This window comes from Streptomyces sp. NPDC027185 (assembly GCF_055567035.1).
Window position 1 is genome coordinate 1,102,594 of record NZ_JBVHRF010000001.1, and the last position, 54,392, is coordinate 1,156,985.

Consider the following 54,392-nt stretch of genomic DNA (forward strand, 5'->3'; position numbering starts at 1 on the left):
GCCGCCGCCGACACCACGACCGCCGTGCTCCGCAGCGTCGTCGAGGGCGGCACCGCCACCGCCGCCCAGGCCGCGGGGCGGCCCGCCGCCGGCAAGACCGGCACCGCCGAGGACGACAAGGCCGCGTGGTTCGCCGGGTACACCCCCGAACTCGCCACCGTCGTCGCCGTCCTCGGCCAGCACCCCGACACCGCCGCCCAGCAGCCGCTCTACGGCGCCGCCGGGCTGCCCCGGGTCAACGGCGGCGGCTTCCCCGCCCAGATCTGGGCCGACTACACGGCCGCCGCGCTGCGCGGGAAGCCGGTCCGCTCCTTCGACCTGAAACCCGAGCCCGGCACCAAGACCCCCACCTCCCCCGGCCCGTCCGCCTCCGGCGCCACCCCGAAACCCTCCGGCTCCTCCTCCACCACCCCCGGCTCCACCCCGCCCTCCGGCGGCCCACGCCGCACCACCGGCCCCACCGGCCCCACCGCGGGCCCGCCGCCCGGCCCCGGCGGCAGCGGCGGCAGCGGCGGCAGCGGCGGGGGCGAGGGGGACGAGTACTAGGGCCTGTTGCGAAAGTGTCAGTTGGTTGACGTTCAATGCGGTTGAGCGCATCCAACTGCTCCCCGCCTGCTCCCACGGGTGCTCCACGGCGTCCCCAGCCGGTGGCTGCCCGAGCGGAGTGCGCAGACGCCGCCGGGGTGAGCCTCAGGCCTGCCCACCTCCGACTTCCGGCCCGGCGCTCGCCCATGCGGATGACGATCAGGGCCCTCAAGCCGCAGCGGTCGCGCTGAGCGCTGCCACGCCGCGGATCTGCACCGCTGTCGTGACGAATCGTAAGCCCAGGCGCTGCTGGGCCAGCGTTGCCTCTGCCGCGTCGATTCCGGCGCGACGGACGTTGAGCTCAAGCAGACCCACCGCGCCGTCGGCGTCCGTGGCCACCAGCAGGTGGTGCAGCGCCTCGATGGCGCTGGCCTCCAACTCGCGCGAGCACAGGGTGGACAGGAAGAGCATCGCGAGGGCTCCCTGCAGGTCCTGGTGGCGCAACGCCACCAGTGCGCACTCAGCGGTCACGTAGCCAAGCATCGCGTCGGGTCCGACCCCGCCGATCGACTCGTCGAGCAGCTGCGGGTAGTCGCGGGTCTTGCGACGCAGTACGGCAGCAGACGTGAGCTGGCCGGGTTTCGGATCCGGCAACGGCGCGACAAGCGGCTGAGCCTCTGCGAGCAAGCGTTCGAGCTGGCCAGCGGTTGCCGCGATCTCTGGCGGGGCGACTGCCAGGGACCGGACCGTTGCACGGGCGGTCGCGTCGAGTCGGCTCAGGAGGTCATTCGAGTCAACGATGCACACAGGATCAATCCGACGAGGGTGGTGTGGTAGCAGGCGGCGAACGACCGCTCGGTCTCCCGGCCGTTCGGCATCAGGCTCCCGGTGGCGTCGAGGCTCTGCAGGAAGATCGGCAGCGCGAGCGCCCGCACGTCGGGCCGACAGTCCTCCAACACGAGACCGCACGTGAGCAGCTCGCCGAGCATGTCGTACTCCTCATGCACGGCGCAGTCGATGGTCATGCTGTCAACGATCGCAGCGACGTTCGGCAGCGCATCCCGTGGCACGCGCTCCTGACCGAAGGCGCCCGCGTACAGCAGCGCGTGCGTGAGGGCGTACGTCGCCTCGCGGTCCAGCAGCAAGCGGCACGCTGAACGCGCGGCGAAGGTCCGGCCCAGGAGCTCGTCGAAGGCTGCTTGTGGCACGTCGACAGTGCCGGTGGCGCGCGCGAAGTATGCGTGGTCGAGTTCGCGGTACGGGATGACCTCTGCGGCGTGCGGGAAACCGGCCTTCGTCGCGTGGGCCAGAGTCGCCTCGTGGTAGTCACTGCGCAGGCCGCGCCGACGGAGGATCAGATAGGGGAGCAGGAGGTCCCACGCCCACTCCAGCCGCGTCCGGGCGAGCTGCCCGAACGCGGGGTCGGCGAGGTGCTGTTCGAGGAACGGCCGCCAGCGGTCGTTGAGCACGGCGAAGTCCAGGGGTGAGCGATCCAGGACGTCGTAGAGGATGGCCAACTCTGCGAACCGCTGCAGCGATTTCGGGGTAGTCGCACCCGGCTTGCTCCACGGCGTGAACTGCTCAAGCTCCCGATCGACCCACCCGGCGAGGGTCGCGGCCAGATCGATCGGGCACCGTGAAACCACGGCTACTGCTCGTATGCGTACCACGGACCGACCAGTCTCGCAGCCATGGGCTCGCCGGGCTCAGGGTCGGGATTGAGCTTTCCCAGTTCGACCCCAGCTTCCAAAAGCTGGTTGAGCGTGACGTCCGTGTTGATGAGCCCGCTCTTCCTGAGGATTTCGAGATGCTCTTCCGTCAAACGGTTCCCGGTCATTCCTGCCTCCGTTGGGTGGTGAGCGTTGACCGATAGCGGTTGACACCCCTGATCTCAGGATGTGATCCCGGATACGGCGCCGCAAGTCGAAGCCCAGGGGCCGATCGGCGGTGTGCACTTTGAGCACCACCACGTGAGGGGTTGCCTGCGTGTGGCGGCCGGGGCCGGCCGTGTCAGCAGAGGAGGCATCGGTCGGAGGTGCCGCTCTGCTGGGGGTTTGGGCACGGCACAACCAGGCCGGAACCTCGGCGACGGTGCCGCCCTCGACCTGGCCGAGCAGCCCGCCGGCCCCCAGAGCGTGTACCACCGGTCGCGCACCAACCGCCACTTGCCGGTCTCCAGGGCTTGTGCCCACTTCGTCCTGCCCGGCCAGTGCCGTCGATGCCCTGCACCTCCACCTCGGGCAGCGGCTGAGCGGTGACCTCACGGGCCTGGACGCGGAAGGCGTCCACACGGTCGGCCAGGACAGATGCAGGTCGCGGGCGACCTGGATGACTGAGGAGCCGGCGTCCCGTATGCGGCGTCCGGCCGCACCCCGCAGCCGGGTGGTCAGCCTGGCACCGGCCGGGATCTGCTGGATCTGCTCGGTGAAGGACCGGCGGGAACAGCCAGCCTCGCGGCAGTACCAGCGACGCTTGTGCCGGCGGAACTCCTATAGCTCTCGCCGTATGGGAGATCGCGCGGCCGGGCGCCGCCGAGCCCTTCACCCGGATGGCGAACCCCACAGGCCGGGCAGGCCCTGGCCGTCTCGTCGGCCATGGGCTTCTGGCCCTGCTCGACGGCCAGGTGCAGCTCGGTGGTGAACCCACCGCGCGAGCGCCCCGGCAATCAACTGCCGCCGGGACCGGACGGGTGGTCGCCCCGCCTTCGTCCCCTTCGGCAGCAACGGCTCCAGCACCACCCACTGTTCGTCCGTCAGATCTCCCCGCCCCATGGACCGTGATCATTCATGCCTCATGATCCACTTCCGGTACACGGCCCAGGAGGGAGCGCCGGACGGCGCGCGGCCCCGGGCCCGGCGGACCACGACGAGCACGAGCGGCGCCGCGAGCCAGCACAGGTAGGCGCCGGAGCCGCCCGTCAGGAACGCGAGGGGGACGGACAGCCCGAACCCCGTGGCCAGGCAGACGCTGCGCACCAGGTTCTCGGTGAACACCCGGGGCGGGGCACCGGCGCGGTACAGACGGGCACGCCGGACCTCCCGGATGATCAGCGCGCACGACGCGGACGCCAGGACCTGCACGAGCGCGTACAGGCTGAACCGGGGCGGAAAGGCACCGTCGGCGGTGATCACCCGGGTCGCGAACGGGACCAGGACCTGGAGGAACAGCCAGGCCAGGGTGAGGCCGGTCAGGCGCCGGTTCAGCGCGCGGACGTGCTGGAAGATCTCGTGGTGGGCGCGCCAGTGGGCGGCGATCACCACGAAACCGAGCGCGAAGGCCAGATATTCCGTGCCGTGGTCCACCACCGAACCCAGCATCGCGCCGGTGGTGGCACCGGCGGGGACGGGCAGGTCCAGCGCCAGCAGGGTGAGGGCGATCGCGATCGCCGCGTCGACGAACGCGAGGAGCCGCCCGGGGGCGGGCGCCGCCGCCTCGCCGCTCCCGTCGCCGGGTGGGTGAAGGGTGTGGTTCTCCATGGCCGGACCCCCTCCCCGCGGCTCAGGCGACGGCGGGCGCGGCGGGGCCGGACACGGCCTCCAGGCGCCGGGACCGTACGGCCAGGATGATCATGACGGCGGGGAGCAGGAGGTCGGTGACGAGGACGCCGCCGGTGTTGCCGGGGGCGTGGTCACCGCCGGCGAACCACTGGTAGAGGTGGCCGGCCAGGGCTCCCCAGAGGAACATCCCGCCGCCGAGCCCGATGGTGAGGCGCTCGCGGGCGGACGCCGAAGCGGCCCGGAAGCCCATGACGGCGAGCCCGACGTTGGCGAAGGCGATCTCGAACAGGAAGGGCGTCCGGTCGAAGCCGATCGCGGTGGCCATGACGTCCGGGAAGGCCAGGAACGCGACCGTCATCCACAGGCTGCCGCAGCCGAAGGCACCGATGGCCCACCAGCGCTGCCAGATCTCCAGCGCCTGGCGGGGCGACGTGGCACGGCGGGCCCGCAGGAAGGCTCCGGCGGCCGGGACCAGGATCCAGACCAGCGGGAAGGCGGATCGGGCGAGATAGGAGAACGTGAGGTTCATGAACCTCATCCTTAACCCGTTAATATTAACCCGTCAACAGTCAGGTACAGTGGAGACCGTGGATGACGGACTCGCAGACGCACTGCACCGCGTGGTCATGCTGATGGGCGAGGCGGCCCGGCGGCGCACCGACGGCCCCGACGCCCTGACCTACAGTCAGATACGGCTGCTGGGCACGCTGGAGGAGATCGAACCGGCGACACAGCACCGGCTCGCCCAGGCGCTCTCGGTCTCCGACCCGGCGATCAGCCGGGCGCTGCGCCCGCTCGAAGCGGCCGCTCTGGTGCGGATCACCGTCGACCCCGGACACGCGCGACGGCGGCTGGTCCGCCTCACCGACGCCGGACGGGACGCCTTCCACGCCGCCGGCAAGCCGCTCGGCGAGGAGCTGCGGACCGCGCTCGTCGCCGCCGGATTCCCCTACGAGCGCTACCTCGACGACACCCTCCGGCTGGCCGAACTGCTCACCGCCGACTGAACACGCCGCCCCGCGCGCCACGACGGCACCGCCCCGGACAGCGGCGCGCCCCGGAACCGTGCGCAGAACACGGTCCCGGGGCGCGCGCCGCCGTCCGGCGGGCTCAGTGGCCCGAGGTCGCCTTGAGGCCCACCACCGCGACCAGCAGCAGGCAGATGAAGAAGATCCGGGCGGCGGTCACCGGCTCACCGAGCACCACCATCCCGACCACCGCCGCACCGGCGGCGCCGATCCCGACCCACACGCCGTACGCCGTACCGATCGGCACCGTACGTGCCGCGACCGACAGCATCAGCATGCTCGCCACGATCCCCGCGCCGGTGAACACGCTCGGCCACAGCCGCGTGAACCCGTCGGTGAACTTCATCCCGATCGACCAGCCGACCTCCAGCAGACCGGCGACCGCGAGCAGGATCCATGCCATGACGGCACCTCCGTGAAAAGCGCTTCAACAGGGGTGCGTCGTCTTTTCCTGCCCGGTACGGCGCGTCTCGTCGGGTGCTTCCGAGGCTAGCAACGGGGCCCGCCGGACGGGCGGTGACCTCGATCACCGCCGGTACCGCGCGGGCCCGCCCCCGTACGGCGGGGTGCCCGGGAAGCGCCGCGTGCCCCGCCCCGGGGAAGGCCGGGACGGGGCACGCGGCGGGACGGCGCCGCCGGCGCTCAGGCCGTGGTGATCGGGCCGATGCGGTAGAGGATCTCGTCGTGGTGGCTGCCGTCGGGGAAGAGCCCGGCGGGGAAGAGGACCTCGGTGTGCACCGGGGCGGCGTGCTTCTTGGCGAACTGCTTGAGCACCATGATGATCGCTTTGTTGTCGGCCGAGACGGTCGCCTCGACGTACCGGGCACCGCGGGCCACCTCGCGGTCGGCGGCCGCCTGGAACAGCTTCACGCCGAGGAACGGGATGCCGTGCCGGGGGCTGACGGCGGTCTGCCAGACGAAATAGGTACCGGGCTCGTCCGGCCGCCGGTAGCCGGTGAGGAAGCCGACGGTCGTCCCGTCCACGGTGGCCAGCAGCGAGGTGTCGGCGAAGTCCCGGAACCACAGGGTGTAGTAGTACGGGCTGTTGGAATCGAGGCCCGGGGTGTCCTTGACGAGCTGCCAGACGACGGGGCCGTCCGCCGCCCCGGGGTTCCGGTAGGCGATGTCCTTGGCCTTCGGGCCGGTGGCGTCCACCGCGCCGGGGACGGCGTTGCTCACGCGGAGGACTCCTCGGTCAGCAGCGGGTAGACGCCGTTGGCGTCGTGGTCCTCCCGGCCGGTGACCGGCGGGTTGAAGACGCAGACGAACTTGGAGTCGACCCTGGGCCGGAGCGTGTGCCGCTCGTGGCCGTCGAGCAGGTACATCGTGCCCGGCGTGATCAGGTGCTTCTCGCCGGTCTCCTCATTGGTCAGTTCGGTCTCCCCCTCGGTGCAGAGGACCGCCTCGATGTGGTTCGCGTAGTGCATCGTCGTCTCGGTACCGGCGTAGACGGTCGTCTCGTGGAGGGAGAAGCCCACCCCCTCCCGGGCCAGCACGATGCGCTTGCTTTCCCAGGTGCCCAGGTGGCCCTTGACGTGGCGGTCGGTGTTCTCGACATCCTGGAAGGAACGGATGATCACGGCGCGGTGTCCTTTCTCGGGGGCCTGGCGGCCGGGAGGGAACAGCCGGGGCGGAAGGGCCGCCGTCCGGCCGGGGTGCCGGATGCGGTCTCAGGCGCCGGCCAGCTGGCCGAGCACGAAATCGGTGAAGGTGTCGACGGAGACGAAGTCCTCCACCTCCAGCTCCTCGGGGTCCACGGTGAGGCCGATGGAGTCCTCCAGGGCCATCAGCATCTCCAGCATCGTGGTCGAGTCGAGGTGGAGGTCGTCGAAGAGTTTGACCTCTCCGCGCAGGTCCGTGACCGGGCGCTCCAGTACGTCGGTGAGCGCGGACTGAAGGGCCTGGCGCACGTCGTTGCGGTCCATGACGGTTCCTTTCCGGGAAGGGGGCGGCGGGCCGGCCGGTCAGCCGGCCGCGGTCGGGTGCCCGGTCGGGGGCCCGACCAGGAGCGCCAGCCGCTTGCGGTCGACCTTTCCGTTGCCGTTGACCGGGAGCTGCGGAAGGTGGACGCAGCGGCGCGGGATCTTGAACGGTTCGATGTGCTGGGGCAGCAGCCGCCGGACCTCGTCACCGGTCAGCTCACCGGTGACGGCCAGGACGGCGGGCCTGTCCTCCGTGGGCGCGAGGACCGCGGCGGCCGTCACGCCCGGGATCTTCCGCGCCGCCGCCTCGACCTCGGTGGTGGAGATGCGGAAGCCGCGCTCCTTGTAGAGGTCGTCGCGGCGGCCCGAGAAGTAGAGGTAGCCGTCCTCGTCCAGCCAGCCGTAGTCCCCGGTGCGGAGTTCGGGGAACAGGCCGTCGACGCGCGGGAAGCGCTCGGCGTCGAGGTCCGGACGCCGCCAGTAGCCGGCCATCACGTGCGGCCCGCGCACCACGAACTGGCCGATCTCGCCGGGGGCCAGCCGCTCCCCGTCGTCACCGATCACGAAGACCTCGGTGCCGGGCAGCGGCACCCCGCAGGAGCCGGGGCGGCCCAGGTCCCCGTCCACCGGCATGATCGCGGTCCGCTTGCACTCGGTCAGCCCGTACATGACCTGGATACGCAGGTCGGGAAGGGCCTCGCGGAGTTCGGCCAGGGTGGACTCGGCGAGGGCGGCGCCGGTGTTGGTGAGCAGCCGGAGCCTGCCGGGCCCGCCGCCGCTGCTGCGGCGCACCAGCCAGGCGAGCCGGTCGGCCACGGTGGGCACGGCGGGCAGCACCGTCGCCCCGGTCGCGGACAGCCGGCCCAGCAGCGGGGGCCCGGCCTCGGCGCTGGTGGCGAGGTAGAGGCAGGCGCCGCTGAGCGCGGCCAGATGGACCTGGTAGAGGCCGTAGTCGAAGGAGAGCGGCAGCGGGCAGAAGATCACGTCGTCCGCGCGGTAGCGCAGGCACCGCTGGATCGCGGAGGCGGCGAACAGCACCTGCTGATGGGTGCTCACCACCGCCTTCGGCAGGGACGTGGTGCCCGAGGTGTAGATCAGGCTGACCGGGTCGACAGGCAGCGGGCCCGGCGCCTGCAACCGCGGGGCGGTGTGCGCCGGTTGCCCGGAGTCGTCACCGGTGAGCGCGTCGAGGAGGAGGAAGCGGGCGCCGTGGTCGGCCGCGTCCTTGTGGACACTGTCGTCGTCGCAGACCAGGACGCGGGGCTCGCAGTCGGCCAGGACGTGCCGCAGCGGCTCGCCGCGGACCTGCTCGTGCAGGACGCTGAAGACCGCGCCCAGCCGGGACGCCGCGTAGGCGGTCAGGACGATGCCGATGCCGTGGGCGTCACCGGCGGTGATGACGATGCGGTCACCGCGGCCGAGCCCTTCGGCCCGGAGCCGCACGGCGGTCCGGGCGACCGCCGCCTCGAACTCGGCGTAGGTCAGGGCGCCGTGCTGCGAGCGGAGGGCGGGCGCGTGCGGATGCCGGGCGGCGGCGCTCTCCAGGATGTCGTGCAGGACGCCGTGCATCACTTCTCCTTGCGGCGGGGCGGATACGGGACGACGGTGGTGGCGGTGGCGGCGCACACCAGCTGGGGCTCGTCGAGCACGTACGCGCGGCTGGCCCCCTCCTCCGGGGAACCGGAGATGACCTTGTGCGCCTCCAGCTCGACGACGCGGCGCAGCCGGGTGCTGCGCACGAGCCGGCCCCGCGCCTCGATGTAGTCGCCGGGCCGGACGGGGGCGGCGAACCGGACGTCGTGGTACTGCGCCAGCAGCCCCTCGTCGCCGTCGGTGCGGACGGTGATCTCCGTGACGAGGTCGCCGAAGAGACGCAGGATGCGGGCGCCGTCGACGACGCCGCCCCCGTAGTGGGCGTCCTCCTGGCCGATCCTCAGCCGTAACGACGCGACGGTCCCGGGGGCTGTGTCGCGGGGGGCGCGGGCGGCGGCAGCTGGGGTCATGGGCTGCTTCAACTCCTTGGATGGGGCGGCGGTCAAGGAAGGTGCGCCAGAGGCGGACGGCGGCGGCAGGGAGAGCGCCACGGCCGTCACGACGTTCTGTTTGTGGGCGATGGACAGCGCCACCGGCCAGGTCACCAGCCGGGCGGCGCGGCCCCGGAACCGCACCTCGGGGGCGCCGCCGCCGGTGCGCCGCACATCGATCTCGTGCGGCGGGATGCCGTGCAGCAGGCCGATGCCGAGGGATTTCATGACGGCTTCCTTGGCGGCGAACCGGCCGGCGAGGAATTCGGCGCGGCGCTCGCCGTTCAGGGTGTCGGCGTCGGCGAGTTCCCGGGGTGAGAAACAGAACCGGAGGAACCACTGCCGGGTCAGCAGACGGCTGAGTTCCCCGCGGTCCAGGACGTCGACACCGACGCGGACCCGCGGGGCGCCCGGTCCGCTCACGAAGTGGGGTTCAGGTCTACGAGGCGCTGCTTGGCCAGCAGGTCGTCGCTGGTGTCGCGGGCGCGCACCAGGTGTGCCTCGCCCCGGTAGGTCAGCACCTCGGCGGGGAAGCCGTGGCTGAGGAAGAGCCCGGGGGAGGCGGTGGGGCCGTACGCGCCGGAGCGGGCCACGCCCAGCAGATCGCCGGGGCGGACCTCGGGGAGCCGGACCCGCTTGGCGATCACATCGTTGGGCGTACAGAGCGGACCGGTCACGGTGTAGGCGTGCAGCGCCGGGTCATCGGGGCGGGTCAGGTGCCGGATCGGGAAGTTCCGCTTGACGAAGCTGCCGACCCCGACCGCGGCCATGTGGTGGTTGGTCCCGCCGTCCGCCACCGCGAAGAGATCCCCCATGGACTCCTTCACGTACCGGACCTCGACCACGTACGTACCGGACATCGCCGTCAGGTAGCGGCCCAGCTCCATGATCAGCCGGCAGCCGGGGTGGCGCCCGGCGAACCGCTCGACGGCGGCGGTGATCCGCTCCCCCAGGGCCGGCAGATCCAGATCGGACTCGTTGTCGAAGTACGCGACGCCCAGACCGCCGCCGAAGTCCACCGTCTCCAGAGCGAAGCCCAGTTCGGCGGCGAGCCGCTCGGCCATCTCCAGGATGCGTTCGGTGTTGCCCGCGACATCGTCGTGGTGCAGGAACCGCGTCCCCATGTACGCGTGGACGCCCTTGACCCGGACGTGCCGCGCCCCGGCCAGCAGGCTCTTCGCGCCCCGCAGCGTCTCCTCGTCGATACCGAACTGACGGGGCTTGCCGCCCATCGCCAGCCCCGAACCCTTGCTGCCGAAGGCCGGATTGACCCGGAGCATCACGGGACACGGCGCGCCACCGCGCTCCGCCACCAGCCGGTCCAGCCGGACGATCTCGTCGAGCGACTCACACACCACGGCGTGGATGCCCGCGTCCAGGCACGCGAGGAGTTCCCGCTCGTCCTTCCCGGGGCCGAGGAAAATGATGTCCTCGGGGGCGACACCGGCCCGCAGCGCGGTGCGCAGTTCCACGTACGACGAGACCTCCGCGCCGGCGCCGAGCCCGCGCAGGAACGCGCAGACGCTGACGTTGGGGTTCGCCTTGAGCGAGTAGAACACCTCGACCCGACGCGGCAGACTGCGGCGCAGCGCGTCGTAGGTCCCGGCCAGCACCTCCCCTTCGTAGACGTACAACGGCGTCCCGAACCGCTCGGCGAGCGCGCGGTGGCCGGACGGGTGGCCCTCAGACATCTGCGTGCTCACCCCGCACGCCGGTCGAGGGTAAGAGCACGGGAACGGGTGCGGACGCCCCGGACCGGGCCCGGTGGGCCAGCGGTGAACGCATCGTCTCCCCCTTCTGAGGGTGCCGGTGTCGGACGAGAACGATCATGATTCGTCCCGGCACCCCCGCGGAAGGGGGAGACGGCGGCCGCAACAGGCCCTGGACTGTTCAGTCCTCGGGACCGGGCGGCAGGAGCGGCACCTCCGCGCGGTACAGCCGCCAGCCGGCCAGCGCGGTGCGCTCGCTCACCGTGTTCCAGATGTCCCGCGCCGCCGACTCCGCCTCCTCCAGACTCCCGATCCGCAAGTACAGCCCGACCACCGGATACGGCTCGGCCGACGGATGCACCGACACATGGTCGAGAAGGTCCGGGACCGCGTTCCGGTACAGATCCGACCTCAGCCCCGGGGGCAGGACGGCGGAGGCTCCCGGAGGGACCAGTGTGAGGTGGACGAGGTACATCATGGGCGTCCGTCGCGTATCAGGGATGGGCAAGGCAAGGGGGCAGACGGCCCGGGAACGCAGCACCCGGGGCGTCACTCGCGTATCAGCCCCCGCAGTGCCGCGATCGCCCCCGCCTGGAAGCGGCTGCGCGCTCCGAGACGGGTCATCACCGTGGCCGCGATCCGGCGCGCCGTGCGGTGCGAGACACCCAGCCGTTTCGCCACCCCCTCGTCCGTATGGCCCTCCAGCAGCAGCCGGAGCACCTCCGCCTCCTGCCGGCTCACCGTCCCGCCACCGCGCGCCGGGGCGGGCTCGCGCAGCTCCTGCGCGGTGCGCCACAGACCGTCGAACTGCGCGGAGAGCAGCGAGACCAGCGCCGGTGCCTCCGTCACCAGCGCCTCCAGCTCACCCTGGCGGTCCTGCTGGAGGACGAAGGCGACGCGCCGGCCGCAGAGCAGGAACGGGCCGGGCAGCGACGGCGCGGTCCTAACCCGGCAGCCGTGCGAGGCGAGCTGCGCCACCTGCGCCGCCGGTTCGGGGGCCGTACGGACGCTGTCGAGGAAGAGGGCCCGTACGGTGCCGCCGCCCTCCAGCACGCGGTGGCAGGCGGGCACCGACATCCGCCACTCGGCGCTCTGCCGCGGCCGGCCGGAGACACAGGCGTGGACCGCCGTGCCCGGTGCGGAACCGGCCCTCACCAGCCGGTCCTGGATGTTGTCCGTCCCGTGCAGGATCTCGATGCCGTCGCCGTGGAGGGCCGCCGCGGGCGCGGCCACCTCCACGGTCAGCCGCAGCGCGGCGGCCCGCGCCTCCTGGAGACGCTGCTGCTGCGCGGCGAGCGCGGCCTCCTGACGGGCCAGGAGTAACTCGGCGGCGAGTTCCGGCTGCACGGTGTGCAGCCGGGACGGATCGTCCGTGGCGGGGCGTATCAAGGACATCGCGCTCAGGTCGTCGAGGGCTTCGCGGACCCGGTGTTCGGGGAGCCCGAGGCGGGCGGCGAGTCCCGCCGCCCCCTCCTGCGGGTGCGTCAGCATCCCGCGGTAGACCGCTTCGGTGGCCGTACTCATTCCCAGTGCCTCAAGCATGCAGTCCCTCTCCATCACGGTGACGTGGTACCGGGCACCGCGTGCGTACGGGCCGGCGGGGGGTGGACAGTCCTGGACAGCAGGAAAGAATCCGGCCTCTCAGTTGCCCGCCGCAAGTGCCCCCGACGGTTTCCGGCACATCCTGATGCTGAGGCAGAGCACCGCGGCGAGGCCGCACAGCGCGGCGACACCGAACCAGACGGTGGTGTAGCTGCCGCTGCGGTCCCGGACCACTCCGGCCAGCAGCGTCGCCAAGCCGGCGCCCACCTGATGGGCGGCGTTGACCCAGGCGAAGACGATGGTGCTCTCGGTGCCGAAGAACTCCCGGCACAGCGCGATCGTCGGCGGCACGGTGGCCAGGTCGAGCAGGCCGAAAGAGACCGTGAAGAAGAGCATCGACGGCGTCATCCCCGGCCCCATCAGCCCCGGCAGCAACGCGAGGCTGACCCCGCGCAGCGCGTAGGTGGCGGCCAGCAGCCAGCGGGGGTCGAAGCGGTCGGTGCACCAGCCCGCGGCGATCGTCCCGACGACGTTGAGCGCACCCATGATCGCCAGCAGCGTCGACGCGGTGGTGCTGGGCATGCCCGCGTCGTGGGCGGCGGGCACGAAGTGCGCCATCATCACCCCGTTCGTGGAGGCGCCGCACACCGCGAAGGTGCCCGCGACCAGCCAGAACGGCCCCGGCTTGAGCACCGAACGCAGCACCCGCAGGGCCCGCAGCGCCGTCCCCGACGCCGGGGCGGGCCGCGGCACCGGCCGGAGCGCACCGTACGGCGCCAGCCCCAGATCGGCGGGGTGGTCGCGCAGCAGCAGGAACGACAGCGCCGCGACGGCCACGGCGACCCCCGCGACGGCCAGGGTGGCGGCCCGCCAGCCGGAGCGGTTGGTGACCTCGGCCAGCAGCGGCAGGAGGACCATGCCGCCGAACATGGTGGCGGAGCTGAGGAAGCCGGTGACCAGTCCCCGGCGGGCGGCGAACCAGCGGTCGGCGATCAGCGCGCCGAACGCCATGGCGATGGAGCCGCAGCCCAGGCCCACCAACACGCCCCAGCACAGCACCAGTTGCCAGGGCGAGGAGATGACCGTGGTCAGGCACGCGCCGACCGCGATGACACACAGCGCGCCGATCACCACCCGGCGCACACCGAGCCGGTCCATCAGCGCCGCCGCGAACGGCGCGGTGAGCCCGTACAGCACGGTGTTGACCGATACGGCGAGACTGACCGTGCCGTGGGACCAGCCGAAGGTCTCGTGCAACGGGTTCACCAGCAGATTGGGCATCCCCGTGAAGGTGCCCGCACAGGTGATGACCACGAAGCCGACGAGAGCGATCAGCCACGCACGGTGGAATCCCCCGCCACGCGGGGACGGTGCCGGCTCTGTCTGAGGGGGGCTGGCTGCACTGGAGGACATACCTCTCACTCTTGGCCGCCCGCCCGCGCCTCGACAGTGGCCAGCGTGCCAGAGGGTGAAAGAATCGTGCCATGACCGCACGCGGCACCACGGACCCGGCCGCCCCGCACCGGGTGGTCACGCTGGTGCGGCACGGTGTGATGCCCATGGAGCTGGGCATCGTCCACCAGATGTTCCGCCAGGCCCGCTCCGCCGCCGGTGACCCGCTGTACACGGTGACGACCTGCGCGCCCCGCGCCGGGCTGATCCGCACCGACGCCGACTTCCGCGTCGAGGTCCCCCACGGTCCCGAGGCCCTCGCCCACGCCGACACCGTCCTCGTCCCGGCCACCCACGAGCTGGACGAGACCGAGACCGACGGCGTCCTCGGCCCCGAACTCACCGCCGCCTGGCGCCACATACGCCCCGGCGCCCGCACCGCCTCCATCTGCACCGGCGCCTTCGTCCTGGCCGCCGCCGGGCTGCTCGACGACCGCCGCGCCACCACCCACTGGAAATCCGCGGACCGGCTGCGCCGCCTCCACCCCCGCGTCCGGGTCGACGCGGACGTGCTCTACGTCGACGAGGGCGACGTCCTGACCTCCGCGGGCGAGGCCGCCGGAATCGACCTCTGCCTCCACCTCATCCGCCGCGACCACGGCGCCGCCGTCGCCAACGACGTGGCCCGCGCCACGGTGGTACCGCCCTACCGGGACGGCGGGCAGGCCCAGTTCATCCCCCATCCGGTCCCCGCCGCGGGCGGCCCGACCACCGCCGCCGCCCGCGCCTGGGCCCTGGCCCACCTCGACGAACGGATCACCCTGCGCGACCTCGCCCGCCGCCAGGCGATGAGCATGCGCACCTTCTCCCGGAAGTTCCGCCAGGAGACCGGCACCCCGCCGATGCAGTGGCTCACCCTCCAGCGCACCGAACGCGCCCGCCAACTGCTGGAGGAGACCGACATGACCGTCGAACACATCGCCTCCCGGACCGGCTTCGGCACCTCCGTCTCGCTGCGCCAGAACCTCCTGGCCCGGCTCGGCGTCACCCCCAGCGCCTACCGCGCCACCTTCCGCGGCCCGGCGGCCACCACCGCCCGCCCGGCACCGGACGACTGAGGACGGCACACCCACCGCCCCGGGCCGCCCGCCGGCGGGCATACGAAACGGGCGGTGACCAGGTCACCGCCCGTACATCCCGCGGGCCCGCCCCCCTTGCGGCGGAAGGCCCCGGAAAACGTCCCCGGGTCCGGGAGACCGTCCTGCGGATCCCGCGACCGTCCTCCGGAGACGTCCTACAGATACAGCCCCGTCGCGTCGTCCGAGCCCTCCAGCCGCTCCGCGGCCACCGCGTGCAGATCGCGCTCGCGCATCAGGACGTACGCCACACCGCGCACCTCGACCTCGGCGCGGTCCTCCGGGTCGTACAGCACCCGGTCACCGATCTCCACCGTCCGTACGTTCTGTCCCACGGCGACCACTTCGGCCCAGGCCAGCCGGCGGCCGACGGCGGCGGTGGCCGGGATGACGATGCCCCCGGTCGAGCGACGCTCGCCCTCGGGGATGTCCGTCCGCACCAGCACACGGTCGTGCAGCATCCGGATCGGCAGCTTGTCGTGGGTGTCCTTGGCGTTATTCGGGCTCACGGCACGACGGTACCCGCACCCCGGCCGTGCCCCGGACGCCGGGCGGCACTTCAGTCGCGGTGCTTACGGGAGCGCGCCACCAGCAGACCCACGATGCCCACACCGACCATCGCGACCGGCACGATCCGCTCCAGCCGCGGCGCACCGTCCTCGGACACCAGCTGGGCGCGGACGTCCGAGACCACACGGTTGGCCGCCACATAGGCGCGGCCTGCCGTACGGTCCACCGCCTCGACGGTCTTCGCCTTCGCCTCACCGATGATCGTCTTCGGGTGCAGCCGCACACCGATCTCGTCGAGCATCACGGCGAGATCCTGCCGTCTGCGGACGATGTCCGCCTCGATCTGCGCAGGGGTCCTGGCTTCCGACACCGCGCTGCCTCCGTCGTCTCGGGCCGATACGTACGAGACCGGGCACGAGGCCCCGTACGGAAACCGGCCACCACACATGCGACCGATTCGTGTCCACAGTCTGTCAGCTCACGCCACCGCTCGCCCCACAGCACCCCCGGTAACGCGCGGCCCGGTACCCCGGGCGCCGCCGCGCCGTCCGCCCGACACCGTAATCTCGGGGCGTACGGAACCTTCGAAGGAGAGTCATGAGCGAGCGACTGCAGCCCGGCGACACCGCCCCCGCCTTCACCCTGCCCGACGCGGACGGAAACGAGGCCTCGCTCGCGGACCACAAGGGCCGCAAGGTCATCGTCTACTTCTACCCGGCCGCCCTCACCCCCGGCTGCACCAAGCAGGCGTGCGACTTCACCGACAACCTCGACTTCCTCGCCGGTCACGGCTACGACGTCATCGGCATCTCGCCCGACAAGCCGGAGAAGCTCGCGAAGTTCCGCGAGAAGGAGGAGCTGAAGGTGACGCTCCTCGGCGACCCCGACAAGCAGGTCCTCCAGGCGTACGGCGCCTTCGGCGAGAAGAAGCTGTACGGCAAGGTCGTCACCGGCGTGATCCGCTCCACCGTCATCGTCGACGAGGACGGCAAGGTCGAACGCGCCCTCTACAACGTCAAGGCCACCGGCCACGTCGCCAAGATCATCAAGGACCTGAAGCTGGCGCCCACGGCCTGAGCAGCGGGGTCGCCGGGCGGGGCGGAGTGCCTCCGCGGTCCGGCGGGCGGGGCGGAGAGGCGGGGCGGCCCACCGCGGCCCGCCGCCGCCCGGCCGGCCGGCCGTTCGCGGACCCGCCGCCGCCCGGCCGGCCGGGGCCCGCCGGTGGCGGGGCGCCCCACCGGCCCCCGGTCTCCGCCCGGCCGGCTGCGGCCCGCCGCTCAAACCGCCCCGTCCGCCGCCACCCGCACCCGGTCCGGCAGTTCCAGGACCGCCTCGGCGCCGCCGCCCTCGGCCACCCCGAAGTCCAGCCGCGCGCCCAGCACCTCCGCCTGGCCCACCGCGATCGTCAGCCCCAGACCGTGCCCGGTGCCCCGCTCCGGCGCCGCCGTACGGAACCGCCGCGGCCCCTCGGCACACAGTTCCGCCGGATACCCCGGACCGTGATCCCGCACCACGATGCGGTTGCCCGCCACCACCACCTCGATCGGCGGCTTCCCGTGCCGCTCCGCGTTGGCTAGCAGATTCACCAGCACCCGCTCCACCCGGCGCCGGTCCGTCTCCACGATCCGCGGCTCCCCCTCGACCGCCACCGACACCTCGTCCACCCCGCGCTGCCCCGCCGCCCGCCGCACGATCCCGCGCACCAGCGACGGCAGCTCACAGGCGTCCACGTCCGCCCGCTCCACCCCGGCGTCCAGCCGTGACACCTCCAGCAGGTCCTCCACCAGCCGCCGCATCGCCTGCGCCCGGTCCCGTACCAGCTCCACCGCCCGCGGCTGCGGCAACAGCTCCGCCGCCGCCACCAGCCCCGCCACCGGCGTCCGCAGCTCATGCGCCACATCCGCGGTGAACTCCCGCTCCGCCTGCGCCTGCGCCGCCAGCGACGTCGCCATGTGATGCACACTCCGGCCCAACTCGGCCACCTCGTCCCGCCCCGCGCTCGCCAAACCGTCCCACTCCAGCTCCGGGCCCGCGCCCGCCGCTATCCGCCGCGCCGCCGCCGCACTCAGCCGCAACCGCCGCGACAGCCGCTGCGCCACGAACCACGACACCACCGCCATCAGCACGACCGTGCCCGCACCCGCGACCAGCAGCGCCCGGTCCAGCGCCACCCGCGCCGGATCGTCCTGCGGATACGCCGCCGACACCGACAGCGACCGCCCCCACCGGGAGCCGCCCGTCCCGTCCCCGACGCCCGTCGCCGCCCACACCCGCGGATCGTCACCACCGCTCAGATACGTCCCCGACCGCCCCGCGAACACCGCCTCCCGCAGCGGCGCCGGCAACGCCGCGTCATCCAGCTGCGCCCCCATCGCCAGCGTCCCGTCCCGCTCGTAGATCTGCACCGCGGAGCTGAGCCGGACATCCTGGTACGCGCGTGCCGCACGCTCCCGCCCCGCGTCGGCGATGTGGTGCACCGCGACACCCAGCACCACCACGGCGAGCGCCGTCATACCCGAGATGGCCAGCGCGATCCGACCCCTGATCCCCATCACGCGAGGCTGTACATCTCCGTCGTGTCCCCCAGCGGCGTCGAGCCGTCGTACGTCACTTCCAGTCCGGTGAACGCCCGCCCGCCCTCGACGGTCCGCACGCCGTACAGCCGGAACGTCGCCGGGAACACCGCGTCCCCCGCCGCCCCCGCCGCCGCCTTCTCCACCTGCACCACGCCCCGGCCCTCCGCCGACGTACGGCCATACCGCTCCCAGGTGATCCCGGTCGCCACCATCCCCGAATCCGCGCAGGTCAGCGTGATCACCCGCGGTTCGACCTCCGGCTCGCCGAAACCGCAGTCACGGACGCCGGGCAGCCCCTCGGACGATGTCTTCCGCGGCGCCTGACCGGGCGCCGACGCCCGCTGCCGCGCCGCCGACGTCTGCGGCGCCGCGTCCACCGCCGACGCGTGCCGGCCGGCCTGCGCGCCCCACACCCCGGCCGCGATCACCACCGTGAGCACGGCGCCCACCGGCACAGCGGTACGCCACCGCAGCCGGCGCGCCCCTACGCGGTCGCCCATCGCCCTCTCCTTCCGGGACCATGGGCCCCGCACCCCCGCCGGCACACCCCGCGCCACCACTCCCCGCGAGGGGCCCGGCGAACGGCGGCTTCGCGGACACATGGCAACGGCACCGGCCCACCTTGCCCGGCCCCCCGCACGGGCTGATTGCCCGCACGCGGCGATGACCACGCGGCTTGGTACCAGTTCTGTAACAGCGCCCTTTCGGCCAGGCGCGGCAAGGCTCCGCTTGCGGCGCCCGAAACCCCAGGCCACAGTGGCTTCCCCGGACGGCTCAGCCGGAGTGACGTACCTCCCCTTCGGGAGTGATGGTGGTTTGATCCGCGCTCGACTGCGCAGGCGCACCCGTCGTATCCCCGCGCACTTCGCGCTCTGAACGAGAGGACCGCCTCGTGCCGACCGGCAGCACCGAAGCAGACCCCGCCTCCGAACCCGCTCCGGAGGCGCTCAAGCGCCACCGCGCGCTCTTCCGTGCCATAGCCCGGCGCAGGAATCCCAAACTTCGGCGCACCGACATCACCATCACCGATGAGCGCGTGGTCAAGCGGGCGGTGAAGGCGGCCGCCCTCGGTAACGCCATGGAGTGGTTCGACTTCGGGATCTACAGCTATCTCGCGGTCACCATCGGCAAGGTCTTCTTCCCCGGCGGCGACGACACCACCAGCCTGCTGTCCTCCTTCGCCACCTTCGCCGTCGCCTTCCTCGTCCGGCCCCTGGGCGGCGCGTTCTTCGGTCCGCTCGGCGACCGCATCGGCCGCAAGAAGGTCCTCGCCCTGACCATGATCATGATGGCGCTGGGCACCCTGTGCATCGGCCTGATCCCGTCGTACGCCCTGATCGGCTTCTGGTCGCCCGTCCTGCTGATCGTCTTCCGGCTCGTGCAGGGCTTCTCCACCGGCGGTGAGTACGGCGGCGCGGCCACCTTCATCGCCGAGTACGCGCCCGACAAGAAGCGCGGCTACTACGGCAGCTTCCTGGAGATGGGCACGCTGATCGGCTACATCGGCGCCGCCGGGATCGTGCTGGCCCTCCAGACCGCCCTCGGCTCGGACGCGATGCTCCACTGGGGCTGGCGGGTGCCGTTCCTGGTCGCCGGACCGCTCGGCCTGGTCGGTCTCTACCTGCGGCTGAAGCTCGACGAGACGCCCGCCTTCCAGAAGCTGGAGGCGTCCCAGACGCACTCAGCGACCGGCTCCCCCGTCGAGGCGGAGGCCGAGTTCGCGCACCTCTCGGAGAACGCCCCCAAGAAGAAGATCGGCGAGATCTTCGCCCAGCAGTGGCCCACCCTGATCCTGTGCGTCGCCCTCGTCGGCGCGTACAACATCGGCGTCTACATGCTCCTGTCGTACATGCCGACGTACCTCACCGACGCCCTGCACTACAAGGAGTCGCACGGGCTGCTGCTCCTGCTCGCCACCATGATCGTGCTGGCGGTGGTCATCACCACCGTCGGCCGGCTCAACGACCGCTTCGGCCGCAAACCGCTGCTGATGAGCGGCATGCTCGGCTTCTTCGTCACCGCCGTCCCCGCCTTCCTGCTGGTCAAGCAGGGCAGCCTCGGCGCGGTCATCACCGGCATGCTCCTGCTGGGCTTCTCCCTCGTCTGCCTGCTCGGCACGATGTCCGCCGCCCTCCCGGCGCTCTTCCCCACCAACGTCCGCTACGGCTCGCTCTCCATCGGCTACAACCTCGCCGTCTCGATCTTCGGCGGCACCACCCCGCTGGTGATCACCGCCCTGATGGACGCCTTCGGCGGCAACGTCATGGTCCCCGCCTACTACACGATGGGCGCCGCCCTCGTCGGCATCATCGCCGTCGCCTGCATGACGGAGACCGCCCAGCAGCCCCTGGCCGGCTCCCCGCCCTCCGTCGCCACCAAGGAGGAAGCCGTCGAGATGATCACCGCCCAGAACCAGGAACCGAAGTTCTGACACCGGCGACCGGCACCCCGAAGGGCGCCGCGTGAAGGTGACGGGGGCCGGGGAGCGATCCCCGGCCCCCGCGCGCTCCCCCGCATCCGGTGCCTGGGGCGGCCGTACACGGCGGACAACTGCCGGTACGATGAGGACGGCTGGCGGCGGTGGCGCAATGGCGACGCAGCAGACTTAGGATCTGTGGCCCGTGAGGGCTTGAGGGTTCGAATCCCTTCCGCCGCACGCGAATGGCCTGCGAATCGAAGCTTCGATGCGCAGGCCATTTCTCTGTGTACGGACTCAGCCCAGCAGCTCCCGCACCACCGGAACCAGCGCCCGGAACGCCTTGCCGCGGTGGCTGATGGCGTTCTTCTCCTCGGCCGACAGCTCGGCGCAGGTACGGGTCTCGCCGAGGGGCTGGAGGATCGGGTCGTAGCCGAAACCGCCGGTGCCGGACGGGGCGCGGCGGAGCGTGCCGTCGAGGGTGCCCTCGACGACCCGCTCGGTACCGTCCGGCAGCGCCAGGGCGGCGGCGCAGGCGAAGTGGGCGGCGCGGTGCGGCTCGTCGATGTCGGAGAGCTGGGCGAGGAGCAGATCGAGGTTGGCCCGGTCGTCGCCGTGCCGGCCGGACCAGCGGGCGGAGAAGATGCCGGGCGCGCCGCCGAGGACCTCGACGCAGAGGCCGGAGTCGTCGGCGACGGCCGGGTGACCGGTAGCGCGGGCCAGAGCATGCGCCTTGAGCAGGGCGTTCTCGGCGAAGGTGACGCCGGTCTCCTTGACGTCGGGGATCTCCGGGTAGACGTCGGCGCCGACGAGTTCGACATCGAGACCGGCGGCGCCGAGGATCGCGCGGAGTTCGGTGACCTTGCCGGCGTTACGGGTGGCGAGGATGAGGCGGCGGGGGCCGTCCTGCTCGGTTGTGTGCTGCATGGACAGTGATTATCCCGGGGCGCCGGCCCCGCTCATCCCGGGGAGCAGACCTTGGTCAGTTCACCGGCCGCGTCCGCGAGCGGCTGGAGGTCGGGGTCCTTGCCGTCCTGAAGGGCCTTGCGGGCGTTGTCGATACCGTCGTTCATGCTCTTCAGCGCCTTGGTGAGGTCCGGGTCGCCGGTGGCGTCGCCGATGCCCTTGAGGTCACGGTCGAGACCGTCGAGCGCCTTCTCGGTCTGCTCGGGGTTGTCGGCGGCGTCCTGCGCCGTCTTCTGGAGCTTGTCGACCCCGTTCACGACGGCGGTGGCGGTACGGGCGCAGTCCATCGCCGTGTCGACGGCGCCGCAGCCGGTGAGCGCGGGTATCGCGAGCGCCGCGGCGGCGAGGGCCGCGAGGCCGGTGGCGACGGGGCGTCGGCGGGTGCTGCGGGTGCGTGAAGTCATGGGACGGTTCCTCCCCCAAGTCATGAACAGGTAAAGCAGGTATGGGGAAGAACGCGGGGCGAGGCGTTTTGGTTGCCGCCGGACGCCGGGAAACCGCTCCGGCCGCGCCCCACGGGGACGCGGCCGGAGCGGGCGGGCCTTCCGCGAAGGCCCCGGGCTCAGAGGGTGCGGGCGAGAGCCTCGCGCTGAGCGGCGTCGAGGTCGGCGCAGCCGGAGACCGCGAGGTCGAGGAGGGCGTTCAGCTCGGCGCGGTCGAAGGGCTCGGCCTCGGCGGTGCCCTGGACCTCGACGAAACGGCCGTCACCGGTGCAGACGACGTTCATGTCGGTCTCGGCCCGCACGTCCTCCTCGTAGCAGAGGTCGAGGAGCGGCGTGCCGTCGACGATGCCGACGCTGACGGCGGAGACGGTGCCGGTCAGCGGCTTGCGGCCGGCCTTGACGAGCTTCTTGCCCTGCGCCCAGGCGACCGCGTCGGCGAGGGCGACGTACGCGCCGGTGATGGCCGCGGTCCGGGTGCCGCCGTCGGCCTGGAGGACATCGCAGTCGAGGACGACGGTGTTCTCCCCGAGCGCCTTGAAGTCGATGACGGCGCGCAGCGAACGGCCGATGAGCCGGCTGATCTCGTGCGTACGGCCGCCGATCTTGCCGCGGACGGCCTCGCGGTCCCCGCGGGTGTTGGTGGAGCGCGGCAGCATCGAGTACTCGGCCGTGACCCAGCCCTCACCGCTGCCCTTGCGCCAGCGCGGCACGCCCTCCGTGAAGGAGGCGGTGCAGAAGACCTTGGTGTCACCGAAGGAGACGAGGACGGAGCCTTCGGCGTGCTTGCTCCACCCACGTTCGATGGTGACCGGGCGGAGCTGTTCGGGCGTACGGCCGTCGATACGAGACATGCCGTAGAGCCTAGCGGGAACGGGGGCGGGGACCGGGCGGGGCGAGGGGCACCTCGGCCGGAACGGGCTGGTCCTGGCGTCCCGGGGCGGGGCACCGGGAACGCCGCCGGGCCCCGGTCCGTACACGGTCGTACGGGAGCCGGGGCCCGGTAGGCGGACGCAGCCGCTACATCATGTCCTCGATCTCCGCCGCGATCGGGTCCGCGTCCGTGCCGATGACGACCTGGATGGCGGTGCCCATCTTGACGACGCCGTGGGCGCCTGCGGCCTTGAGGGCGGCCTCGTCGACGAGGGAGGCGTCGGCGACCTCGGTGCGCAGGCGGGTGATGCAGCCCTCGACCTCTTCGATGTTGTCGAGTCCGCCGAGCCCGGCGACGATCTTCTCGGCCTTGGATGCCATGTCCACTCCTGCTTGTCTCGGCCGCCGGCGCGGGTGCCGGGCGGTGCTGCGGGGTGCGGGGGTGCCCTGCGGCCACGAACCGTAGTGCACGTTCAGCCCAGCTTTACGGGCGTTTGTCCGCCGTCTGGCGAAGGATAGCGATCACCCGGAGTGCGTACCGGGGGCCCGGGGCCGCACCCACAAGTGGTCTACACCATCAGTATGCGGCACTCGCCGGGCACGGTGTCGGCGGCGGTTGCCGGAGGTGGCGGATGAGTTCTGGCGCGGCGGCGGCACCCCGCGGGAAGCGGGGCGCCTCTCTCTTCCAGGGCATGCAGAAGATGGGGCGCAGTCTTCAGCTGCCGATCGCGGTACTGCCCGCCGCGGGCATCTTGAACCGGCTGGGGCAGCCGGACGTCTTCGGCGCGGAGGGGCTGGGCTGGGACTCCGTCGCCAAGGTCTTCGCGGGTGCGGGCGGGGCGCTGCTGGATTCAGGGCTCGGGCTGCCGCTGCTGTTCTGTGTCGGGGTCGCGATCGGGATGGCGAAGAAGGCGGACGGATCGACGGCGCTCGCGGCGGTGGTGGGATTCCTCGTCTACTTCGCGGTGCTGCACCAGTTCCCGGAGTCGTGTCCGCCGGGGCAGGCGTTCACGCAGGCAGGGCCGTGGGGCGGGGTGTGTGTGGACGGGAAGGGGACGGCGGCGCAGGCGGCGTTCCAGAATCCGGGGGTGTTCGGCGGCATCGTGATGGGGTTCGCGGCGGCGTGGAGCTGGCAGCGGCTGCACCGGGTGAAGCTGGTGGACTGGCTGGGGTTCTTCAACGGGCGGCGGCTGGTGCCGATCGTGATGGCGTTCGTGGGGCTGGCGTTCGCGGCGGTCTGTCTGTTCGTGTGGCCGCCGGTCGGTGCGGCGCTGACCTCGTTCAGCAAGTGGCTGACGGATCTGGACTGGATCGGGTCGGGGATCTTCGGGACGGCGAACCGGGCGCTGCTGGTGGTGGGGTTGCACCAGTTCCTGAACACGTTCGTCTGGTTCCAGTTCGGCGATTTCACCAAGCCGGACGGGACGGTGGTGCACGGCGACATCAACCGTTTCCTGGCGGGCGATCCGACGGCGGGGCAGTTCACCACCGGCTTCTTCCCGATCATGATGTTCGCGCTGCCCGCGGCGGCGCTGGCGATCACGCACTGCGCGCGTCCGGGGCGGCGCAAGGAGGTGGGCGGGCTGATGCTGTCGGTGGCGCTGACGTCGTTCGTCACGGGCGTCACCGAGCCGATCGAGTACTCCTTCGTCTTCATCGCGCCGGTGCTGTACGGGATCCACGCGGTCTTGACGGGTGTGTCGATGGCGGTGTGCTGGGCGCTGGGGGTGCACGACAGTTTCAGTTTCTCGGCGGGGTTGATCGACTACGTCATCAACTGGGGGCTGGCGACGAAACCGTGGCTCATCATTCCGATCGGGTTGTGCTTCGCGGTGCTCTACTACGCGTTGTTCCGGTTCGTGATCACGAAATTCGATCTGGCGACTCCCGGGCGTGAGCCGGCGGAAGTGGCAGAGGAATTGGAGCGGGAGAACGTGAAGTGACCGGGGCGGCACAGGGGGTTTCCGGATTTGCGGGGCGGGGGCGGCGAGGCCGTACGGTGGGCGGGCGATGAGGGGGGCGGCGGTCGGCGCGGGGCGCGCGGACCGTTCGGCGGCGTCTCGCGAAAACCCGCTCTGACCTGCACTTTTACCCGTACGGGCGGGGTTGCTTCCGGGGTTTCGGGTGCACTCCTCCAGGGGCGGTCCGCATGTGGTCCACACCACTGCGAAGAATGGATTCCTTTGCGCCGGGGCCACGTGCTAAGAATGGTCTAAACCACTGAGTGGTGTAGACAAGCGGGCCGCCCCTCATGAGTGCCCGCCTCACCTGGAGGAATCCGATGAGTTCGGCCACTGCCTCGGCGGCACCGGAAAAGAAAAGCCGCGGCTCCGCCGCCATGGCCGTCGGCCAGCGCATCGGCCGCAGCCTCATGCTGCCGATCGCCACGCTGCCCGCCGCGGCGCTCATGGTCCGCCTCGGCCAGCCCGACATGCTCGGCCGGGACAACTTCCCCGCGTATCTGAACAAGCTCGCCGAGTTCATGGCGGCGGGCGGCGGGGCGCTCCTGGACAACATGCCGCTGCTGTTCGCGGTCGGTATCGCCATCGGCTTCGCGAAGAAGGCCGACGGCTCCACCGCGCTCGCCGCCGTCGTCGGCTACCTCGTCTTCAGCAAGGTGCTGGGCACCTTCACCGACGACAGCCTGCCCAAGGTCCAGCAGGTGGTCGACGGGAAGATAGCCGACGTCGCGCCGCCGGTGAACGCCGGTGTGCTGGGCGGTGTGGTGATCGGCATCGTCGTCGCCCTCCTCTACCAGCGCTACAGCCGCAAGAAGCTCCCCGACTGGCTGGGCTTCTTCAGCGGGCGCCGGCTGGTGCCGATCCTTTCGTCCTTCGCGGGTCTGGTCATCGGCATCGTCTTCGGATACATCTGGCCGGTGCTCGGCACCGGGCTGCACAACTTCGGTGAGTGGCTGGTCGGTTCGGGCGCGGCCGGTGCCGGTGTCTTCGGTGTCGCCAACCGCGCGCTGATCCCCGTCGGCATGCACCACCTGCTCAACTCGTTCCCGTGGTTCCAGGCCGGTGACTTCGACGGCAAGCACGGTGACATCGCCCGCTTCCTGGCGGGTGACCCGACGGCGGGTCAGTTCACCACCGGCTTCTTCCCGATCATGATGTTCGCGCTGCCCGCCGCCTGTCTGGCGATCGTGCACTGCGCCCGCCCGGAGCGCCGCAAGGTCGTCGGCGGCATGATGTTCTCGCTGGCGCTGACCGCCTTCGTCACCGGCGTCACCGAGCCGATCGAGTTCACGTTCATGTTCATCGCACCGGTGCTGTACGCGATCCACGCCGTGCTGACGGGTGTGTCGCTGGCCCTGACCTGGGCGCTGGGGATGAAGGACGGCTTCGGCTTCTCGGCCGGCGCGATCGACTACGTCCTCAACCTCGGCATCGCCACCAAGCCCTGGCTGCTGGCGCTGGTGGGCCTCTGCTTCGCGGTCGTGTACTACGTCCTCTTCCGCTTCGCGATCACCAAGTTCAACCTCCCGACGCCGGGCCGTGAGCCCGAGGACGAGGTCCCGGAGACGGAGCAGTCCGCCGCGAAGGCGGCGAAGTAGCGGCAGCCCGCGACACCCGGATACGGAAAGGGCGGCGGCCCCCGAGATCACTCGGGGGCCGCCGCCCTTTCCGTATGTCCGGACGCGGGTCCGGGCCCGTCAGACCTCGTGGGCCGTGCCCGCGCGGGCCGTCTCGACGGGGCCGTCGTAGACCTTCTGCGCGTCGCGCAGGGTGATGTCCGGGTCGGTCCACGGCGGGATGTGGGTGAGGATCAGCCGTCCGGCTCCGGCGCGGGCGGCGGCCTCGCCCGCCTCACGGCCGTTGAGGTGCAGGTCGGGGATGTCCTCCTTGCCGTGCGTGAAGGACGCCTCGCAGAGGAAGAGGTCGGTGCCCTCGGCGAGGTCGTCGAGCGCCGTGCAGGGCCCGGTGTCGCCGGAGTACGTCAGGGACCGTCCGCCGTGCTCGATGCGGAAGCCGAACGCCTCGACGGGGTGGCGCACCAGCGCCGCCCGGACGGTGAACGGGCCGATCCGGAACGTTCCTTCCGTCAGCGTCCGGAAGTCGAAGACCTCGCTCATCGCGCCGTTGTGCGGCAGGTCCGCGTGGGCGGCGGTCAACCGCCGCTCGGTTCCGGCCGGGCCGTACACCGGCAGCGGCGCGCAGCGGCCGCCGTCCGGGCGGTAGTAGCGGACGACGAAGTAGCCGCACAGGTCGATGCAGTGGTCGGCGTGGAGGTGGGACAGCAAGATGGCGTCGAGGTCGTAGAGACCGCAGTGGCGCTGCAGCTCGCCGAGGGCGCCGTTGCCCATGTCGAGGAGCAGCCTGAAGCCGTCGGCCTCCAAGAGGTAGCTCGAACAGGCCGAATCCGCGGAGGGGAACGACCCGGAGCATCCGACGACAGTGAGCTTCATGCGGGCGTGAACCTCCTGTGCGGGGACGGCGAGCGGCGGACCCGGCCGGACCGGCGGTGGCCGGCTGCCTCGCCGGGCCGTACGGGTGCGCGGCGGGTCCACTCGCGCGGTGCGGTGCCCACGAGGGTAAGGCGCGTGGCGGGGCGCCGCTCCTGTGGCGGGGCGAGCTGTGGGCGGAATCACCAGCCCGGTTGAGCCGTACGGGGGACCCGCCCGCCGTGCCGTGCGAGCCGGTCGCCGGTACGGTCGCAGCGGTGCGGACGGCGGACCGGAAGCGGCGAGGGGAGAGCGGCGATGGACGGCTCGTGGTGGCCCGCGGTGCTCGCGGTACTCGCGTTGGCGCTGGTCGCGGCGGTGGTCGACGGGCGGGGGCGGAGCCGGAGGCCGCCCCGGCGGCGCGGTGGCCGTACGGGAGCGGCCGGACGCCCGGCGGACGGCGCCGGCTCCCGGGGTTCCGCGCCGCCTCCGCCGCCGGACGGCGCGCCCGGCGCCGGTGACCGTACGGCCGGCCGGGACGACGGCGGCCAGGCGGACGGGCGGCGGGAGGAGGGGTGACGGGCGGCCCCGAAGGCCCGCCCGCCGGAGGTGCCGCCTCGGGTCAGGCCCAGAGCTGGCCGTGCAGGGTGGCGATGGCCGCCTCGGTGGACTCGGCGGTGTAGACGCCGGTGGAGAGGTACTTCCAGCCGCCGTCGGCGACGACGAAGACGATGTCGGCGCTCTGTCCGGCGCGGACCGCCTTGCGGCCGACGCCGAGCGCGGCGTGCAGGGCGGCGCCGGTGGAGATGCCGGCGAAGATGCCCTCCTCGGCGAGGAGTTCGCGGGTGCGGGCGACGGCGTCCTCGGAGCCGACGGAGAAGCGCGTGGTGAGCACGGACTCGTCGTACAGCTCGGGGATGAAGCCCTCGTCGAGGTTGCGCAGGCCGTAGACGACGTCGTCGTAGCGCGGTTCGGCGGCGACGATCTGCACGCCGGGGAGGTGTTCGCGCAGGTAGCGGCCGACGCCCATGAGAGTGCCGGTGGTGCCGAGGCCCGCGACGAAGTGGGTGACGGACGGGAGGTCGGCGAGGATCTCCGGGCCGGTGGTGGCGTAGTGCGCGCCGGCGTTGTCGGGGTTGCCGTACTGGTAGAGCATGACCCAGTCGGGGTGCTCGGCGGCGAGTTCCTTGGCGACCTTCACGGCGGTGTTGGAGCCGCCGGCGGCGGGCGAGGAGATGATCTCGGCGCCCCACATCGCGAGGAGTTCGCGCCGCTCGGACGAGGTGTTCTCCGGCATCACGCAGACGATGCGGTAGCCCTTGAGCTTGGCCGCCATGGCGAGTGAGATACCGGTGTTGCCGCTGGTGGGCTCCAGGATCGTGCAGCCCGGGGTGAGGCGGCCGTCCTTCTCCGCCTGCTCGATCATGTGCAGCGCGGGGCGGTCCTTGACGGAGCCGGTGGGGTTGCGGTCCTCCAGCTTGGCCCAGATCCGGACGTCGGCGGAGGGGGAGAGGCGCGGGAGGCGGACGAGAGGGGTGTTCCCGACCGCCGCCAGCGGGGAGTCGTACCGCATGTCAGGCCAGGTCCGCCGGGCGGTCGGCGGCGGTGGAGCCGCCGGCGACGGCGGGGAGGATGGTGATGTTGTCGCCGTCGGTCAGCTTGGTGGCGATGCCGTCGAGGAAGCGGACGTCCTCGTCGTTGAGGTAGACGTTGACGAAGCGGCGCAGCTCCGCGCCGTCGACGAGGCGCTCCTTGATGCCCGCGTGGCGGCTCTCCAGGTCGTCGATGAGCGCGGCGAGGGTGTCCCCGCCGCCCTCGACGGCCTTCGCGCCGTCGGTGTAGGTGCGCAGGATGGTCGGGATTCGGACCTCGATGGCCATGAGAGTGCTCCTGTCGGAGTGCGGGGGCGGGGTGGCGGTGCGTCCCGTGTGCACGGCCTGGGGCGGTGCGGGTGCGGCGGGGTGGTGCGGGGCCGGTCAGGCCGCTGCGCGGCCCGGACACAAGGCGCTGGTCAGGCGGCACAGATCGATGTGCAGCCGGGCGGCTCCGCAGCCGAACGCGCCCAGCAGGGCGGAGGCGGAGCGACGCGTGGCGAGCGGAGCCTGCTGGCGCATGGCCCTCCTCTGCTCGCTCACGTCGTGGTCAACCATGCGGTCATCGTATCGATTCCCGGTCCGGGTTTTGATACCTCGTCCCATGATGCGGACGGTTCTGTACGGCAGGTGGGACGCGACGGACGGCGGCCCGCTCGGGCCGATCCCGCGCGTCCCGGAAAACCCCAGGTGGCGGCGGGCGGACCGGCCCGGCGGAGACGCGGCCCGCCCACGCCCGGAACGGTCAGGCGTACGCCTCGACGATCCGGACCTCCTCCTCGGTGATCTCACCGTCCACGATGCGGAACGAGCGGAACTGGAAGGGGCCCGCGTCGTCGGTGTCGGCGGTGGAGACCAGGACGTAGTGCGCGCCGGGCTCGCCCGCGTAGCTGACGTCGGTGCGGGAGGGGTACGCCTCGGTGGCGGTGTGCGAGTGGTAGACGATCACCGGCTCCTCGTCGCGGTCGTCCATGTCGCGGTAGAGGGCGAGGAGGTCGGCGGAGTCGAACTCGTAGAACGTCGGCGAGCGGGCGGCGTTGAGCATCGGGACGAACCGCTCGGGGCGGTCGCTGCCGGCCGGTCCCGCGACGATGCCGCACGCCTCGTCGGGGTGGTCCTGGCGGGCGTGCGCGACGATCCGGTCGTGGAGGTCCTGGGTCAGGGTCAGCATGCGGCAAGGATAGGAGGGCGTCCGCGGCGCCCGGGAGCGGGTGCGCGGGGGCGGGCGGACGGACGGCGCGGGCCCGTACGGCGCCGGGCCCCGTGGAGCCCGGGGTACGGCGACGGGCCCGTACCCACCGCGGGATGCGATGCGTACGGGCCCGTCGCCGGAGGTGCGGCCGATCAGTTCTTGGTGTTCTGACCGGACTTGACCTCGGCTGCGGCGCGGGTCGCGAAGACCTCGGCCGAGCGGCGCTTGATGGAGAGGTAGCCGACGCCCAGGATGACGGCCCAGATCGGCGCCGCGTACAGCGAGATGCGGGCGTCCGGGTCGATGCCCATCAGCACGATGACCATGCCGATGAACGCGAGGGCGAAGATCGAGGTGTACGGGGCGCCGGGCGCCTTGAAGTCCGACTGCGGCAGTTCACCGCGGTTGGCCTTGGCCCGGTAGCGCAGCTGCGAGAAGAGGATGACGATCCAGGCCCACATACCGGAGATCGTGGCGAAGGAGACGACGTAGTTGAACGCGTCGCCGGGCCACTGGTAGTTGATCCACACGCCGACCAGCATCATCGCGACGGAGACGCCGGTGCCCCAGGTGGGCAGGCCGTTCTTGCTCAGGTGCGTGAAGACCTTCGGGCCCTGGCCGTTGAGGGCGAGGTCGCGCAGCATGCGGCCGGTGGAGTACATCCCGGAGTTGGCGGACGAGAGGGCGGCGGTCAGCACGACGAAGTTGACGATGCCGGCGCCGGCGGGCAGGCCGATCTCCTGGAAGGCGCGGACGAACGGGCTGACGCCCGGCTCGAAGACCGTCCAGCTGACGACCGAGAGAATGATGATGAGCGCGCCGATGTAGAACAGGCCGATGCGCCACGGAACGGTGTTGATCGCCTTGGGCAGAACCTTCTTCGGGTCCTTCGCCTCGCCCGCGGTGACGCCGACGAGTTCGACGGCGAGGAACGCGAACATCACGATCTGAAGAGTCATCAGCGTGCCGCCGATGCCCTTCGGGAAGAATCCGCCGTCGGCCCAGAGGTTGGTGAAGGAAGCGGTGTCACCGGCGTTGGAGAAACCGAGAATGATGACGCCGAGACCGATCAGGATCATGCCGATGATCGCGGTGACCTTGACCATCGAGAACCAGAATTCGAGCTCACCGAAGATCTTCACGGAGATCAGGTTGATCCCGAAGAGCGCGACGGTGAAGACGAGTGAGGACACCCATTGGGGGATGTCCTGGTTCCAGTAGTGGATATAGGTGGCGGCCGCGGTAACTTCTGTGATTCCGGTCACGACCCAGAAAAGCCAGTAGGTCCAGCCGGTCACAAAGCCGATGAAGGGGCCGAGGAATTCGCGTCCGTACTCCGAGAAGGAGCCGGAGACCGGGCGGTACATGAGCAGTTCGCCCAGCGCCCGCATGATGAAGAAGATGACGAGGCCGACGATCGCGTAGGCCAGGATGATGCTCGGCCCCGCCTTGGATATCGCCTTGCCCGCCCCGAGGAACAGGCCGGTACCGATGGCGCCACCAATGGCGATCATCTGGATCTGGCGGTTTCCCAGACCCCGCTGGTAGCCCTCCTCGGAGCTGTTCCCAGCGGCCTCATTGCCGTCGTGCTGCTTATCGACCTGCACAGAGGTCATGAGTGGTGCGCCTTTCTCCATACCGACCCGGTCTGTCCGGATCGGGTTCCGATCCCCCCGGATGGAGTTCCTGCACGCCGGCGGTGGCCGGCTCAGCGCTCCCGCAGCGACAGGGGTGGCGTCGCTCACGGCAGGTCGTGAACATCTATCACGGCGCCTTGGAGGGCGACCAGGGACGTTGTATGGCAAGGTCACACGAAAATTAGGACAAAGCCCTAAACAATCGGCAAGGCGCACGCGCGTGAGATGGGATCGTTATCCGGATTTGAGCATTCTCTGAGCGAACGCTTGAGGAATGGTAACCGGGACTCAGGCCATCAGCGATTCGACGAGCGTTTCCTGGAGACCGCCGAGCCAGAGGTAGGCAAGCACCATGGGCTTACGGGGATCGGAATCCGGCAGCCGCAGGAGTTCCCCGCCGTCGTCCTCGTCGGTGACCTCCAGGCGGGTACCGATGGCCAGCCGGAGATCGTTGAGCCCGCCGAGCCAGCGGTGGCACTCCTGGGGTGTGAGGCGCAGCACGGCGCCGGTCTCCGGCTCGGGGTGCAGCGCGTCGAGCGAACGGATCACCGCGAGCGCGTCCTCGCGTTTGCGGGTGCGCAGATCGTTCTCGGTGTAGCGGCGGAACTCCGCGGACGCGGCGATCACGTCGTCGTCCGGCACCCGGTCCGGACCGCCGTACGCGTCCGGGAAGAGGCGGGCGAGGACGGGGTCGGCGGGCGGTTCGCTCGGGCCGTCCCGGAAGACGGAGGCGAGCAGGTCCTCCGCGGCGTCACCGCTCTCGTCGCCGGGCCCGACCAGCTCCAGGAGCTGGACGGCGAGGCTACGCAGGATGGAGATCTCGACCTCGTCGAGGGTGACGGCCGCGCCGCCGCCGGGCTGGGACTCGAAGTGGCCGGCCATCAGCGGTCCTGCTGAAGGGTCGCCCACAGGCCGTAGCCGTGCATGGCCTGCACGTCGCGCTCCATTTCCTCGCGGCTGCCGCTGGAGACCACGGCGCGGCCCTTGTGATGGACGTCGAGCATGAGCTGGTGGGCCTTGTCCTTGCTGTAGCCGAAGTAGGACTGGAAGACGTAGGCGACGTAGCTCATGAGGTTGACGGGGTCGTTGTGTACGACCGTGACCCAGGGAACGTCGGGTTCGGGCACCTCGTAGGGTGCCTCGCTCGACTCGGGGCGCTCGATCTCCACTGGGACACTCACACGCCCCATGCTGCCACCCGGGGCCGGGCCGCGCACAAACGCCCCTGGGCAGGTGGGTCGGGCCGGGCGCCGGGGGCCCGCTACCGGCGCCCGGCGGGCGGCGCCCGGCACCGGCCGCGGCGCCGCCGTGAGCGGCGTCACGGGACCGGCCACCAGAAATCGTCAATCTGACGAGTAATGGGGGTAGCATCGTCCGCATGAACACAGCAGACCTGGGGCTGCCGGTGGCGGTGCCGTCGACGGCGCTCTTCACCGACCAGTACGAACTCACCATGCTGCAGGCGGCCTTGCGGTCCGGGAACGCCGACCGGCGCTCGGTCTTCGAGGTCTTCACCCGGCGCCTGCCCGAGGGCCGCCGCTACGGCGTGGTCGCCGGCACCGGCCGGGTGCTGGACGCGGTGGAGAACTTCCGCTTCGACGAGACCATCCTGGGCTTCCTGCGCGAGCGCGGCATCCTGGACGAGGCGACGCTGGAGTGGCTGGCCGGCTACCGCTTCCGCGGCGACATCCGGGGCTACCCGGAGGGCGAGGTCTACTTCCCCGGCTCCCCGATCATGCGGGTCGAGGGCACCTTCGCCGAGGCGGTGCTGCTGGAGACGGTGATCCTCTCCATCCTCAACCACGACTCCGCGGTCGCCGCCGCGGCGTCCCGGATGTCGGTGGCCGCCGGGGACCGCCCGCTGATGGAGATGGGCGCCCGCCGCACCCATGAGCTGGCCGCGGTCGCCGCCGCCCGCTCCGCGTACGTCGGCGGCTTCCACACCACCTCCGACCTGGCCGCCGGGTTCCGCTACCACATCCCGACCGTCGGGACGAGCGCGCACGCCTTCACCCTGCTGCACGACACCGAGCGGGACGCCTTCACCGCGCAGGTCGACACGCTCGGCCGCGGTACCACGCTGCTGGTCGACACCTTCGACGTGACGGAGGCGGTGCGCCTGGCCGTCGAGGTCGCGGGTCCGGAGCTGGGCGCCGTCCGGATCGACTCCGGCGATCTGCTGCTCGTCGCCCACCGGGTGCGCCAGCAGCTGGACGAACTGGGCGCCGTCAACACCAAGATCGTGGTGACCAGCGATCTCGACGAGTACGCCATCGCCTCGCTCGCCGCCGCGCCCGTCGACGCGTACGGCGTCGGCACCCAGCTGGTCACCGGCAGCGGGCACCCGACGTGTTCGATGGTGTACAAGCTGGTCGCCCGTGCGCAGAGCGACGCGCCCGACGCGCCGCTGCGGCCGGTCGCGAAGAAGTCGCTGGGCGGCAAGTCGTCGGTCGGCGGACGCAAGTGGGCCGCGCGGCGGCCGGACGAGCACGGCGTCGCCGAGGCGGAGGTCGTCGGCACCGGCGAGATCCCCGCGGAGCTGGCCCCGCACCAGCTGCTGGTGCCGCTGGTCACCGGCGGTGAGGTGGTCGCCCGCGAGCCGCTGGACGCCGCCCGGGACCGGCACATCGCCGCCCGCGCGAAGCTGCCGCTCTCGGCGACGCAGCTCTCCCGCGGCGAGCCGGTGCTGCCCACCGAGTACCGCTGAGACACCGGGCCGCGGCGGACGTGACGCCGCGGCCCGCCACCCGGGTGGCGCACACCCCCTCCCCGGGCGGCCGGGGCGTGGCTAGTCTCGGCCGTACCGGCCACCGCCCCACCCTTCACCACGGCACCGGCCGTCACTCCCTTCCGTCGGAAAGGCACCGACCATGCACCGGGCACTGATCGTCGTCGACGTACAGAACGACTTCTGCGAGGGCGGCAGCGTCGCGGTGACGGGCGGTGCGGACGTCGCCGCCGCCATCACCGAGCACGTGGACCGGGCCGCGGGCGACTACCGCCATGTGGTCGCCACCCGCGACTTCCACATCGACCCCGGCGCGCACTTCTCCGACCATCCGGACTTCGTGGACTCCTGGCCGGTGCACTGCGTGGCCGGGACCGAGGGCGGCGGCTTCCACCCCAACTTCGCGCCGGCCATCGCCTCCGGCGCCGTCGACGCGGTCTTCGACAAGGGCGCGTACGCGGCCGCGTACAGCGGTTTCGAGGGGGCGGACGGCCAGGGCACCGGGCTGGCCGACTGGCTGCGCGCCCATGACGTCACCGAGGTGGACGTGGTCGGCATCGCCACCGACCACTGTGTGAAGGCCACCGCGCTCGACGCGCTCCGCGCCGGGCTGCGCACCCGGGTGCTGCTCGATCTGACCGCGGCGGTGTCCGCGCCGACCACCGAGCGGGCGCTGGCCCAGCTGCGACAGGCGGGCGCGGAGCTGACCGGGGCGCCGGTGCTCGCCGGGGGCTGACGGAGCGGGGCCGGTACCGGAGACCGGGCGGCCGGACGGTCACCGGCGGGCGGGCGCCCGGTCGCCGGCGGACGCTCCCCGGCCGCCTCGCGGGTCAGGCGGCCCGTGCCGGGCGGAGCAGGGCGCGTATCGGGTGCCAGGACTCGGTGTCGTCGTCCGGGGTCTGGCGCCAGACGAGGCCGTCGGGGTGGTGGAGGACGGCGGTCACCTCGTCCGGGGTGGGCGGGCGCATGTTGCCGCGCAGGTAGACGGCGCGCAGTCCGAGGTTGCGCAGCCTGGTCAGGGCGCGCTGGCGGTTGGCGGCGTGGACGAGGACGCGTACCCGGTGGTCGTCGCACCCGGGTCTGGGCAGCGCCAGGGCGACCACCACGCTTCCGCCGGGAAGCCGGATGAAGCCGCCTTGGGACCTCTGCATTTCTCCCCCGTGAGGCTGGGTGTCAGCAAGCTGTCGTAGGACGCATCTAAGCCCGATCGGCCGCCGCCCGCTAGAGGGCGACGGCCGATCAAGGTTTGACCTGCGGTTTTCCTACTTGCTTGTGGCGGGAGCCACCTGGAGCGTCACCGTGGAGCCGTCCTTGACCTCCTTGACGATCTTGATCCGGGTGTGGGTGTCAGGAACGAGCACGCCGCCGGTCGGGTTCGTCCTGTCGTAGTAGACGCCGCTGTGGTCGTCGAAGAGCGTGACGCCCTTCTTCGAGGTGATCTTCACCGGTGTGCCGTCCTTGTGGAGCAGCAGGGCGTCCGTGGAGCGCTTGGTGAAGGTCGCGTCGTACGTCTGGAAGCGGTTGCGCATCAGCTTGCCGTCGGCCCACTTCTCGGCCTTCGGGTGGGCGTCGACCGGCAGGATCTGGCCACGGCCGGGGTGCTCGCCGACGTTGTTGTCCGCCTGCGAGGTGTCCCAGAGCCAGATCAGCACGCCGGGCTGGAAGGGGAAGTGCTCCACCCAGCCGGGCCGGTCGGTGGTCCAGCCGAAGTTGTACGGGCCGGTCTTCAGAGTCTTGTCGTACGAGACGTACCGGCGGTTCTCGGCCAGGTAGTACTGCGGGTAGTCCTTGGTGAAGGAGGCGCCGATGCGGGAGAAGCCGGTGGCGTTCCAGCCGTTGTCACCGCTCTCGGCGTCGTCGGTGAGGACCGGCTTGCCGTCGGCGGTGATCGCGAGCGCGTCGGCGGCGAAGCCCTTGAGGGCCAGTCCGCCGTCGGTCTGGTAGCGGAACCGCAGGTCGATCTTCTTGCCGGCGTACGCGTCGAGCGGGAAGACCAGGTCGCGGTAGGCGCCGGAGGTGCCGGTCAGGCCGGGCTTGTCGCCGCCGTCGCGGGGGATGGCCCTGCCGTCGGCGGTGCCATCCAGCGCGGTCCAGTCGGCGCCGCCGTCGGTGGAGACCTCGGCGTAGAGGAAGTCGTAGTTCTCCTCGATGTCCCACCAGCCCTTGAGGGCGAGCTGTGCCTTGGCGGCGCCGGTCAGGTCGACCTGGCGGGTGAGGGTGTTCTTGAGGTCGTTGCCCATACCGCTCCACCACTGGTGGGCGCCCTGGGCGGGCTCGACGATGTCGGTCTTCACCCTCTTCGCGGGCAGGTCGACGACGAGCGCCTGCTTGTCCTTGGTGTTGTACTCGGCGACGCCCAGCTTGTGGGTGGAGCGGGTGGCGGCCTTCGCCTTGCCGTAGTTCAGCCAGCCGAGCTGGAGCTTGTCCCAGGCGCTCATGTCGCCGGGCAGGTCACCGATGGCGTCCTTGCCGGTGCCCAGCCAGGAGCCGGCGGACATCAGTGACCAGAAATCGACGGAGGACTCGCCGCTGCCGGTGGTGTCGTACTCGTCGGGGAGGCCGAGGTCGTGGCCGTACTCGTGGGCGAAGACGCCGAGGCCGCCGTTCTCCGGCTGCATGGTGTAGTCGCCGACCCAGATGCCGGTGTCGCCGATCTGCGTACCGCCGGCCTTGTTGTCCGCCGGGCCGGTCTTGCCGGCGTCGGTGCCGTACGCGTACCAGCGGTGGGCCCAGATGGCGTTGGTCTGCTGGGCGCCGCCGCCGGCGGACTCGTCCTCGCCGGCGTGCACGATCTGGAAGTGGTCGATGTAGCCGTCGGGCTCGTTGAAGTCGCCGTCGCCGTCGTGGTCGTAGCGGTCCCACTGGTCGTACTGAGCCAGGTCGGCCTTGATCTGTGCGGTGGTGCGGCCGGCGGCCTTCTGCTGGGCGGCCCACTTGTTGACGCCGTCGCGGACCAGGTCCCAGGCGTTGGCGCAGTTGGTGTCGCCGCAGTAGTTGGAGCCGTAACGGGCCTCGTTGAAGTCGACCTTGACCCAGTCGGTGACCTCGCCGTCGACGGAGTAGCGGCCGGAGGACTGCTTCTCGTAGTACTTCGCCAGCGACTGCTTCTTCTTGTCGTGCGAGAAGTAGAGGTCCTGGAAGTGCTGCCGGCTGAAGTCGGGCTGCCAGGCGGTGCTGTTGTCGTTCTTGCGGTCCGGGCGGGCGATGGTGTTGTGCGCGGGGCCCGGCGTGCCGCCGTACTTCTTCTCGGGCGGCTTGGGGCCGTCGCCGTCCGGGTCGTACGTCGTGGTGTCGTCGACCTTGTCGCCGAAGTCCACCAGGATCGTGAAGATCTTGTCGGTCTTCTCCCGGGCCAGCTCGACGTACTTGCTCTTCCCGAGCTTGACGACCTGTGAGGCACCCTTACGGGTCGGCTCGGCGTCGCCGTCCAGGACCTGCTTGACGGCCTCCTCGCGGCGGGCGGCCTGCCGGTCGCTGTACGGGCCCTTGAGGTCGTGGTCGCCGCTCCGCTCGGGGGCGGGGTCGTGGCGGCGGGCGGCGGCCGGGTGGGTGTCGGGGGCGGCGACGGCGGCCCCGGACGACAGTGAGGCCGCCCCGACCGCGGCGATCGCCGTGGCCAGGACGGCCGGTGTGAACACCCTTCTTCGCTCTCTCACGTGCGCTTTCCTCCCCTTCGCGCGGGCATGGTGAAGGGAATTTGACCGGAGCGGCGCCCGAAAAGACAGATCTTGACTTGGACACGACAGCGACGTACGGTATCCGGTCGGCGCGGCGCGCTCACCGGACAGGGCAGCGCCCCGGCGGGCCGTGGGCCGTCACCGGGGCGCGGGCGTTCCGACGTGGCGTCAGGCCGTCGACACCACCACCGTCTTGGCCGCCTTGTCGTGCAGACACTGCTGATAGGGCTTGTCCCAGGTACACCACACGACATTGACGAACCAGAAGATCAGCCCGCAGCACGGCACGATCTCCGGCAGTGTGTAGACCGCCGCCCGCACCCAGCCCGCCTGGGTCGTCGGCACCGAGCCGTCCGTCAGCATCGCGACCCGGATCCGCATCGCCATCTTGCCGACGGTCTGCCCGCGATGGGTCAGCATCAGCCCCTCGTAGACCAGGTACACCAGCATCGTCACGCCGGAGACCGTCGCCTGCTTGCCGGTCTCGGCGTTACTGGTGCTGGTGTAGTCGACCCAACCGACGATGCCGCTCATGATCAGGCCGACCGGCACACCGATGATGATCGCGTCGATGATCCGCGCCACCAGCCGCCGCCCCCGCCCCGCGAGCGGCGGCATCCCGGCGAGCGGATCGGCCGCGCCGTGCTCCCCGCCGTACGGATTGCCGGCGTACCGGCCCCCGTAGGGGGCACCCCCGTAGGGGGCACCCCCGTACGGGCCCCCGCTCTGGGGCGCGCCCCCGTAGGGATCGTGACCGGACGGGCCACCCCCGTACGGGCCGCCGCCGGGCGGTGGGCCACCGGGTGGGGGGCCACCGCCGTACGGGCCGCCCGTCCCGGGGCCGCCGGAGCCCTGGCCGGGCCCGGGGCCGCCGGGCGGGGGCTCCCCCTGCGGCGCGCCGCCCGCCGACGGCTCCTGGGGCTTCTTCAGGAACGGGTCGTCCTCCGGCGGTTCACCGGCTCCGGACGGGGGCTGCTCGCTGCTCATGGCCCGAGTCGACCCCCTACGGGCACGGGGCGCATCCGGCGAAGTCCGTTCGGGGGACGACACGCCGGTGCCCCGGGGCGACGGTCCCCGGGACGGAACGGCCCCCGGCCCCCGGCGGGGAGCCGGGGGCCGTGGAAGCGGGGCGGCGGGGGCCGGGCGGGCGCGGTGGTGCGGGCCCTGAGCCGGGCCGGGGTGCCGGGCCTCGGGACGGGCCAGGGCTGGAGGTCCGGCCCGGCCGCCGGGGCGAGGCGCGGGGCCCGGCCGCAGGGGCGAGGCGCGGGCCCGGCCCGGGGGCACCGGCCGGGTGCCGCGTCCCGGGGCGCTCCGCCGCAGGTCAGCGGCTCAGGCCGCCGCTCCCCGTACAGGCTTCAGGCCACCGCCCCGTCCGCCGTTCAGTCCGCCGTTCAGTCCGCCGCGACGAACGTGCGGGCCGCCTTGTCGTGCCAGCACTGGCGCCAGGGCTTGTCGAAGAGGCACCAGACCGCGTCGAGCACCCCGACGATCAGGAAGCCGAGCACGCCGAGGACCAGCCAGCGCTTGATCAGGGCCATCAGCTCGGGGGTGTCGTGGCTCTCGATGTCCACGACCCGCACCCCGCACACCTTCTTGCCCAGGCTGCGGCCCCACTTGAGGGTCGGCAGCAGCTCGATCAGCCCGCCGCCGATCACCACCGCCGCGAGCACCGTGAGGAACAGCGGCGCCGTCCCGCCGTCGAGCAGATAGACCGTCACCTCACGGCCGGACTCCTTGGCCGCGGCGATCTTCGCGTCGATGTGGTCCACCGCACCGCCCCACAGCGGCAGCGCGACGAGGACCGTCAGTACCGCGACGAGCGCCAGATCGATCAGGCGGGCGGCCAGCCGGCGGCCGAGCGCCGCCGGATGCGCCTGCTCGGTGGCGAACGGGTCGGCGGTCGGCGGCTTCCACGGGATGACGCCGTCGTCACCACCCGCACCGCCCGGGAACGGGAAACCGCCCCCGGCACCCGGACCGGGCTGCGGACCGGCCTGCGGCGGCACCGCTCCCGGGCCGGGCGCGGGCGGCGCCTGCGGCGGGTTGAACGGCGCCTGCCGGGGGTGCGGGTGCTGCGGATGCGGCGGGTAGGCCGGTCCGCCCGCGCCCGCGCCGGGCATCGACTGCGGTCCGCTCGGCGCCGGAACGCCCGGCCCGCCGGGACCTGGCCGGGCGGCGGGCGGGGCGGGAGCGGCGGGCAGCAGCTGGCCGCCGGCCGGTGCCTGCCCCGCGGGACCGCCCTGCGCCCCGGCGCCCTGGCCCGCGGCCGGGCCGGGCCGCTGGGGCAGCCGGATCGCCATCGTGCCGCCGTCCTTGGGCGCCGGGCCGTCGCCCGGCCGCACTGCACGGATCGCGGTGGTGCCCTGGTCACGGGCGGGCGGACGGACCGCGCGGATGGCGACCGTGCCGTCCGGACGCGCGGGCCGCTCCGGCTCCTCGTCCCGCGGCCCGGACTCCGCGTCGCCGCCGCCACGCTCCCGCGGCGGCGGCACCGCGCCCGCGGACTCCTCCGTGGACGCGTCGGGCGCGCCCCACGAGACGGGGCCGGCTGCGCCGGTACCGCCCTGCTGTGCGGCGTCGGCCCGCCAGGCGGAGGCGGGCGCGGGCCCGCTGCCGTGCAGCCGGGCCGGATCGTCCCAGGAGAGCGGGGCCTCGCCACCCGCGCCCGGGGCGGCGGTCGAGTCGTCGAGGAAGACCGGGCCGGTCTCCTCCGCCGCCGGGACGGCGGGTGGCGCGGCCGCCGGGGCGGGGGCCGGAGCGGGTACGGCGCCCGGCGGCGGTGCGGGCATCGCCTCGCCCTCGGCCGGGGCCGGCCGGCTGGTGCCCGGGACCCACGCGGCCCCGTCCCAGTACCGGATGTAGCCGGGGATGGACGGGTCCGGGTAATACCCTCCAACGGGTACGTTTCCACTGCTACCGGGGGATTCCGCCACTGTCCCCAACTCCCCTCACGTCCCACGCCTGTGCTCGCTGCGCCGCCTGCCTCCGGATGGCCCCCGGCCGCGCCGCGCGCGGGACGGGGCCGCTTCCGGGGCCCTCGGCGTGACCGTCCGCCGCGCCCCGGCTGCCGCGGGGGCACCGTGCTCGGCGTCGATCGTCCACGGAGGAGGTTAACGAAGAACGGCGGGGCGGCAGAGCGGGAGGCGAACGGGCGGCCGGAGCCTCGAACGCGGGCCCGAGACATCCGGTGGGGACATCCCCGGACGAACCCGTGCGCTCCGCCGCCCGGACGCGCCGCACCGGTCCCGTAAGGGCCGTTCCGTACCGGTCGGCCGGATGCGCGGAACCACCTGGACGGAGGCGGCGAAAAAATCCGCGAAGAATTTTCCGGAAGTGGCGTAAGGATCCGTGTGCCTGCGGCCTCTCTCCTTGTGCGGGCGGAAAGACACGGGGCCCGTACAGCGAAGCGGAGAGGTGGAAAACCGATGCACAGCGTGGTGGAGCGAGAGTTGGAACTGGGTCTGGTCGTCTCCCCGGAGCAGAGCGTTCCGGTGCCGGCCCGGCTGGCCTACCGCACCGACGACCCGTACGCGGTCCACATCACCTTCCACATCGGCTCGGACGCGCCCGTCAACTGGACGTTCGCGCGCGAACTGCTGGTCGAGGGCGTGTTCCGGCCCTGCGGTCACGGCGATGTGCGGGTGTGGCCGACGAAGGTGGACGGCCGGAGCCTGGTCTGTATGGCGCTCAGCTCGCCGGACGGGGACGCGCTCCTGGAGGCGCCCGCCGCGGCGGTGTCGGCGTGGCTGGAGCGCACCCTGCGGGTCGTCCCCCCGGGCTCGGAGCAGGAGCACCTCGGCATGGACAAAGGGCTGAGCGAACTGCTGGCGATGGCGACCGGCGACGCGCCCTGGGCCGGCGAGCCGTGGCCGTCCGACGAGACCCCGGACGCGGGTGCGTGAGCGTGCCGGACGCCGTGCCGGGCGCCGGATCACCGATCCCCCGCCCGGCACCTGGCACCCCGCACCCCCGGCCCGCTCCCGGGTCAGCCGCGGTACGCCTCCAGCAGCCGCAGCCAGACCTCGCTGATCGTCGGGTAGGCGGGCACGGCGTGCCAGAGGCGTTCGAGGGGGATCTCGGCGGCCACCGCGAGGGTCGCCGAGTGCAGCAGTTCACCGACCCCGGGGCCGACGAAGGTGGCGCCGATGACGGTCTCGCGGTCCAGGTCGACGACCATCCGGGCCTGCCCGCGGTAGCCGTCGGCGTAGAGGGCGGCGCCGGCGACGGCGCCGAGGTCCACGTCGACGGCGCGGACCCGGTGCCCGGCGCGCTCCGCCTCGGCCAGGCTCAGGCCCACCGCCGCGGCCTCCGGGTCGCTGAAGACGACCTGCGGGACGGCGACGTGGTCGGCGGTGGCGGCGTGCGCGCCCCAGCGGTCGGTCTCCAGGAGGGGGACGCCCCGGGCCCGTGCGGCGAGGGCGGCTCCGGCGATCCGGGCCTGGTACTTGCCCTGGTGGGTGAGGAGCGCGCGGTGATTGACGTCGCCGACGCCGTAGAGCCAGTCGTTGTCCGCGAGGTCGGTGACGCGGCAGGTGTCGTCGACGGTCAGCCAGGAGCCCGGGGTGAGGCCGACGGTCTCCAGACCGAGGTCGTCGGTGCGCGGGGCGCGGCCGGTGGCGATCAGCAGCTCGTCGGCGACGATCTCGTCGCCGGTGTCCAGTTCCACGGTGACCGGTCCGCCCGGCGCCTCCCGGCGCACCCGGGTGACGCCCGTCCCGGTCCGCAGCAGTACGCCCGCCTCGGCCAGCGACGCGGCGACCAGCTGCCCGGCGAACGGCTCCATCCGGGGCAGCAGCCCCTCCCCCCGTACGACGAGGGTGACCGCGGCGCCCAGGGCGCGCCAGGCGGTGGCCATCTCGACGCCGACGACACCGCCGCCGACGATGACCAGCCGGCCCGGTACGGACGCGGCGCTGGTGGCCTCGCGGCTGGTCCAGGGCGCGGCGTCGGCGAGCCCTGGGATGGGCGGCAGGACGGCGCGGCTGCCGGTGCAGAGGGCGACGGCGTGCCGGGCGTGCAGCGTCCGCTCCCCGTCCACGACGACTTTCCGCGGACCGGCCAGCCGGCCCTGACCGCGGACCAGCGGTACCCCGACCGACTCCAGCCAGCGGACCTGGCCGTCGTCCTTCCAGTGTGAGGCGAAGGCGTCGCGGTGGGCGAGGACCGCTTCGGCGTCGAGGGGGCCGGCGACCGCGTCCTTGAGGCCGGGCACCCGGCGGGCCTCGGAGCGGGCGGTGACCGGGCGCAGCAGCGCCTTGCTCGGCATACAGGCCCAGTAGGAGCATTCGCCGCCGACGCGTTCGCTCTCGACGATGACGGCGCTCAGCCCGGCGGCGTGCGCCCGGTCGGCAACGTTCTCGCCGGTGGGGCCGGCGCCCACCACGATCACGTCGTACGTCTCACCGTCTGCGGTCGCTGCGCTGGCTGGCATCGGCTGCTCGCTCCCTGAGTAGCGCGGCGGCCGGGCGGGGCCCGGCCGGTACGGTCACCGCCGCGCGGAAGGCGGCGGGCAGTTCCCATCGTGCGTCCGGGGCGGCGGGGCCGCATCCGGCGGTGCGGCGCGCCCGGTGGCGTACGGGGCGGGGACGCGGCGCCCGGACCGTACGGCGGTGGCGGGCCCGGTCCCGCGTCAGAACAGCTTCCCGGGGTTGAGCAGTCCCAGCGGGTCGAAGGCTTGCTTGATGGAGCGGTGCAGTTCCAGGCCGACGGGGCCCAGTTCGCGGGCGAGCCACTCCTTCTTCAGGACGCCGACGCCGTGTTCGCCGGTGATCGTGCCGCCCAGTTCGAGGCCGAGCGCCATGATCTTGTCGAAGGAGGCGCGGGCGCGGCGGGACTCGTCCGCGTCGGCGGGGTCGAAGCAGACGGTGGGGTGGGTGTTGCCGTCCCCGGCGTGCGCGCAGACGCCGATGGTCAGGTCGTACTCGGCGGCGATGGCGGCGGTGCCGCGAAGCATCGCGGCCAGCTGCGAGCGGGGGACGCAGACGTCGTCGATCATCGTGGCGGAGCGGACGCGTTCCAGAGCGAGGAGGGTGACGCGGCGGGCCTGGAGCAGCAGTTCCGACTCGGCCTCGGTGTCGGCGGGGACCACTTCGGTGGCGCCCGCGGCGGTGCACAGCGCGCCGAGGGCGGCGAGGTCGGCGGCGGCGTCGGGGGTGTCGAAGGCGGCGAGCAGCAGCGCCTCGGTGGTGTCGGGCAGGCCCATGTGCGTGTAGTCGTTGACGGCGCGGACGCAGGTGCGGTCCATCAGCTCCAGCAGCGACGGGGTGTGCCCCTCGGCCATGATCGCGCAGACGGCCGCGCAGGCGGCCTCGGTGGAGGGGAACTCCGCGGCGAGCGCCAGCTGCCGCGGCGGTTTCGGCTTCAGGGCGAGGACGGCGCGGACGACGACACCGAGGGTGCCCTCGGAGCCGACGAAGAGGCGGGTGAGGTCGTAGCCGGCGACGCCCTTGGCGGTGCGGCGGCCGGTCGACAGCAGCCGGCCGTCGGCGAGGACGACGTCGAGGCCGAGGACGTACTCGGCGGTGACGCCGTACTTCACGCAGCACAGGCCGCCGGAGGCGGTGCCGATGTTGCCGCCGATGGAGCACTCCTCCCAGCTGGAGGGGTCCGGCGGGTAGTACAGGCCGTGTTCGTTCACCGCGCGGGAGAGGACGGCGTTGACGACGCCCGGTTCGACGACGGCGGTGCGGTCGACGGGGTTGATCTCCAGGATGCGGTCCATCTTGACGAGTGAGAGGACCAGGCAGCCGTCGGTGGCGTTGGCGGCGCCGGACAGGCCGGTACGGGCGCCCTGCGGGACGACCGGGACGCGCAGCGCGGTGGCGGTCCGCATGACGTGCTGGACCTCTTCGGTGGTGCGCGGCAGGACGACCGCGGCGGGGCGCCCGGCGTCGCAGAAGCCCGCCATGTCCCGGGCGTAGGCGCCGGTGACGTCCGGGTCGGTGAGGATCGCTTCGTCGGGGAGGCCGGCGCGCAGCTGTGCGAGAAGGTCCATGGCGTCAGCGTCGCATCCGCGGGGGCCGTACGGAAGATCACGACGGGGGCGGAACCCGGCCGTTCGCACCGGCGGCGGCCGGGCCCCGCGGCGGGCGTGCCGCGGCGGCCCGCCACCCCGTCGGACGGGGCGGGCGGGCCGGACGCGGCCGGGCGCCGGCCGGTTCGGCGCGGGGAAGCTCCCGGCGGCGCCGCGGTGTGCGGGCCGGCGGCCCGGGGCCGCCGGCCGGGCGGTCAGAGGTTGCCGCGGCGCTCCTGCTCGCGCTCGATCGCCTCGAAGAGGGCCTTGAAGTTGCCCTTGCCGAAGCCCATCGAGCCGTGCCGTTCGATCATCTCGAAGAAGACGGTCGGCTTGTCCTGGACCGGCTTGGTGAAGATCTGCAGCAGATAGCCGTCCTCGTCGCGGTCGACGAGGATCTTCAGCTCGCGCAGCGTCTCGACGGGCACCCGGGTCTCACCGGCCCATTCGCCGAGGGTGTCGTAGTACGAGTCGGGGGTGTCGAGGAACTCCACGCCCGCCTCGCGCATGGCGCGGACACTGGCGACGATGTCGTTGGTGGCGAGCGCGATGTGCTGGACGCCGGGGCCGCCGTAGAACTCCAGGTACTCGTCGATCTGCGACTTCTTCTTGGCGATGGCCGGCTCGTTGAGCGGGAACTTCACCTTGCGGGTGCCGTCGGCGACGACCTTCGACATGAGCGCGGAGTACTCGGTGGCGATGTCGTCGCCGACGAACTCCTTCATGTTGGTGAAGCCCATGACGTTGTTGTAGAAGGCCACCCACTCGTTCATTTTGCCGAGTTCGACATTGCCGACGCAGTGGTCGATGGCCTGGAAGCGGCGCGGTCCGGTGGCGACGAGCGGCTTCGCGTCGACGTAGCCCGGCAGGTACGGGCCGGTGTAGTCGCGGCGCTCGACGAGGGTGTGCCGGGTCTCGCCGTAGGTGGCGATGGCGGCGCGGACGACGGTGCCGTGCTCGTCCTTCGTCTCGTAGGGCTCCTCGATGCCGGTGGCGCCGTGGGCGGTGGCGTAGGCGTACGCGGCGCGGGCGTCGGGGACCTCGATGGCGAGGTCGACGACGCCGTCACCGTGGGCGGCGACGTGGTCGGCGAGGAAGCGGCCCCAGGCGGAGGACGGCTTGATCACGGAGGTGAAGACGAACCGGGCGCCGCCGGATTCGAGCACGTAACTGGCGGTCTCACGGCTGCCGTTCTCCGGTCCGGAGTAGGCGACGCGGGTCATGCCGAAGGCGGTGGCGTAGTAGTGCGCGGCCTGCTTGGCGTTGCCGACGGCGAAGACGACCGCGTCCATCCCCTTGACCGGGAAGGGGTCCGCCTGTCGGGCCGTGCCGGGGGTGGGCTGAGTGTGCATCGTGTCTGCCATGGCCGCAGAGTCCCCCCGATCCACAAGGTGCGCAATAGTTCGCGCATCTGCTGGGCACTATGCCTAGCGGTTCGGGGGTTCGGCCGGGCTATCTGTACAGGATGACCATCGGTAACGGAGGGATGCGCGGTGGCGATCGATCATTTGGACGGGCGGCTCATCGAGCTGCTGGCGCGCGAGCCGCGGATCGGGGTGCTGGAGGCGTCGCGGCGGTTGGGCGTGGCGCGCGGCACCGTCCAGGCGCGGCTGGACCGGCTTCAGTCGAATGGAGTCATCCGGGGTTTCGGCCCGGAGGTGGACCCGGCGGCGCTCGGCTACCCGGTGACCGCATTTGCCACATTGGAGATCAAACAAGGCCAAGGAGCAGACGTACGTGCTCACTTGACGACCGTTCCTGAAGTGTTGGAGCTGCATACAACGACCGGACATGGGGACATGCTCTGCAGGCTCGTCGCACGCTCCAACGCCGATCTCCAACGGGTGATCGACCTGGTGGTCGGTTTTGATGGCATCGTGCGGGCCTCGACGGCGATCGTGATGGAAAATCCGGTCCCGCTGCGCATCATCCCTCTGGTGCAACAGGCGTCGGAGGACTGACGGAGGAGGGGGCCGGTGAGCTTCTGGGAGTACCTCGGCAGCCGTCACGCCCAGCTGCTGACCGACGCGGCGCAGCACGCCAGCGCGGTCTTCCAGTGCATGGTGGCCGCCACCGTCCTCGGCGTCGCGCTGGGCGTCGCGACGTACCGCAGCGAATGGGCCGGACACCTCGCGACCACCGCCACCTCGACGATCCTCACCGTCCCCTCACTCGCCCTGATCGGTCTGCTCATCCCGATCGTCGGCCTCGGCGTCGCCCCGACCGTCATCGCCCTGACGCTGTACGGACTGCTGCCCGTCGTCCGCAACGCCATCGTCGGACTGCGCGGGGTGGACGCCACGCTGGTGGACGCGGCGCGCGGCATCGGGATGTCCCGCACCGCCCGGCTGCTGCGGGTGGAGCTGCCGCTGGCCTGGCCGCCGATCCTCACCGGCATCCGGGTCGCCACCCAGATGCTGATGGGCATCGCCGCCATCGCCGCCTTCGCGTCCGGCCCCGGTCTCGGCAACGAGATCTTCCGCGGCATCTCGTCGCTGGGCAGCGCCAACGCCCTCAACCAGGTGCTCTCCGGCACGCTCGGGATCGTCGTCCTCGCCCTGCTCTTCGACGCCGCGTACGTCCTGATCGGACGGCTGACCATTCCCAGGGGGATCCGTGCCTGAGACGTCCGTGCCCACCGCCGAGGGGGCCGCCGCGCCCGCCGCCGTCTCCGGCGCCGGCATCCGGCTGGAGAACCTCACCAAGCACTACCCGGGCAGTCCGGCGCCCGCCGTGGACGACGTGACCATGGAGATCAACGCCGGTGAGCTGGTCGTCTTCGTCGGCCCTTCGGGGTGCGGCAAGTCCACCACGCTGAAGATGATCAACCGGCTGATCGAGCCGACGTCCGGCCGGATACGCATCGGCGACCGCGACGTCACCGGCATGGACCCGGTCAAACTGCGCCGCACCGTCGGCTACGCCATCCAGTCCTCGGGCCTCTTCCCGCACATGACCGTCGCCCAGAACATCGCCCTCGTCCCGAAGATGACCGGCTGGTCCAAGGCGCGGACGAAGGACCGGGTCGAGGAGATGCTCGACCTCGTCGGACTCGATCCCGGCGAGTTCCACGGGCGCTACCCTCGCCAGCTCTCCGGCGGACAGCAGCAGCGCGTCGGCGTCGCGCGGGCGCTCGCCGCCGACCCGCCGGTGCTGCTGATGGACGAGCCGTTCGGCGCCGTCGACCCGATCACCCGCGACCACCTCCAGGACGAACTGATCCGGCTCCAGCACGAGCTGCACAAGACGATCGTCTTCGTCACCCACGACTTCGACGAGGCGATCAAGCTCGGCGACCGGATCGCGGTGCTCCGCGAGCGCTCCCACATCGCCCAGTTCGACACCCCCGAGGCGATCCTCACCAACCCCACCGACGACTTCGTCTCCGGCTTCGTCGGCGCCGGCGCCGCCCTCAAACGCCTCAACCTCACCCGCGTCCGCGACGTCGGCGTCGTCGACTTCGCCACCGCCGGCGTCGACGACCCGCTGTCGTCCATCTTCGACCTGCTGCGCGACGGCGACACCAACGAGGTGCTCCTCCTCGACCGCCACCGCCGCCCGTACAAATGGCTGCGGCGCGGCGATCTGATGCGCGCCAAGGGGACGCTGGCGCGCGCCGGGACGCTGGTGCACGACACCGTCACCCGCGACGCGACGCTGCGCGACGCGCTGGAGGCGGTCCTCACCGACAACGCGGGCCGGGTCGCGGTCACCGGGCGGCGCGGCGAGTACATCGGCGTCGTCGACATGGAGACGCTGATGAACAACGTCCACGAACTGCTGGAGGCCGACCGCCTGGAGGCCGTCGAACACCGCCACCAGCTGGAGGAGGCGCGGGCCCGCCGCACCCGCATGGCCCAGGAGGGCGTGGGCGAGGGCGGCGCCGGAGCCCCGGCATGAGCCCCCGCGAGGAGCGCCGCGCCCCCCGCGACGAACGGCCGCCGGGCGAACACGAGGTCGGCGGGCTGGCGTTCCGCGACGAGATACCCGAACGGGAGGACGCCGCGCCCGCCACGGCGTCGGCGGCGCCGCCCCGGGGGCTGCGCCGGATCACCTGGCAGCAGGCGCTGGCCATGCCGCTGTTCCTGGCCGCCGCGCTCCTCGCCACCTGGCTGTGGTTCCGCGGCGCCCGCCTCGACTCCATCGCCCACCAGGCCGTCGACAACGGCAAGGTCGGCCTCGCGGTACGCCAGCACATCCAGCTCACCGCCGTCTCCACCTTCTTCGTGCTGATCATCGCGATCCCGCTGGGCATCGCGCTGACCCGCGCCCGGCTGCGCCGCGTGACGCCGTTCGCGGTCGCCGTCGCCAACCTCGGCCAGGCGGTGCCCGCCCTGGGCCTGCTGGTGCTGCTCGTCATCTGGCTGGGCATCGGCACGAAAGCCGCGATCATCGGCATGGTGGTCTACGCGGTGCTGCCGGTGCTCGCCAACACCATCGCCGGGCTGCGCGCCATCGACCCGACGCTGACGGAGGCGGCCCGCGGTATCGGCATGTCCGCGGCGGGCGTACTGGCCCGGGTCGAACTGCCGCTGGCCGTCCCGCTGATCCTCGCCGGGGTGCGGACCGCGCTGGTGCTGAACGTCGGCACCGCCACGCTCGCCACGTTCGGCGGGGGCGGCGGGCTCGGCGACCTGATCTCGGCCGGCATCATCACCCAGCGGATGCCGGTCCTCGTCCTCGGCTCCGTCCTGACCGTGGCGCTCGCGCTGCTGGTCGACTGGGTGGCCCAACTCGCCGAAGTGCTGCTGCGGCCGCACGGTCTGGAGGGAACCCGCTGATGGCACCGAGCCCCGGGCCGCGCCGCCGCCCGCGCCGCACCGCCCGCGCCGCCGCCCTGGCCGCCGTCCTCACCCTCCTCGGCGGCTGCGGCCTGGTCAGCGGCAGTCCGATGACCGACAACGTCCGCCCCGGCACCCTCGGCCGCGGTCTGCCCCTCAAGGGCGCCCAGCTGACCGTGACCTCCAAGGAGTTCACCGAGAACATCATCCTCGGCCAGATCATGGGCCTGGTCTTCGAGGCGGCCGGCGCCACCGTCATCGACAAGACCAACATCCAGGGCAGCATCGGCGCCCGCGAGGCGGTCCGCAGCGGCACCGCCGACGGCATGTACGAGTACACCGGCACCGGCTGGATCACCTACCTCGGCCACGAGACGCCGATCACCGACCCGCACCGGCAGTGGGTCGCGGTCCGCGACGCCGACCGCGCCAACGACCTCGTCTGGCTGCCGCCCGCCCGCCTCAACAACACCTACGCGTTCACCCTCAACCGCACCAACGCCCGCAAGTACGGTGTCACCACGCTCTCCGGCATGGCGGCGCTGCTGAAGAAGGACCCGGGCGCGGTCACCCTCTGCGTGGACAGCGAGTTCGCCGCCCGCAACGACGGACTGCCCGGCATGGCGAAGCGGTACGGCATGAAGCTCCCGCCCGGCAACATCCACAAGATGACCAGCGGCGTCGTCTACACCCAGACCGCCCAGGGCACCGCCTGCACCTTCGGCGAGGTCTACACCACCGACGGCCGCATCAAGGCGATGAACCTCACCGTCCTCGCCGACGACAAGCGCTTCTTCCCCAACTACAACGCGGCGCCCGAGATGTACGCCCCGACGATGAAGAAGTACCCGCAGATCGCCGGACTCCTGAACCCCGTCACCGAGGCGCTGGACAACGCCGTCGCCCAGAAGCTCAACGCCCAGGTCGACGTCGAGGGCAAGGACCCCCACGAGGTCGCCAAGGAGTGGCTGATCGCCAAGGGGTTCATCAAGGAGGGGTGAGAGGACGGCCGCCGGCCCCGGCCGTACGCCTCCCGGCCCGGCCGGGCTCACCGCACGGCCCCCCGCCCCGCCTCAGCAGCTCGGGACCGACCCGCCGCTCTTCAGCGCCTTGAGCGCGTCCAGCGCGCCCTTGAGGGTGGTGACGGGGATCAGCCGCATACCGTCGGGCCGCTCCGCGACCGCCTGGGAACACTCGCCCTTGGGGACGAGGAAGAGCCGGGCGCCGTCGCGGTGCGCCGCCCGCATCTTCAGCGGCACCCCGCCGACCGGGCCGACGCTCCCGTCGGTCTCGATGGTGCCGGTCCCGGCGATGGTCCGGCCGCCGGTCAGCTCGCCCCCGGCGCCGTCCCCGTCGAGCTTGTCGATGATCCCGAGGGCGAACATCATCCCGGCGCTCGGCCCGCCGATGTCCGCCAGCCGCAGGCTGACCTTCACGTCGCGGGCCGAACGGTGCAGCTGCCCCAGCGCGGCGCCGACCGCCGCGTCCTGCGACTCCTTCATCTCCTCGGCGTTGTGCCGCGCGACCTCCTCGGTGTTGTCACCCACCGGGTAGACCGACTCGGACGGCATCACCGCCTCGTCCGCGCGGAACCAGCCCCGGACCAGGTCCGGCAGGTGCACCGGGGCGTCCGGCCCGGTGGCGACGATCGCCGTCATCCGCAGCTGCCCGCTGGTCCGGCGGGTGTCGGCACCGGAGATGGTGATCACCGGTTTCCCCTTGTTGTCCCCGAGGACGTTCGCCGTCGGCCCCGGGTACGCCAGCGAGTACGGCAGCGGCGCGAGGGCGGCGGTCAGCAGCAGGGCGAGGACCAGGGCGGCACAGATCGTCAGGGCACGAGCGCGGGAGGACACCCCGCCACCCTAGAGGACCCCGGGCCGGGCACCGGCACCGCACGTCCGGCACGGGCACACCCCGCGGACGGCCCGGCGGCGCGCACCGCCCGGCCGGTTCAGCGCAGCGCCTCCGCGACCTCCCGCGCCGCGTCGACCACCCGCGGCCCGATCCGTTCGGAGACCGCGTCGGCGAGCATCACCACGCCCACACTGCCCTCGATGCCGCTGACGCCGAGCAGCGGGGCGGCGGCGCCGCTCGCGCCCGCCTCCAGCTCGCCGTGGGTCAGCGCCAGCCCGGCGTCCTGGACCCGGCCCTGCCGGGCCTTGAGGATCGCCCGCCCGGCGGCGCCGCGGTCCAGCGGATGCCGGAACCCGGCCCGGTACGCGACGTGGTAGTCCGTCCACGTCGGCTCCACGACGGCGACGGCCAGTGCCTCGGTACCGTCGACGAGGGTGAGGTGCGCGGTGGCGCCGATGTCCTCGGCGAGCGAGCGCAGCGCGGGCAGCGCCGCCTCCCGCACCAGCGGATGCACCTGCCGGCCCAGGCGCAGCACGCCCAGACCGACGCGGGCTCTGCCGCCGAGATCACGGCGGACCAGCGCGTGCTGCTCCAGCGTGGCCAGCAGACGGTAGACCACGGTGCGGTTGACCCCGAGCTTCTGGGACAGCTCGGTGACGGTCAGGCCGTGGTCGGTGTCGGCGAGCAGTTTGAGGACGCGCAGTCCCCGGTCGAGCGTCTGGGAGGTCTCCGCGGTCACGACGCCCCCTCCTGGTCGAGTGGCGGCATCATCGGCGCGGGGCGCTGCGGTCCCGGTGCAGCGCGCGCAAGAGGCCGCCGGCCGCATGCACCGGCTGCGCTCCGCGGCGGCGCTGCCACGGGGCGTGTGCGTGACGGGACAGTAGCGAGCTGGTCCGGTCAGCGGAAGTCCCCGTCCAGAATCCGGTCTTTCCCGTCCGGAATGTTCACTAAATTCCGACTGACCCGCGCGGGTAACTTTCCCTGTCCGCACCGCGGTTGGCGCAGTTCGCCCCCGCCCCGGCACCGTACGCGAGGAGGCGGTGCGCCCGGCACACCGCCTCCTCACCTCAGCTCCGCGGGCCGCGCCCGCTCACTTCATCCGGGTGGCCCACTCCCGGACCTTCTTGATCCGCTCGGTGAGCTGGCCGGCGGTGGCCTCCGCGCTCGGCGGGCCGCCGCAGACCCGGCGCAGCTCGGTGTGGACCACGCCGTGCGGTTTGCCGCTCTGGTGGACGTACGCGCCGACCAGCGTGTTCAGCTGCTTGCGCAGCTCCAGCATCTCCTTGTGGCTGACCACCGGGCGCCGCTCGGCGGGCAGCTCCAGCAGATCCGCCTCCTCGGCGGGCTTCTTCTTGGAGTGCGCGATCTGCCGCGCCTGCCGCTTCTGGAGCAGCATCTGCACCTGGTCCGGCTCCAGCAGCCCGGGGATGCCGAGGTAGTCCTGCTCCTCCTCGCTGCCCGCGTGCGCCTGCATGCCGAACTCGGCGCTGTTGTAGAGCACCCGGTCGAAGACCGCGTCCGACTCCAGCGCCTCGAACGAGAACTGCTCCTGCTCGCCGGTGTCCTCATCCTGGGCCTGGTTGGCCTCGTCCATCTCCTTCTCGGACTCGGCGTACGGATCCTCGTCCCCGTCCTTCTTCGGCTTGTCGAGCACATGGTCGCGCTCGACCTCCATCTCGTTCGCGAAGCCGAGAAGCGTCGGGACGGTCGGCAGGAACACCGACGCCGTCTCACCGCGCTTGCGGGACCGTACGAAACGGCCCACGGCCTGCGCGAAGAAGAGCGGGGTGGAGATCGTCGTGGCGTACACGCCGACGGCCAGGCGCGGGACGTCGACGCCCTCGGACACCATCCGGACCGCGACCATCCAGCGGTCGTCGGAGGCGGCGAAGTCGTCGATGCGCTGCGAGGCGCCGCTGTCGTCGGAGAGCACCAGCGTCGCGCCGCGCCCGGTGATCTCCCGGATCAGCTTGGCGTACGCCCGCGCCTGCTCCTGGTCGGAGGCGATGACCAGCGCCCCGGCGTCCGGGATGCTCTTACGGACCTCGCTCAGCCGCTGGTCGGCGGCGCGCAGCACGTTCGGCATCCAGTCGCCGCGCGGGTCCAGCGCGGTCCGCCACGCCTGCGAGACGGCGTCCTTGGTCATCGGCTCGCCGAGCCGCGCCGCGATCTCGTCACCCGCCTTCGTCCGCCAGCGCATGTTGCCGCTGTACGACATGAAGATCACCGGCCGGACGACGCCGTCGGCGAGGGCGTTGCCGTAGCCGTAGGTGTAGTCGGCGGACGAACGGCGGATGCCGTCGTTGCCCTCCTCGTACGTGACGAAGGGGATCGGGTTGGTGTCGGAGCGGAACGGCGTGCCGGTCAGCGCGAGCCGCCGGGTGGCCGGTTCGAACGCCTCCAGGCACGCCTCGCCCCACGACCTGGAGTCACCGGCGTGGTGGATCTCGTCGAGGATGACCAGCGTCTTGCGCTGCTCGATGCGGTTGCGGTGCAGCATCGGCCGGACGCCGACACCGGCGTACGTGATCGCGATGCCGTGGTACTCGCGGCCCAGCGGGCCCGCGCTGTACTCCGGGTCGAGCTTGATCCCGACCCGCGCGGCGGCCTCTGCCCACTGCTTCTTCAGGTGCTCGGTCGGGGCGACGACGGTCACCTGCTGCACGACGTGGTGGTGGAGCAGCCACGAGGCGAGGGTGAGCGCGAAGGTGGTCTTCCCGGCCCCGGGGGTCGCGACGGCGAGGAAGTCCCGGGGCTGGCTCTGGATGTACCGGTCCATGGCCGCCTGCTGCCAGGCGCGCAGCTTGTTCGCGGTACCCCAGGGGGCCCGGCCCGGGAAGGCCGGGGACAGGTGGTGATTGCTGGTGGCGCTGGTGGTGGTAGTCACGGTCTCCGTCGGCTGACTCGGCGATCGGCAACCGCGTCAGCCTACCGGGGCGGGGCGGGGCGGCGGGTGGCTCGCGCCGCATTCCCCGC

56 protein-coding genes, 1 tRNA gene, 1 pseudogene and 1 riboswitch (1 of these 59 running past the window's edge) are annotated in these 54,392 nt (G+C 72.2%); of the genes and pseudogenes, 16 read left to right on the forward strand and 42 right to left on the reverse strand.

Going from position 1 to position 54,392, the window contains the following annotated elements; genetic code table 11:
- Positions 1 to 546: the final stretch of a transglycosylase domain-containing protein gene (locus ACZ4M8_RS04695; RefSeq protein ID WP_467603270.1), read on the forward strand. 1,683 nt of this gene lie to the left of the window's left edge; 546 of the gene's 2,229 nt are visible here — the last part of the coding sequence; its start codon lies beyond the left edge, outside the window; it ends in the stop codon at positions 544 to 546.
- A gap of 207 nt (positions 547 to 753) precedes the next feature.
- Here ACZ4M8_RS04695 and ACZ4M8_RS04700 read toward each other — a convergent pair whose 3' ends face one another.
- From ACZ4M8_RS04700 to ACZ4M8_RS04725, 6 genes and pseudogenes are all read right to left on the reverse strand, one after another.
- Positions 754 to 1,332, reverse strand: a complete 579-nt coding sequence (locus tag ACZ4M8_RS04700; RefSeq protein ID WP_467603271.1) for a hypothetical protein — start codon at positions 1,330 to 1,332, stop codon at positions 754 to 756.
- Positions 1,302 to 2,171, reverse strand: coding sequence for a DUF6895 family protein (locus ACZ4M8_RS04705; protein WP_467603272.1), 870 nt, complete (start codon positions 2,169 to 2,171; stop codon positions 1,302 to 1,304). Before ACZ4M8_RS04705 ends, ACZ4M8_RS04700 begins: the two co-directional genes overlap by 31 nt.
- 2 nt (positions 2,172 to 2,173) lie before the next feature.
- The gene (locus ACZ4M8_RS04710; protein WP_467603273.1) at positions 2,174 to 2,362 is read right to left on the reverse strand and encodes a hypothetical protein; all 189 of its coding nucleotides are present in this window, start codon (positions 2,360 to 2,362) and stop codon (positions 2,174 to 2,176) included.
- A gap of 460 nt (positions 2,363 to 2,822) precedes the next feature.
- Positions 2,823 to 2,942: pseudogene (locus ACZ4M8_RS04715) on the reverse strand (helix-turn-helix domain-containing protein); the annotation flags it as partial.
- A gap of 363 nt (positions 2,943 to 3,305) precedes the next feature.
- On the reverse strand, positions 3,306 to 4,001 hold the full coding sequence (locus tag ACZ4M8_RS04720) for a TMEM175 family protein (RefSeq protein WP_467603274.1): 696 nt from the start codon (positions 3,999 to 4,001) through the stop codon (positions 3,306 to 3,308).
- 22 nt (positions 4,002 to 4,023) lie between these two features.
- A complete protein-coding gene (locus ACZ4M8_RS04725; protein WP_467603275.1) occupies positions 4,024 to 4,551 on the reverse strand; it encodes a DUF6790 family protein in 528 nt (175 codons plus the stop codon).
- Positions 4,552 to 4,609: 58 nt separating this feature from the next.
- Here ACZ4M8_RS04725 and ACZ4M8_RS04730 point away from each other — a divergent pair, with 58 nt between their 5' ends.
- A complete protein-coding gene (locus ACZ4M8_RS04730; protein WP_467603277.1) occupies positions 4,610 to 5,029 on the forward strand; it encodes a MarR family winged helix-turn-helix transcriptional regulator in 420 nt (139 codons plus the stop codon).
- A 103-nt stretch (positions 5,030 to 5,132) separates the two neighbouring features.
- On the opposite strand, the gene ACZ4M8_RS04735 is transcribed toward ACZ4M8_RS04730, so the two are convergent.
- The 10 genes from ACZ4M8_RS04735 to ACZ4M8_RS04780 all read right to left on the reverse strand — a co-directional run bounded on the left by ACZ4M8_RS04735 (position 5,133) and on the right by ACZ4M8_RS04780 (position 13,660).
- Positions 5,133 to 5,453, reverse strand: coding sequence for a DMT family transporter (locus ACZ4M8_RS04735; RefSeq protein WP_345084734.1), 321 nt, complete (start codon positions 5,451 to 5,453; stop codon positions 5,133 to 5,135).
- 32 nt (positions 5,454 to 5,485) lie between these two features.
- A riboswitch (guanidine-III (ykkC-III) riboswitch) is annotated at positions 5,486 to 5,549 on the reverse strand.
- Between the two features lie 143 nt (positions 5,550 to 5,692).
- Positions 5,693 to 6,229 (reverse strand): diaminobutyrate acetyltransferase, encoded by a 537-nt coding sequence (ectA, locus tag ACZ4M8_RS04740; protein WP_467603278.1) that lies wholly within the window; start codon positions 6,227 to 6,229, stop codon positions 5,693 to 5,695.
- A complete protein-coding gene (locus ACZ4M8_RS04745) occupies positions 6,226 to 6,630 on the reverse strand; it encodes an ectoine synthase (RefSeq protein WP_399090438.1) in 405 nt (134 codons plus the stop codon). Before ACZ4M8_RS04745 ends, ectA begins: the two co-directional genes overlap by 4 nt.
- Positions 6,631 to 6,720: 90 nt before the next feature.
- A complete protein-coding gene (locus ACZ4M8_RS04750; RefSeq protein WP_467603280.1) occupies positions 6,721 to 6,975 on the reverse strand; it encodes an acyl carrier protein in 255 nt (84 codons plus the stop codon).
- A 39-nt stretch (positions 6,976 to 7,014) separates the two neighbouring features.
- On the reverse strand, positions 7,015 to 8,541 hold the full coding sequence (locus ACZ4M8_RS04755) for a class I adenylate-forming enzyme family protein (RefSeq protein ID WP_467603282.1): 1,527 nt from the start codon (positions 8,539 to 8,541) through the stop codon (positions 7,015 to 7,017).
- The gene (locus ACZ4M8_RS04760; protein ID WP_467603283.1) at positions 8,541 to 9,419 is read right to left on the reverse strand and encodes a 4'-phosphopantetheinyl transferase superfamily protein; all 879 of its coding nucleotides are present in this window, start codon (positions 9,417 to 9,419) and stop codon (positions 8,541 to 8,543) included. Before ACZ4M8_RS04760 ends, ACZ4M8_RS04755 begins: the two co-directional genes overlap by 1 nt.
- The gene (locus ACZ4M8_RS04765) at positions 9,416 to 10,687 is read right to left on the reverse strand and encodes a type III PLP-dependent enzyme (protein ID WP_467603285.1); all 1,272 of its coding nucleotides are present in this window, start codon (positions 10,685 to 10,687) and stop codon (positions 9,416 to 9,418) included. The genes ACZ4M8_RS04760 and ACZ4M8_RS04765 overlap by 4 nt, the downstream gene beginning before the upstream one ends.
- A 199-nt stretch (positions 10,688 to 10,886) precedes the next feature.
- Complete coding sequence (locus ACZ4M8_RS04770; RefSeq protein WP_399090426.1) at positions 10,887 to 11,183, reverse strand: hypothetical protein; 297 nt, start codon at positions 11,181 to 11,183, stop codon at positions 10,887 to 10,889.
- 71 nt (positions 11,184 to 11,254) lie between these two features.
- Positions 11,255 to 12,247, reverse strand: a complete 993-nt coding sequence (locus ACZ4M8_RS04775) for a LuxR C-terminal-related transcriptional regulator (RefSeq protein WP_467603286.1) — start codon at positions 12,245 to 12,247, stop codon at positions 11,255 to 11,257.
- 99 nt (positions 12,248 to 12,346) lie between these two features.
- A complete protein-coding gene (locus ACZ4M8_RS04780) occupies positions 12,347 to 13,660 on the reverse strand; it encodes an MFS transporter (RefSeq protein WP_467603288.1) in 1,314 nt (437 codons plus the stop codon).
- A 71-nt stretch (positions 13,661 to 13,731) separates the two neighbouring features.
- On the opposite strand from ACZ4M8_RS04780, the gene ACZ4M8_RS04785 reads away from it, so the two are divergent.
- A complete protein-coding gene (locus ACZ4M8_RS04785) occupies positions 13,732 to 14,757 on the forward strand; it encodes a GlxA family transcriptional regulator (RefSeq protein ID WP_467603289.1) in 1,026 nt (341 codons plus the stop codon).
- A gap of 176 nt (positions 14,758 to 14,933) precedes the next feature.
- Here the strand turns inward: ACZ4M8_RS04785 and ACZ4M8_RS04790 are convergent, their stop codons facing one another.
- Both ACZ4M8_RS04790 and ACZ4M8_RS04795 read right to left on the reverse strand, forming a co-directional pair.
- Positions 14,934 to 15,236 (reverse strand): GroES family chaperonin, encoded by a 303-nt coding sequence (locus ACZ4M8_RS04790; protein WP_399097101.1) that lies wholly within the window; start codon positions 15,234 to 15,236, stop codon positions 14,934 to 14,936.
- Between the two features lie 98 nt (positions 15,237 to 15,334).
- The gene (locus tag ACZ4M8_RS04795) at positions 15,335 to 15,655 is read right to left on the reverse strand and encodes a DUF3618 domain-containing protein (protein WP_030283340.1); all 321 of its coding nucleotides are present in this window, start codon (positions 15,653 to 15,655) and stop codon (positions 15,335 to 15,337) included.
- Positions 15,656 to 15,882: 227 nt separating this feature from the next.
- On the opposite strand from ACZ4M8_RS04795, the gene bcp reads away from it, so the two are divergent.
- Positions 15,883 to 16,362, forward strand: a complete 480-nt coding sequence (bcp, locus tag ACZ4M8_RS04800; RefSeq protein ID WP_467603291.1) for a thioredoxin-dependent thiol peroxidase — start codon at positions 15,883 to 15,885, stop codon at positions 16,360 to 16,362.
- A gap of 200 nt (positions 16,363 to 16,562) precedes the next feature.
- On the opposite strand, the gene ACZ4M8_RS04805 is transcribed toward bcp, so the two are convergent.
- Entirely contained in the window at positions 16,563 to 17,837 is a 1,275-nt protein-coding gene (locus tag ACZ4M8_RS04805) for a sensor histidine kinase (protein WP_467603292.1), read from the reverse strand.
- Complete coding sequence (locus tag ACZ4M8_RS04810; protein ID WP_467603294.1) at positions 17,837 to 18,361, reverse strand: hypothetical protein; 525 nt, start codon at positions 18,359 to 18,361, stop codon at positions 17,837 to 17,839. Before ACZ4M8_RS04810 ends, ACZ4M8_RS04805 begins: the two co-directional genes overlap by 1 nt.
- 392 nt (positions 18,362 to 18,753) lie before the next feature.
- Here ACZ4M8_RS04810 and ACZ4M8_RS04815 point away from each other — a divergent pair, with 392 nt between their 5' ends.
- Positions 18,754 to 20,292, forward strand: a complete 1,539-nt coding sequence (locus ACZ4M8_RS04815; protein WP_467603295.1) for an MFS transporter — start codon at positions 18,754 to 18,756, stop codon at positions 20,290 to 20,292.
- 143 nt (positions 20,293 to 20,435) lie between these two features.
- Positions 20,436 to 20,517 (forward strand) — tRNA-Leu (locus ACZ4M8_RS04820).
- Positions 20,518 to 20,574: 57 nt separating this feature from the next.
- On the opposite strand, the gene rdgB is transcribed toward ACZ4M8_RS04820, so the two are convergent.
- From rdgB to ACZ4M8_RS04840, 4 genes are all read right to left on the reverse strand, one after another.
- On the reverse strand, positions 20,575 to 21,204 hold the full coding sequence (gene rdgB / locus ACZ4M8_RS04825) for an RdgB/HAM1 family non-canonical purine NTP pyrophosphatase (RefSeq protein WP_467603296.1): 630 nt from the start codon (positions 21,202 to 21,204) through the stop codon (positions 20,575 to 20,577).
- A 32-nt stretch (positions 21,205 to 21,236) separates the two neighbouring features.
- A complete protein-coding gene (locus tag ACZ4M8_RS04830; RefSeq protein WP_467603298.1) occupies positions 21,237 to 21,647 on the reverse strand; it encodes a hypothetical protein in 411 nt (136 codons plus the stop codon).
- Positions 21,648 to 21,805: 158 nt separating this feature from the next.
- Positions 21,806 to 22,537 (reverse strand): ribonuclease PH, encoded by a 732-nt coding sequence (gene rph / locus ACZ4M8_RS04835; RefSeq protein ID WP_467603299.1) that lies wholly within the window; start codon positions 22,535 to 22,537, stop codon positions 21,806 to 21,808.
- Positions 22,538 to 22,703: 166 nt separating this feature from the next.
- Positions 22,704 to 22,937, reverse strand: coding sequence for a PTS sugar transporter subunit IIB (locus tag ACZ4M8_RS04840; RefSeq protein ID WP_467603300.1), 234 nt, complete (start codon positions 22,935 to 22,937; stop codon positions 22,704 to 22,706).
- 251 nt (positions 22,938 to 23,188) lie between these two features.
- Between ACZ4M8_RS04840 and ACZ4M8_RS04845 the strand changes: the two genes are divergently transcribed.
- Both ACZ4M8_RS04845 and ACZ4M8_RS04850 read left to right on the forward strand, forming a co-directional pair.
- The gene (locus ACZ4M8_RS04845; RefSeq protein ID WP_467603302.1) at positions 23,189 to 24,499 is read left to right on the forward strand and encodes a PTS transporter subunit EIIC; all 1,311 of its coding nucleotides are present in this window, start codon (positions 23,189 to 23,191) and stop codon (positions 24,497 to 24,499) included.
- 338 nt (positions 24,500 to 24,837) lie between these two features.
- Complete coding sequence (locus tag ACZ4M8_RS04850) at positions 24,838 to 26,115, forward strand: PTS transporter subunit EIIC (RefSeq protein ID WP_467603303.1); 1,278 nt, start codon at positions 24,838 to 24,840, stop codon at positions 26,113 to 26,115.
- 99 nt (positions 26,116 to 26,214) lie between these two features.
- On the opposite strand, the gene ACZ4M8_RS04855 is transcribed toward ACZ4M8_RS04850, so the two are convergent.
- The 8 genes from ACZ4M8_RS04855 to clpS form a co-directional block, all read right to left on the reverse strand.
- Positions 26,215 to 26,967, reverse strand: coding sequence for an MBL fold metallo-hydrolase (locus tag ACZ4M8_RS04855; RefSeq protein WP_467603305.1), 753 nt, complete (start codon positions 26,965 to 26,967; stop codon positions 26,215 to 26,217).
- Positions 26,968 to 27,565: 598 nt separating this feature from the next.
- Positions 27,566 to 28,516 carry a PLP-dependent cysteine synthase family protein gene (locus ACZ4M8_RS04860; protein WP_467603306.1) on the reverse strand — a complete coding sequence of 317 codons (951 nt, stop codon included), beginning with the start codon at positions 28,514 to 28,516 and terminating at the stop codon, positions 27,566 to 27,568.
- A gap of 1 nt (position 28,517) precedes the next feature.
- A complete protein-coding gene (locus tag ACZ4M8_RS04865; RefSeq protein WP_399090372.1) occupies positions 28,518 to 28,823 on the reverse strand; it encodes a MoaD/ThiS family protein in 306 nt (101 codons plus the stop codon).
- 96 nt (positions 28,824 to 28,919) lie between these two features.
- Entirely contained in the window at positions 28,920 to 29,093 is a 174-nt protein-coding gene (locus tag ACZ4M8_RS04870) for a putative leader peptide (RefSeq protein ID WP_399090369.1), read from the reverse strand.
- 187 nt (positions 29,094 to 29,280) lie between these two features.
- On the reverse strand, positions 29,281 to 29,706 hold the full coding sequence (locus tag ACZ4M8_RS04875; protein ID WP_467603307.1) for a M67 family metallopeptidase: 426 nt from the start codon (positions 29,704 to 29,706) through the stop codon (positions 29,281 to 29,283).
- Between the two features lie 173 nt (positions 29,707 to 29,879).
- Entirely contained in the window at positions 29,880 to 31,343 is a 1,464-nt protein-coding gene (locus ACZ4M8_RS04880) for an amino acid permease (protein ID WP_467603309.1), read from the reverse strand.
- Between the two features lie 309 nt (positions 31,344 to 31,652).
- Positions 31,653 to 32,246 carry a DUF2017 domain-containing protein gene (locus ACZ4M8_RS04885; RefSeq protein WP_467603310.1) on the reverse strand — a complete coding sequence of 198 codons (594 nt, stop codon included), beginning with the start codon at positions 32,244 to 32,246 and terminating at the stop codon, positions 31,653 to 31,655.
- Positions 32,246 to 32,554 carry an ATP-dependent Clp protease adapter ClpS gene (clpS, locus tag ACZ4M8_RS04890; RefSeq protein WP_345084787.1) on the reverse strand — a complete coding sequence of 103 codons (309 nt, stop codon included), beginning with the start codon at positions 32,552 to 32,554 and terminating at the stop codon, positions 32,246 to 32,248. The genes ACZ4M8_RS04885 and clpS overlap by 1 nt, the downstream gene beginning before the upstream one ends.
- Before the next feature lie 188 nt (positions 32,555 to 32,742).
- Here clpS and ACZ4M8_RS04895 point away from each other — a divergent pair, with 188 nt between their 5' ends.
- On the forward strand, positions 32,743 to 34,071 hold the full coding sequence (locus tag ACZ4M8_RS04895; RefSeq protein ID WP_467603312.1) for a nicotinate phosphoribosyltransferase: 1,329 nt from the start codon (positions 32,743 to 32,745) through the stop codon (positions 34,069 to 34,071).
- Positions 34,072 to 34,234: 163 nt separating this feature from the next.
- A complete protein-coding gene (locus ACZ4M8_RS04900) occupies positions 34,235 to 34,828 on the forward strand; it encodes an isochorismatase family protein (protein WP_467603313.1) in 594 nt (197 codons plus the stop codon).
- A gap of 94 nt (positions 34,829 to 34,922) precedes the next feature.
- On the opposite strand, the gene ACZ4M8_RS04905 is transcribed toward ACZ4M8_RS04900, so the two are convergent.
- From ACZ4M8_RS04905 to ACZ4M8_RS04920, 4 genes are all read right to left on the reverse strand, one after another.
- A complete protein-coding gene (locus tag ACZ4M8_RS04905; protein ID WP_450955963.1) occupies positions 34,923 to 35,243 on the reverse strand; it encodes a hypothetical protein in 321 nt (106 codons plus the stop codon).
- 111 nt (positions 35,244 to 35,354) lie between these two features.
- Complete coding sequence (locus ACZ4M8_RS04910) at positions 35,355 to 37,748, reverse strand: immune inhibitor A domain-containing protein (protein ID WP_467603315.1); 2,394 nt, start codon at positions 37,746 to 37,748, stop codon at positions 35,355 to 35,357.
- A gap of 189 nt (positions 37,749 to 37,937) precedes the next feature.
- Positions 37,938 to 38,756: an RDD family protein gene (locus ACZ4M8_RS04915; protein ID WP_467603316.1), complete on the reverse strand. Its 819-nt coding sequence runs from the start codon at positions 38,754 to 38,756 to the stop codon at positions 37,938 to 37,940.
- A gap of 404 nt (positions 38,757 to 39,160) precedes the next feature.
- A complete protein-coding gene (locus ACZ4M8_RS04920; protein ID WP_467603318.1) occupies positions 39,161 to 40,702 on the reverse strand; it encodes an RDD family protein in 1,542 nt (513 codons plus the stop codon).
- Positions 40,703 to 41,194: 492 nt separating this feature from the next.
- Here ACZ4M8_RS04920 and ACZ4M8_RS04925 point away from each other — a divergent pair, with 492 nt between their 5' ends.
- On the forward strand, positions 41,195 to 41,671 hold the full coding sequence (locus ACZ4M8_RS04925; protein ID WP_399090340.1) for an SsgA family sporulation/cell division regulator: 477 nt from the start codon (positions 41,195 to 41,197) through the stop codon (positions 41,669 to 41,671).
- A gap of 83 nt (positions 41,672 to 41,754) precedes the next feature.
- On the opposite strand, the gene ACZ4M8_RS04930 is transcribed toward ACZ4M8_RS04925, so the two are convergent.
- From ACZ4M8_RS04930 to hppD, 3 genes are all read right to left on the reverse strand, one after another.
- Positions 41,755 to 43,200: a dihydrolipoyl dehydrogenase family protein gene (locus ACZ4M8_RS04930; RefSeq protein ID WP_467603319.1), complete on the reverse strand. Its 1,446-nt coding sequence runs from the start codon at positions 43,198 to 43,200 to the stop codon at positions 41,755 to 41,757.
- A gap of 198 nt (positions 43,201 to 43,398) precedes the next feature.
- Positions 43,399 to 44,763: an FAD-binding oxidoreductase gene (locus ACZ4M8_RS04935; protein WP_467603321.1), complete on the reverse strand. Its 1,365-nt coding sequence runs from the start codon at positions 44,761 to 44,763 to the stop codon at positions 43,399 to 43,401.
- 233 nt (positions 44,764 to 44,996) lie between these two features.
- Positions 44,997 to 46,145, reverse strand: coding sequence for a 4-hydroxyphenylpyruvate dioxygenase (hppD, locus tag ACZ4M8_RS04940; RefSeq protein WP_467603322.1), 1,149 nt, complete (start codon positions 46,143 to 46,145; stop codon positions 44,997 to 44,999).
- A 129-nt stretch (positions 46,146 to 46,274) separates the two neighbouring features.
- On the opposite strand from hppD, the gene ACZ4M8_RS04945 reads away from it, so the two are divergent.
- From ACZ4M8_RS04945 to ACZ4M8_RS04965, 5 genes are read left to right on the forward strand one after another with little or no spacing between them, the layout of a single operon-like run.
- Entirely contained in the window at positions 46,275 to 46,742 is a 468-nt protein-coding gene (locus ACZ4M8_RS04945; protein WP_399090328.1) for an Lrp/AsnC family transcriptional regulator, read from the forward strand.
- A 15-nt stretch (positions 46,743 to 46,757) separates the two neighbouring features.
- Positions 46,758 to 47,405: an ABC transporter permease gene (locus ACZ4M8_RS04950; protein ID WP_467603324.1), complete on the forward strand. Its 648-nt coding sequence runs from the start codon at positions 46,758 to 46,760 to the stop codon at positions 47,403 to 47,405.
- A complete protein-coding gene (locus ACZ4M8_RS04955; RefSeq protein WP_467603326.1) occupies positions 47,398 to 48,681 on the forward strand; it encodes a betaine/proline/choline family ABC transporter ATP-binding protein in 1,284 nt (427 codons plus the stop codon). Before ACZ4M8_RS04950 ends, ACZ4M8_RS04955 begins: the two co-directional genes overlap by 8 nt.
- Positions 48,678 to 49,562: an ABC transporter permease gene (locus ACZ4M8_RS04960; RefSeq protein WP_467603327.1), complete on the forward strand. Its 885-nt coding sequence runs from the start codon at positions 48,678 to 48,680 to the stop codon at positions 49,560 to 49,562. Before ACZ4M8_RS04955 ends, ACZ4M8_RS04960 begins: the two co-directional genes overlap by 4 nt.
- Positions 49,562 to 50,563: a glycine betaine ABC transporter substrate-binding protein gene (locus ACZ4M8_RS04965; protein ID WP_467603329.1), complete on the forward strand. Its 1,002-nt coding sequence runs from the start codon at positions 49,562 to 49,564 to the stop codon at positions 50,561 to 50,563. Before ACZ4M8_RS04960 ends, ACZ4M8_RS04965 begins: the two co-directional genes overlap by 1 nt.
- Before the next feature lie 72 nt (positions 50,564 to 50,635).
- On the opposite strand, the gene ACZ4M8_RS04970 is transcribed toward ACZ4M8_RS04965, so the two are convergent.
- The 3 genes from ACZ4M8_RS04970 to ACZ4M8_RS04980 all read right to left on the reverse strand — a co-directional run bounded on the left by ACZ4M8_RS04970 (position 50,636) and on the right by ACZ4M8_RS04980 (position 54,303).
- Positions 50,636 to 51,415, reverse strand: coding sequence for a S16 family serine protease (locus ACZ4M8_RS04970; protein ID WP_467603330.1), 780 nt, complete (start codon positions 51,413 to 51,415; stop codon positions 50,636 to 50,638).
- Between the two features lie 98 nt (positions 51,416 to 51,513).
- The gene (locus ACZ4M8_RS04975) at positions 51,514 to 52,155 is read right to left on the reverse strand and encodes an IclR family transcriptional regulator (protein ID WP_399090309.1); all 642 of its coding nucleotides are present in this window, start codon (positions 52,153 to 52,155) and stop codon (positions 51,514 to 51,516) included.
- Positions 52,156 to 52,506: 351 nt separating this feature from the next.
- Positions 52,507 to 54,303: a DEAD/DEAH box helicase gene (locus ACZ4M8_RS04980; protein ID WP_467603332.1), complete on the reverse strand. Its 1,797-nt coding sequence runs from the start codon at positions 54,301 to 54,303 to the stop codon at positions 52,507 to 52,509.
- Between the last annotated feature and the right edge of the window lie 89 nt (positions 54,304 to 54,392).

Coding starts and splice junctions, on each gene's coding strand:
- ACZ4M8_RS04855 (WP_467603305.1), bottom strand. CDS start 26,967: ATGAAGCTCACTGTCGTCGGATGCTCCGGGTCGTTCCCCTCCGCGGAT.
- ACZ4M8_RS04900 (WP_467603313.1), top strand. CDS start 34,235: ATGCACCGGGCACTGATCGTCGTCGACGTACAGAACGACTTCTGCGAG.
- ACZ4M8_RS04935 (WP_467603321.1), bottom strand. CDS start 44,763: ATGGACCTTCTCGCACAGCTGCGCGCCGGCCTCCCCGACGAAGCGATC.
- ACZ4M8_RS04735 (WP_345084734.1), bottom strand. CDS start 5,453: ATGGCATGGATCCTGCTCGCGGTCGCCGGTCTGCTGGAGGTCGGCTGG.
- ACZ4M8_RS04810 (WP_467603294.1), bottom strand. CDS start 18,361: ATGGGCGACCGCGTAGGGGCGCGCCGGCTGCGGTGGCGTACCGCTGTG.
- hppD (WP_467603322.1), bottom strand. CDS start 46,145: ATGGCAGACACGATGCACACTCAGCCCACCCCCGGCACGGCCCGACAG.
- ACZ4M8_RS04710 (WP_467603273.1), bottom strand. CDS start 2,362: ATGACCGGGAACCGTTTGACGGAAGAGCATCTCGAAATCCTCAGGAAG.
- rph (WP_467603299.1), bottom strand. CDS start 22,537: ATGTCTCGTATCGACGGCCGTACGCCCGAACAGCTCCGCCCGGTCACC.
- ACZ4M8_RS04845 (WP_467603302.1), top strand. CDS start 23,189: ATGAGTTCTGGCGCGGCGGCGGCACCCCGCGGGAAGCGGGGCGCCTCT.
- ACZ4M8_RS04885 (WP_467603310.1), bottom strand. CDS start 32,246: ATGGCCGGCCACTTCGAGTCCCAGCCCGGCGGCGGCGCGGCCGTCACC.
- ACZ4M8_RS04850 (WP_467603303.1), top strand. CDS start 24,838: ATGAGTTCGGCCACTGCCTCGGCGGCACCGGAAAAGAAAAGCCGCGGC.
- ACZ4M8_RS04805 (WP_467603292.1), bottom strand. CDS start 17,837: ATGGGGATCAGGGGTCGGATCGCGCTGGCCATCTCGGGTATGACGGCG.
- ACZ4M8_RS04785 (WP_467603289.1), top strand. CDS start 13,732: ATGACCGCACGCGGCACCACGGACCCGGCCGCCCCGCACCGGGTGGTC.
- ACZ4M8_RS04750 (WP_467603280.1), bottom strand. CDS start 6,975: ATGGACCGCAACGACGTGCGCCAGGCCCTTCAGTCCGCGCTCACCGAC.
- ACZ4M8_RS04780 (WP_467603288.1), bottom strand. CDS start 13,660: ATGTCCTCCAGTGCAGCCAGCCCCCCTCAGACAGAGCCGGCACCGTCC.
- ACZ4M8_RS04775 (WP_467603286.1), bottom strand. CDS start 12,247: ATGCTTGAGGCACTGGGAATGAGTACGGCCACCGAAGCGGTCTACCGC.
- ACZ4M8_RS04905 (WP_450955963.1), bottom strand. CDS start 35,243: ATGCAGAGGTCCCAAGGCGGCTTCATCCGGCTTCCCGGCGGAAGCGTG.
- clpS (WP_345084787.1), bottom strand. CDS start 32,554: ATGGGGCGTGTGAGTGTCCCAGTGGAGATCGAGCGCCCCGAGTCGAGC.
- ACZ4M8_RS04880 (WP_467603309.1), bottom strand. CDS start 31,343: ATGACCTCTGTGCAGGTCGATAAGCAGCACGACGGCAATGAGGCCGCT.
- ACZ4M8_RS04870 (WP_399090369.1), bottom strand. CDS start 29,093: ATGGTTGACCACGACGTGAGCGAGCAGAGGAGGGCCATGCGCCAGCAG.
- ACZ4M8_RS04765 (WP_467603285.1), bottom strand. CDS start 10,687: ATGTCTGAGGGCCACCCGTCCGGCCACCGCGCGCTCGCCGAGCGGTTC.
- ACZ4M8_RS04915 (WP_467603316.1), bottom strand. CDS start 38,756: ATGAGCAGCGAGCAGCCCCCGTCCGGAGCCGGTGAACCGCCGGAGGAC.
- ACZ4M8_RS04965 (WP_467603329.1), top strand. CDS start 49,562: ATGGCACCGAGCCCCGGGCCGCGCCGCCGCCCGCGCCGCACCGCCCGC.
- ACZ4M8_RS04860 (WP_467603306.1), bottom strand. CDS start 28,516: ATGCGGTACGACTCCCCGCTGGCGGCGGTCGGGAACACCCCTCTCGTC.
- ACZ4M8_RS04925 (WP_399090340.1), top strand. CDS start 41,195: ATGCACAGCGTGGTGGAGCGAGAGTTGGAACTGGGTCTGGTCGTCTCC.
- ACZ4M8_RS04930 (WP_467603319.1), bottom strand. CDS start 43,200: ATGCCAGCCAGCGCAGCGACCGCAGACGGTGAGACGTACGACGTGATC.
- ACZ4M8_RS04725 (WP_467603275.1), bottom strand. CDS start 4,551: ATGAACCTCACGTTCTCCTATCTCGCCCGATCCGCCTTCCCGCTGGTC.
- ACZ4M8_RS04755 (WP_467603282.1), bottom strand. CDS start 8,541: ATGCACGGCGTCCTGCACGACATCCTGGAGAGCGCCGCCGCCCGGCAT.
- ACZ4M8_RS04895 (WP_467603312.1), top strand. CDS start 32,743: ATGAACACAGCAGACCTGGGGCTGCCGGTGGCGGTGCCGTCGACGGCG.
- ACZ4M8_RS04770 (WP_399090426.1), bottom strand. CDS start 11,183: ATGATGTACCTCGTCCACCTCACACTGGTCCCTCCGGGAGCCTCCGCC.
- ACZ4M8_RS04830 (WP_467603298.1), bottom strand. CDS start 21,647: ATGACTTCACGCACCCGCAGCACCCGCCGACGCCCCGTCGCCACCGGC.
- ACZ4M8_RS04840 (WP_467603300.1), bottom strand. CDS start 22,937: ATGGCATCCAAGGCCGAGAAGATCGTCGCCGGGCTCGGCGGACTCGAC.
- ACZ4M8_RS04960 (WP_467603327.1), top strand. CDS start 48,678: ATGAGCCCCCGCGAGGAGCGCCGCGCCCCCCGCGACGAACGGCCGCCG.
- ACZ4M8_RS04875 (WP_467603307.1), bottom strand. CDS start 29,706: ATGCTGACCCTGACCCAGGACCTCCACGACCGGATCGTCGCGCACGCC.
- rdgB (WP_467603296.1), bottom strand. CDS start 21,204: ATGCAGCACACAACCGAGCAGGACGGCCCCCGCCGCCTCATCCTCGCC.
- ACZ4M8_RS04790 (WP_399097101.1), bottom strand. CDS start 15,236: ATGCTGCACGACCGTGTGCTGGTGCGGACGGACATCCCCGAGGGCGAG.
- bcp (WP_467603291.1), top strand. CDS start 15,883: ATGAGCGAGCGACTGCAGCCCGGCGACACCGCCCCCGCCTTCACCCTG.
- ACZ4M8_RS04720 (WP_467603274.1), bottom strand. CDS start 4,001: ATGGAGAACCACACCCTTCACCCACCCGGCGACGGGAGCGGCGAGGCG.
- ACZ4M8_RS04865 (WP_399090372.1), bottom strand. CDS start 28,823: ATGGCCATCGAGGTCCGAATCCCGACCATCCTGCGCACCTACACCGAC.